Consider the following 55,153-nt stretch of genomic DNA (forward strand, 5'->3'; position numbering starts at 1 on the left):
CAGGCAGGTGAAAAACCGGGCGCACAAGTTTCCAACAAAAAAATGCCAGTCAGCGGTTAACTGACTGGCATTGGCCCCACGGGGCGCTTTTTTTGCGTTGCAGGCAGGGCGCGTGCCAAGCAAAGAAAAAGCCCGCAAGTCTTGTGAACGTGCGGGCTTTTGGAGTGGTGCCGACTGCCGGGATCGAACTGGCGACCTACGCGTTACGAGTGCGTTGCTCTACCAACTGAGCTAAGTCGGCGAAAACCAGAACCCAAAATTATATACGAATCGAAAACCGCTTAGTGCAAGTTAAAGGGCTTTGCCTTGGCGCCCGCCAATGCCGTCTAGACTGCCCGTTTACAACCAACCAAAGGAGAACCCGCATGCTCAAGAACGACCACGTCCTGGACACCGCCGCCTTGCTCGACGCGCGCGACGACCGCGCCGGCGGTGTGCCATCGCGCCGCCGGGCGATTCAGTTCGGCTTGGGTGTGGGGTATGCGGCGGCCACGCTACCGGTCATGGCGCAGACTGCGATCAAGACATCGGCCGATGGATTGACCACGGGCGAGGTGACGATTGACGTGGCGGGCTTCAAGATGCCCGCCTACCGCGCACAGCCCGCGGGCAAGACGGGCCTGCCGGTGGTGCTGGTGCTGTCCGAAATCTTCGGCGTGCACGAATACATCGCCGACACGGCGCGCCGCTTCGCCAAGGCGGGCTACCTGGCCATCGCGCCGGAGCTGTTCGTGCGCCAGGGCGACGCGCAAAGCTATGGCGAGATGGCCAAGCTGATGAGCGAGGTCATCTCCAAGGTGCCCGACGCGCAGGTGCTGGCTGACCTGGACGCTACCGTGGCCTGGGCCGGTGCCAACGGCGGCGATGTCAACAAAGTGGGCGTCACCGGCTTCTGCTGGGGCGGCCGCCAGACCTGGCTGTTTGCCGAGCACAGCCCCAAGGTGAAGGCGGGCGTGGCCTGGTACGGTCGCCTGGTGGGCGAGCAGAGCGCGCTGACACCCAAGAACCCGATCGACGGTGTGGCCAACCTGAAGGCGCCCGTGCTGGGGCTGTACGGCGGTGCCGACACCGGCATTCCGCTGGACACGGTCGACAAGATGAAGGCCGCGCTGAAAGCCGCCGCCGACAAGGGCAACGCCGCGGCCAAGGCGTCGGAATTCGTGGTCTACCCCGACGCGCCGCACGCTTTCCATGCCGACTACCGGCCCAGCTACCGCAAGGCCGATGCCGAAGACGGCTGGAAGCGCGCGCTCGCGTGGTTCAAGGCGCACGGCGTGGCCTGAAGCTGACCCGGTGCGACCTGCGTCAGAGCGCACCCGGGTCCCTTGTCCAGAATCTTGAAGAAACAGGCCGCTGGCCCTACAGGGAGTTGCGCAGGCAGCTACTCAAAATATAGCTGATGCCCGTGTGCGATGAGGCCGCCTTGACCGGCTGCGCTGACACACATGGTGCCAAACGCGGCGGTCGCCGCACACTGCTGGGTTAAGCATGGCCTGCAAAACGCGTGGCCCCGCGCGACAATACTCGCATGGCAGCCACCGTGACCCTCGACGACTTTTTGCTGCGCATGCCCAAGGTGGAACTGCATTGCCACCTGCTGGGCAGCGTGCGGCAACAGACCTTCACCGACCTTGTGTACCGCGCCAAGGCGCCGATCAGCGACGAGGAAATCACCGCCTTCTACACCCGCGGCGAAAAGCCGGTGGGCGTGCTGCGCGTGCTGCGTGCGCTGGACGCCTGGCTGCTGCGCACGCCGGACGACTTTCACCGGCTGGTGTACGAATACCTGAGCGATGCCGCGGCCGAGCAGGTGTGCTACGCCGAGTTCTTCTGGAACCCCACCGGCACCGCGCGCGAAGGCGGCCTGCCGTACGAGCGCGCGCTGCAAGGCATCCGCCGCGCGATCGCCGACGCCGAGCGCGACCACGGCATCGTTGGCCGACTGGTGCCGGCGATCGACCGCGAAGCCTCGCCCGAAGACGCGCTGGAGATGGTGCGCTGGGTGGTCGAACACCGTTGCGACGAAGCCATCGGCATCGGCATCGACTACCGCGAGAACGACCGCCCGCCCGAGCTGTTTGAGGCCGCGTACCGACTGGCCCGCACATCGGGCCTGAAGACCACCGCGCACGCCGGCGAATTCGGCATGCCCTGGACCAACGTGCAGACCGCGGTCGACGTGCTGAAGGTGGACCGCATCGACCACGGCTACACCGTGGTGGACGCGCCGGACTTCGCCGCGCGCTGCGCCGACCAGGGCATCCTGTTCACCGTGGTGCCGACCAATTCGTACTACCTGCGCACCCTGGCGCCCGAGCGCTGGGCGCTGGACCACCCGATCCGCCAAATGCCCGGCCTGGGCCTGCGCGTACACCCGAACACCGACGACCCAACGCTGCACCACGTCACCCCGGCCAAGGCCTGGGGGATGATGGTGCGCGACTTCGGCTTCAGCGTGGCGGACCTGCGCGGCTTCATGCTGAACGGCCTGGACGGCGCGTGGATCGACGACAGCACGCGCCGCGACTGGCGCGCGCAGTTCACTGCCGAGTTCGACGATTTGGCCAAAAACATCGCCTAGCCGTTGCCCAGTCTGCGCAGACAGCTCCTTTTTTTATAGTCAATACACCATGCAACGACGACTTCTTCTGACCGCCATTGGCGCCGCGACCCTGCTGGCCACGACCGCCCACGCGCAACCCGCGTGGCCCTCGGCCAAGCCCATCACCATCATCGTGCCGTTCACCGCTGGCGGCAGCGTGGACACGACGGCGCGCCTGCTGGCCGAGCAGCTGACGCAGCGGCTGAAGCAGTCGGTCGTGGTGGACAACGTGGGCGGCGCGGGCGGCACCATCGGCGTGAACAAGCTCGTGCAGTCGGCGCCGGACGGTTACACGCTGGTGATGGGCGCGGACAGCCCCATCGCCATCGCCAAATTCGTCAACCCGGCCGGCGTGCGCTACGACCCGGCCAAGGACCTGGCGCCGGTGGCCATGGTCAACACCGCGCCCATGGTGCTGGTGGCGCGCCCGGGCCTGCCGGTCAAGACGCTGGCCGACGTGGTCGCGCTGGCCAAGAAGGAGCCTGGCAAACTGAGCTACGCCACGTCCGGCATCGGCACCGTGCTGCACCTGGGCATGGAGATGATGAAGCGCCAGGGCGGCTTTGACGTGACGCACGTGCCTTACCGCGGCGGCGCGCAGATCGCCACCGACGTGATCGGCAACCAGGTCGATCTGGCGATGCTGATCAGCGTCAGCGCAGCGCCGCACATCCAGTCGGGCAAGCTCAAGGGCATCGCCGTGACCAGCGCCAAGCGCCTGCCGATGCTGCCCGACGTGCCCACGGTGGCCGAAACGCCGGGCTTCAAGGGCTACGACGTGGTGTCATGGACCGGCCTGTTCGCGCCCGCGCGCACGCCCAAGGCGGTGGTCGACGCGATCAACCAGGCGGTCAACGCGGTGCTGGCGCAGCCCGAGATCCGCACCAAGCTGCAGGAGCAGGGCGCCGTGCCCGGCAATGGCAGCGCAGCCGAGTTCGGCCAGTTCGTCGCACGCGAGCAGCAGCGCTACGCGCAGGTCGTCAAGGCGGCGAACATCCGCGAATGAGCTGGCGCGGCGGGTGCGCAGATGCCCTGGTCGAATCGTCGATTTTTGAATGAAATACAGCGCTCGCCCTACGTGGGTCAGCGCTGGCAGCTACTCATAATATAGCGATGCTGCGCGCGCGCTGGGCGCTCAGCCGCGCGCCACGGGCAACTCGGGCCGACGGCTCCACTCGCTCCAGCTGCCGGCGTACAGCCCGGCGGGCGCGTAGCCGGCCAACTCCATCGCCAGCACGTTGGGCACGGCGCTGACGCCACTGCCGCAGTGGTGCACCGCGCCCGCCGCGTCGCGCCCGGCCAGCAGCGCGTCGAATTCCTGCTTGAGCTGCGCTGCCGGTTTGAAGAAGCCGTCGGCGCCCAGGTTGTCGCCAAACGGGCGGTTCAGCGCGCCGGGGATATGTCCGGCAACGGGGTCCAGCGGCTCGGTCTCGCCGCGGTAGCGCGGGCCGCCGCGGGCGTCGATCAAGGTCTGCGTCGGCCGACCGAGCGCGGCCACGATGTCGTCGGTATGCACCAGGCGGCGCAGCGGCTCGCCTAGCTGGAAGTTGCCTGGGGCGCGCGGCGCCGCGGGGCCGGATTCGGTCGCGCCACCCGCAGCAACCCAGGCCTGCAGGCCACCGTTCAGGACCGCCACGGCGTCGTGGCCGGCCCATTTGAGCATCCACCACAGGCGGCCGCAGTAGTTGGCGCCGTTGCGGTCGTAGGCCACCACCTGTGTGTCCTGATTCACGCCCAGCCGTTGCAGGGTCTGCGCGAACAGCTCCCGTTTCGGTAGCGGGTGGCGGCCGCCGTTGACCGCGTCGGCCGGATCCTTGGCGCTCAGGTCGCGGTCCAGGTGGGCTTGCACGGCGCCGGCGATGTGCTGTTCGGCAAACATCGCATCGGCCTTGGTCGCATCGGCCAGGTCAAAGCTGCAGTCCACCACCAGCAGCGGTGCGCTGCTGGCTTGCAGGGCTTTCAACTCGTCAACGGAAATCAGGTGGGTGTAGGGCATGTCGGCTTCCTTGGGTACGTGAACTGCGGTTGCCCCGAGCATAAAAGAAGGCCGCATGGCGTGCGGTCGCGCAGGTGCGGGACGGGATGTCTGGGCGAAGCCCAGGTTGACGTTGGCCCAGACATACCTGGAGCACACGAAAGCGACAGAAAGCCCCACACAGCCCAACGGTGAGTGCAAAACCTGCACGCTATTGCGCTATTGCGGTTGTGGCCGGCGCGATTGAACGCCCGCTTCGGCTGAACTAGCTCCTTCTCAGCAAACGCCACAGCCGGACCTGCGCCGGCTGTCGGCCTTGTCCCCCTCCCGCAGGAGAGGGGAAGGCGCCGGAGGCGCCTCAGGGGTGAACCCTTCAATGATTTTCGGCTGGCGGGTTGGGCAGCGCCCGCGCACGCAGGAAGGTGGCCAGCATGCCGCTCAGGATGATGGTGGCCATGCCCACCCAGCCCAGCAGCGGGATCTGGTCGCCAAACAGGAACAGCCCGAACAGTGCCGCAAACACGATGCCCGAGTACTGCAGGTTGGCCACGACCATGGTCGATCCGCGTGTGTAGGCGCGCGTCATGCACAACTGCCCCAGCGCGGCCAGCACGCCGATGGGTATAAGCCACAGCGCCTGACGGGTGTTGAGCGGGTGCACGTCGAAGAACAGCATGGCAACGCCGCCCACCAGCGCGGCGCCGACCGAGAAATAGAACACGGTGCGCGCTTCGGGTTCGCCCATGCGGCCAAGCGCGGCCACCTGGATGTAAGCCAGCGCGGACATCAGGCCAGACATCAGCCCGATCAGGCCGGCGAAGAGCTGGTTCTGGTCCAGCGTGGGGCGCAGCATCATGACCACGCCGGCAAAGCTGGCCATCACCGCGAAGATCAGCGGGCCCTGGCGCCGGATCTCCGACAGCTTGCCCATCAGCAGCGTGCCGCCGACCAGAAAGGCGGCGACCCACACGCCGCTCATGTAGTTCAGCGTCATCGCCGTGGCCAGGGGTAGCCGGGCGATGGCGTAGAACCAGGCCGTGAGCGCCGCCACGCCGACGATGTTGCGCCACACATGCATCATCGGCACGCTGGTGCGCAGCGACACCTTGCGCGAACGCGCCAGCATCCACATGAAGACGATGCCGATCGCGCCGCGGTAGCAGACGATCTCCATCGGCCCGAAGTGGTCCGACGCGAACTTGATGCACACGCTCATCAGGGCAAAGAAGAGCGAGGCGGCGATCATCCAGGCGGCTTGCATGGGGCGCGATTATCAGGCAAAAAAATGCCTGCGCCGCCCCATGGACCAGCGCAGGCTGCTATGAATTGAATAGTAAATTCAGGTCGTCAGCGTCATGCCCATGGCGCGGCGGTACCACTCGTGGAAGTGCTGCATGCCGTCTTCCATGGGGCTTTGGTAGGGGCCGACTTCGTTGTCGCCGCGCAGCATCAGGGCCTTGCGGCCGGCATCCATGCGCTCGGCGATCTCGTCGTCCTCGACGCAGGTTTCCATGTAGGCGGCGCGCTGCGCTTCGACGAATTCGCGCTCGAAGGCAACGATTTCCTCGGGGTAGTAGAACTCCACCATGTTCATGGTCTTGTCCACACCCATCGGGTACAGCGTGGACACCGTCAGCACGTGCGGGTACCACTCGACCATGATGTGCGGGTAGTAGGTCAGCCAGATCGCGCCGCGCGAGGGCAGGGCGCCGTTCTGGTAGTTCAGCAGCACTTCGTGCCACTTCTTGTAGATGTCCGAGCCGGGCTGGGCGAAGGTGGGCGCCACGCCGACGGTCTGCACCGAGTATTCGCGGCCGAACTGCCAGTTCAGGTCGTCACAGGTGACGAAGTTGCCCAGGCCAGGGTGGAACGGACCGACGTGGTAGTCCTCGAGGTAGACCTCGATGAAGGTCTTCCAGTTGTAGTTGCACTCGTGCAGCTCGACGTGGTCCAGCGCGAAGCCGTCGAACGACAGGTCGTGCGCGACGCCCATGCCGGCCAGGTCAGCGGCGATGTCACGGCCGTTGTCCTCGAACAGCAGACCGTTCCACTCGCGCAGGCGGTAGTTGTTCAGGTTCAGGCAGGGGTCGTGCTGGAAGTGCGGTGCGCCCAGCAATTCGCCCTGGGGCGAGTAGGTCCAGCGGTGCAGCGGGCACACGATGTTGCCGCCGGCATGGCCCTTGCCCTGGCCTTGCAGCGAACCGCGGCCCTTGAGCATGACCGCCTGTCGGTGGCGGCAGACGTTGGAGATCAGCTCCAGCCCGCCCTGGGCGTTGCGCACCAGCGCGCGACCCTCCGCCTCTTGCGGGAGGGCGAAGTAGTCACCTGCGTTCGGCACGGACAGCGCATGGCCGACGTAGCGCGGACCGGACTCGAAGATGAGCCTCTGCTCGCGCTCGAGCAGCGCAGGGTCGAAATAGGATGGGACGGAAAGTTGACTTGCCGCCTGCTGTAACTGAAGACTTAAATCAGACATGGTGTTCCGATGTTTAAGACTCCCCCTATGAAGGGGCAGGAAGTAAGCGCTTGGAATCCGAGGATATTGGGCGCGCGAAACCCCTGCTTTTGGGCAAGGGAACTTTTGATTTTAACCGAACAGCCGCATCCGATGCTGTGCCCAGTCAGCACATGAGAGCCGGATTTCGAGACGTTGTTCCGTGCCACTCGACGCGTGCCACCTAAAATAAGCCCTTTTGCGCAGATTGCATGGCCAGAAAGACCGCCACCAGCGACACGCAGCCAGCCAGTTACGGCGATGCGGTCCAGCAGCTTGAACAGATCGTGTCGGGGCTCGAATCCGGACAGATGCCGCTGGAGGATCTGCTCACCCAGTACCAGCGCGGCACCGAATTGCTGACCTATTGCCGCGACCGACTCCGGGCCATCGAAGATCAGGTCAAGGTGCTGGACGAGTCGGGCGCGCTCAAGCCGTGGACGCTGGAATGACGACATCGGATTTTGCGACCTGGTCGGACCAGGCATTGACGCGGGTCGAGCAGGCGCTGACCGATTGGGTGCCTGTGGACGCGCCGGCCGGCCTTGGCGAAGCCATGCGGTACGCGGTGCTGGACGGTGGCAAGCGGGTCCGCCCGTTGCTGGTGCTGGCGGCGGCCGATGCCGTTGAGGGTCATCCGGACGCTGCACTGCGCGCCGCCTGCGCGGTCGAGTTGATCCATGCCTATTCGCTGGTGCACGACGACATGCCGTGCATGGACAACGATGTGCTGCGCCGTGGGAAACCCACCGTGCACGTGCAGTTCGGCGAAGCCCAGGCGCTGCTGGCGGGTGACGCGCTGCAGGCGCTGGCGTTCGAGCTGCTCACGCCCGAACCGAGCGAGGTGCCGGCCTCCATGCAGGCGGAGCTGTGTCGCGCCCTGGCGCGCGCCGCCGGCGGTGCCGGCATGGCGGGCGGCCAGGCGATTGACTTGGCCAGCGTCGGTCAGCCGCTGACCGAGGAAGCTCTGCGCCACATGCACATGCTCAAGACCGGCGCTCTGCTGGAGGGCAGCGTTCGGATGGGGGCTGCGTGCGCGCAGCAAGCCTTGAGCGCCGCGGCCCACGCCGGACTGGTGCGCTACGGCGCGGCGATGGGGCTGGCCTTCCAGGTAGTCGATGACATTCTGGACGTGACAGCCGATTCGATCGTGCTGGGCAAGACGGCCGGCAAGGACGCCGCTGCGGACAAGCCGACCTATGTATCCGTGCTTGGCCTCGACGCCTCACGAGCGCTCGCAGCGAGGCTGGGCGACGAGGCGCAAAGCGCATTGGACGACAGCGATCTGGCGAATGTCGCCTACTTGAGGGCGCTGGCCGACCGCGTCGTGAACCGCAACAATTGACCATGGCGACGAATTACCTCGAATCCATCCGCACGCCGGCCGATCTGCGTCGGCTCTCGCGCGACCAACTGAAAGCCCTGGCCGACGAATTGCGCGAATGCGTGCTGAGCAACGTGGCGCGCACGGGCGGCCACCTCAGTTCGAACCTGGGCACGGTGGAATTGACCATTGCGCTGCACTACGTTTTCGACACGCCGCACGATCGCTTGGTGTGGGACGTGGGGCACCAGACGTATCCGCACAAGATCCTGACCGGCCGGCGTGAGCGCATGCCCACGCTGCGCCAGCTCGGCGGCATGTCGGGTTTTCCGCGCCGCGACGAGAGCGAGTACGACACCTTCGGCACCGCCCATTCGTCGACCAGCATCTCGGCCGCACTGGGCATGGCACTGGCCGCGCGCCAGAAAGGCGAAGACCGCGACGCGGTGGCCATCATCGGTGATGGCGCGATGACGGCGGGCATGGCGTTTGAGGCGCTGAACAATGCCGGCGTCGAGCGCGATGCGCGCCTGCTGGTCGTGCTGAACGACAACGACATGAGCATCAGCCCGCCGGTCGGCGCGCTGAACCGCTACCTGGCGCAGCTGATGAGTGGCAATTTCTACGCCACCGCCAAGAACGTCGGCAAGACCGTGCTGGGCCCGGTGCCGCCGCTGTTCGAGTTGGCCAAGCGCCTCGAACAGCAGGCCAAGGGCATGGTGGTGCCGGCCACGCTGTTCGAGAAGTTCGGCTTCAACTACATCGGGCCGATCGATGGGCACGACCTGGATTCGCTGATTCCCACGCTCGAGAACATCCGTGAGCTGATGGCCCGCAAGACCGGGCCGCAGTTCCTGCATGTCGTCACCAGGAAGGGCCAGGGCTACAAATTGGCCGAGGCCGACCCTGTGGCCTACCACGGCCCTGGAAAATTCGACCCGGCGATCGGCCTGGTGCCGCCCAGCACGCCGCCCAAGCAAACCTTCACCCAGGTGTTCGGCCAGTGGCTGTGCGACATGGCCACGCAGGACCCGCGGCTGGTGGGCATCACGCCCGCGATGCGCGAGGGTTCGGGCATGGTCGAGTTCCACAAGCGCTTTCCCGACCGCTATTACGACGTGGGCATTGCCGAACAGCACGCGGTGACTTTCGCGGCCGGCATTGCCTGCGAGGGCCTGAAGCCGGTGGTGGCGATCTACTCCACCTTCCTGCAGCGCGCCTACGACCAACTGATCCACGACGTCGCGATTCAGAACCTGCCTGTCGTGTTCGCACTGGACCGCGCGGGGCTCGTCGGCGCCGATGGGGCGACGCACGCGGGCAATTACGACATCGCCTATCTGCGCTGCGTCCCGAACGTGAGCATCGCGTGTCCGGCGGACGAGCGCGAATGCCGCCAGTTGCTGTCGACTGCGTTTGCGCAGGAACACCCGGTGGCGGTGCGCTATCCGCGTGGGGCGGGCGTGGGTGTATCGGCGCTGCCAGATCTGTCGGCGCTGCCGTTCGGCAAAGGCGAAGTGCGGCGCGAAGGCTGCGGTGTGGCGTTGCTGGTGTTCGGCACCTTGCTGTACCCGGCGTTGCAAGCAGCGGAGCGCCTGGGCGCCACCGTCGTCAACATGCGCTGGGCCAAGCCGCTCGATACAGACCTTTTGACCCACGTGGCGAAGTCCCATGAGGCCCTGGTGACCCTGGAGGAGGGCAGCGTGATGGGCGGGGCAGGCAGCGCCGTGCTCGAGGCGCTGGCAGCGGCCGGCGCCGCGATGCCGGTGCTGCAACTTGGCTTGCCGGACGCGTTCATCGAACACGGCGACCCGGCGCGTTTGCTGGCGGCCCAGGGGCTGGATGCGGATGGCATCGAGGCATCGGTCCGGCGCCGTTTCGGCGATTTGCTGGCAGCTTCGTTGCCCTCTGGCACACCGGAATTGCGCGTGGTCGGTCGCAACGCGGGCTAGCTCGTGCTGAAACCGCGCGGAGCGCGGCCGGTTAGGCCCGCCAGCGCTCAAAAAAGCGAAAAAATCCCCGTCTTGCTGCTCAGGTGACAGGTGAATCCCTAATCGGGGCGGGCTACCCACGTCGCTACACTTAGCGTTTCTGTAGGTTTTCGTTACCATCAAACGAGGAGTATGTTGCTCATGGATCGTCGTTCCCTCATCAAGCGCTCCGGCATCGCCGGCGTTCTGGCCGCTGGCATTGCTCCCGCGGTTCACGCGCAGGCCGCCGTCCGCTGGCGCCTGGCTGCCAGCTTCCCGAAGTCGCTTGACACGATCTTCGGCAGTGCCGAGAAGTTCTCGCAAACCGTCAAGGCGCTGTCGGGCGGCAAGTTCGAAGTGTCCGTTCACCCTGCTGGCGAGCTGATGCCCGCCTTTGGCGTGGTGGACGCGCTCGAGAAGGACACCCTCGAGATGGCCCTGACGGCCGCGTACTACTTCACCGGCAAGGACCCGATCTTCGCCTTCAGCTGCGCCGTGCCCTTCGGCCTGACCACCGTCCAGAACATGGGCTGGAAGAACCACGGCAACGGCCGCAAGCTGCTGGACGCTTTCTTCGCCAAGTACAACTTCCGCACACTGAGCGCCGGCAACACCACCACCCAGATGGGCGGTTGGTACCGCAAGGAAATCAAGTCGCCCGCCGACCTGAAGGGCCTGAAGATGCGCCTGGGCGGCGGTGTGTTCGGCGAAACCATGGCCAAGCTGGGCGTGGTGGCGCAGAACATGCCTGCTGGCGACGTGTACCAGGCGCTGGAAAAAGGCACGCTGGACGCTTCCGAGTTCGTTGGCCCGTACGACGACGAGAAGCTGGGCTTCAACAAGGTGGCCCCGTACTACTACTACCCCGGCTGGTGGGAAGGCGGCGCCGACCTCGAGTTCTTCATCAACAACAAGGCCTTCGAAAAGCTGTCCGCCGAGAACAAGGCGATCGTCAACGCCGCTGCCGCCGTGGCCGCCGCCGACATGATCTCCAAGTACCAGGCCGTCAACCCGCAGTCGCTCAAGCGCCTGGTGGCCAACAAGACGCAGCTCAAGCTGTTCCCCAAGTCGATCATGGACGCCGGCTTCAAGGCCTCGCAAGAGGTGTACGCCGAGCACAGCGCCAAGTCCCCCGAGTTCAAGAAAATCTTCGAGGACATGCGCACGTTCCAGCGCGACCAGGTGCTCTGGAACCGCTTCTCGGAGTTCCCGTACAACCAGTACGTGAACGGCCTGAAACTCTGATATTGCACCGGGCAGGTGGCCGCAAGGCCGCCGCTTCTGGGTCGCAAAAAAAAGCCGCACTGTGTGCGGCTTTTTATATGTGTCTACGTTGCGCATGAGCGATAGGGTGGATCGCTCGAGATCACATGTCGCTATAAATTAAGTAGCTGCTTGCGCAAGCTGGGAAAGCGCTGGAGCGTTATTTTGTTTGAAGCCGAAAGGCGCCGCCGCCGAGAGCCGAGGGCGCCTTTCCTGACGACTCAAGGCTTGCCGTCCTGCTTCAAGGAATCGGTCAAGGCCTTCATCGGGTCGTCCGACCCGTAACCTTCGGCCGCCGGTGCCGCAGACGCTTCTGGCGCAGATGCAGCGGGCGCAGCAGGCGCATCCGAGGCGCCTGGCATGGCCGGGCTGGATTCGTCGCCCCAGGCGCTTTCGTTGGTCCAGTTCTCGTCGGAACCCGCCGCGCTGGCCGGCGCATTCGGGTCGGTCGCCTGGTCGCTGCCGTAGCCCTGGCTGTTGCCTAGGCTTTCGAGCATCTGTGCGCCAACGGCGTCCATGTCCACGTCGACTTTCTTGTCCAGGCTGCCAGTGACCAGACTGGGGAAGGCGATCAGGATGCCGACCATGGTGAGCTGGATGATCAGGAAGGGAATTGCGCCCTTGTAGATCTGCATCGTGGTCACCGGCTCCATGACCTTTTTGGTGATCTTGTCGACGTAGGGCTTTTCAGGTGCGACCGAACGCAGGAAGAACAGCGCGAAGCCGAACGGCGGGTGCATGAACGAAGTCTGCATGTTCACGGCCAGCAGCACACCGAACCAGATCAGGTCGATACCGAGCTTGTCGGCCACCGGGGCGAGCAGTGGCACGACGATGAACGATAGTTCGAAGTAGTCTAGGAAGAAGGCCAGGAAGAAGATCAGCAGGTTGACCACGACCAGAAAGCCCACCTGGCCGCCAGGCAGGTTGGCCAACAGGTGTTCAACCCACTTGGGGCCGTCGGCCGCCTGGAACACCATGCTGAACACGGTGGCGCCGATCAGAATGAACATCACGAACGAGGCCAGCTTGGTCGTCGAGGCCATCGCCTGCTTGAGCAGGTTGTAGTTCATGCGGCCGCGCAGCGCCGCCATGAGCAGTGCGCCCATGGCACCCATGGCGCCGCCCTCGGTCGGGGTGGCGACCCCCAGGAAGATGGTGCCCAGCACCAGGAAGATCAGCAGCAGGGGTGGGATCAGCACGAAGGTCACCCGCTCCGCCAGCTTGGACAGCAGGCCCAGGCGCAGGAGCTTATTGCCCATGGCAATCACCCAGGCCACGAACACGCCGCCGCACATGGCGACCACGATTTTCTCGTCGGTCGGCACGGACTCGACCAAGTGGCCCTCCCACCAGGTGTGCACGTCCGCCATGTGGCGCGCCAGAAAGATAGACACCAGGGCAGAGATGACCATCAACACCGTCAGCGAGGTGTAGCCGCTGTGGCCATTGGGTTCGCGATAGGTGCGCGCTTCGGGCGGCAGCGCCGGTACCGCCTGGGGCCGGAAAATGGCCAGCAGCACGATGTAGAGGACGTAGAGGCCGACAAGAATGAAGGCGGGCACGAACGCGCCCTTGTACATGTCGCCGACGCTGCGGCCCAACTGGTCGGCCATGATGATCAGCACCAGCGAGGGTGGGATGATCTGGGCCAGCGTGCCGGAGGCCGCAATCACGCCGCTGGTCAGCTTGCGGTCGTAGCCGTAGCGCAGCATGATCGGCAGCGAAATCAGGCCCATGGAGATGACCGACGCGGCCACGACGCCGGTGGTGGCTGCCAGCAGCGCGCCAACGAAGACCACCGCCAGCGCCAGGCCGCCGCGCATGGGCCCGAAGACCTGTCCGACTGTGTCGAGCAGGTCCTCGGCCATGCCGCTTCGTTCCAGCACGAGCCCCATGAAGGTGAAGAACGGCACCGCGAGCAGGGTGTCGTTGGCCATGATGCCAATCAGGCGCTGCGGCAGCCACTCCATGACCGACGCGGGGAAGATGCCCAGCTCGATCCCGAGGAAGCCGAAGAACATGCCGCAGGCGCCCAGGCTGAACGCCACGGGGAAGCCAAGCAGCAGGAAGCAGATCAGCCCCGCGAACATGATCGGGGCGTAGTTGGTGGTCAGGAATTCCATGTGCAGCAGCTCCTGACTCAGTTGGCAGTGGGTGTCGCGGCCTTGACCTCGGCCTCGCGGCGCAGGGCTTCAGCCAACTCTTCTTCGGCGCTCTGGTCGGACAGGCGACCCATGGGGTCGGGACCGACGCCGCGCAGGAAGGCGATGCGCTTGATCAACTCGGACCAGCCCTGCAGCATCAGCAGGAAGAAACCGATGGGCAGCGCCAGCCACACCGGCCAGCGGATCAGGCCGCCCGGGTTGCCGGACATCTCGCCGGACTGGTATTTCTCGATCACCATGGGCACGCCCATGTACAGCACCATGAGGCACAGCGGTGTCAGAAAGAAGGCGAAGCCGATGATGTCGATCCACACCTGTGCCTTCTTTGGCAGGCGGCTGTTCAGCACGTCGATGCGAACGTGCTCACGCTGCAGGAGCGTGTAGCCCGCCGCCACCAGGAACGACCAGGCGAACAGGTACCACTGCACTTCCAGGAAGCCGTTGGAGCTGTAATTGAAAGCCTTGCGGACGATGGCGTTCAAAGCGCTGATGACGGTGGCGGCAAAGATCAGCCAGATGACGTATTTGCCCACCTGGGCATTGAGCCAGTCGATGGCTCGCGAGAGTTTGAGCAGCGCCTGCATCGGGGTCTCCGGGGAAGGTCGTACGAGCGCGCGGTAGCGCGGCATTGACAGGCTTGCACGCACGCGGTGGGCGTGTCTGGGCGCAAGCTGAGTACCGATTCTAATGAGGCAAATTGATACACATGGCGGGGCATTCCCGCATAGCGCCAGGGGTGCGCTCAGGCACGGTGCGGCTTGGCCCGGGGGAAGCGCCACCAAGGCAGTACCTTCGACATGGCGCGTACCTCGCCACTGAACGATGGCCTGTACCCCGGCAATTGCTGCACGGCCGTTTGCCAGTCCGGTTTTTGCAGGATCTGCCGCAATGCCACGACGGGCGACTCGTCAAGCGCGGACTTCAGGCACACAAGGTGGTATTCCTCTTCGGCCACGGGCACGAAATCGAGACCGCGCGCGCGCGCGGCTGCCTCGATGCCGATCCCGACGTCCGCCTGACCGGCCAGAATGGCCTGCGCCACCGCGGCGTGCGAGGGTTCGCTGTGCTCGTAACCGCGCAGGCTATCGGGCGCCATCCCGGCACGTTCCAGCAGGTCATCCAGCAAAACCCGGGTGCCTGTACCGCGCGCGCGGTTGACGAAACGCACGCCTGGGTGCGTCAGATCATGCAGAGCATTCAGGCCAAGCGGATTGCCCGGCGCGACCATCAGGCCCTGGCTGCGCCGCGCAAAGCCGATCAGTTTGTGAAGGCCAGGTTTCAGCAAAGGCTTGTAGGTGCGCTCGGTGAGCGTGCCCGCTGGTGCGTCGCACAGTGTGTGAAAGCCGGCCATGATGCAGCGCCCTTCGTTCAAGGCCTGGATGGCGTCGACGCTGCCCATGAAGCGGATGTCCAAGTGCAACTGCGGGCGCTCGCCGCGCGCCAAGGCGTGCATGCGCAGCGCCGTCAGCGCGTCGTCGTGGCTGGCGTGGAAGGTCAGCACGTGCGCTTCGTCGTCGAAAGCCACGGCGAAGGTACGTTCCAGTTCAGCACGAAGGGCATCGATCTGCTGGGCCAGACGTGCCTGGGCCTGACGCTCCGACCACAGAAGCTTGTCACCAAAGCCGGACAGGCGCGCGCGTTTGCCTTTTTCCCAAGCCACCAGCGGGTGACCCAGGACCTCTTCCCAGCGCTTGAGCTCGCCCCAGACATGCCGATAGGACAGGCCCAGGGCAGCGGCTGCGGCTGAAATCGACCCGCTCGTCTGGACCGCGTGGAGCAGATCCATCAGAGGGTTGCGAATCAGCGGCCCTGCAGCGTCCGCGTCGAGCGAGTAGGAAAGACCAATCTTGTGCACAGGCTCGAGTGTGCCGCAGTCCTCCCCCGGTGGCTCCGTGTCACGCAGATGACTTCGCCAACCTGTCCCATCCTTAGGATGTGGAAGGGGCCATGCCCCTCCGCGCAAGGGTATTCAGATCAGTCCTTCTGACTGACGCTCGCGGACCATTCATAGAACAGGAGACTTACAACATGGATCGTCGTTCACTTGTACGAAGTGCCGGATTGGCCAGCGTGCTTGCAGCGGGCGTGGCACCCGCCGTACATGCGCAGGCCACGATTCGCTGGCGACTCGCTTCCAGCTTTCCCAAATCGCTCGACACGTTGTGGGGTGTCTCGGAAACGCTGTCCAAGAAGCTGTCCGAGATGTCCGGTGGCAAGTTTCAGCTTTCGGTGCACCCGGCGGGCGAGCTGGTGCCCGCGTTTGGCGTCATCGACGTGGTGCAGAAGGGCTCGATCGAAGTCACGCACACGGCGCCCTACTACTTCACCGGCAAGGACACGACGTTCGCCCTGGCTTCGGGCATTCCGTTTGGCTTCAACGCGCGCCAGATGTCGGCCTGGATGATCCAGGGCAACGGCCGCAAGCTGATGAACGAGTTCTTTGCCACCTACGACATGGTCAGCTTCGACGGCGGCCACACCGGCACGCAGATGGGCGGCTGGTACCGCAAGCCGATCAAGTCGCTGGCCGATTTGAAGGGCCTCAAGATTCGCCTAGGCGGTGGTCTGGTCGGTGAGATCATGAGCAAGCTGGGCGCCGTGCCGCAGAGCATTCCGGGTGGCGAGATCTACGTCGCCTTGGAGAAGGGCACGCTCGACGCCGTCGAGTGGATTGGCCCGCACGACGACCTGAAGCTGGGCTTCTACAAGGTCGCGCCGCACTACTACTACCCCGGTTGGTGGGAAGGCGACGCGCACGGCAACATCCTGGTCAATACCAAGGCGTGGGGCTCGCTGCCGGCCGAGTACAAGGCGATGTTCGAATCGGCCTGCGCCTACGCGTCCAAGGAGGCTTTGGCCAAGTACGACGCATTGAACCCGGTGGCCCTCAAGCAACTGGCGGCCAACAGGGCGCAAATCCAGGCCTTCCCGCAGTCGGTCATGGACGCAGCCTTCAAGGCGACGATGGAGGTCTACGCCGACCTGGACGCCAAGAATCCGGCCTGGCGCAAGATTTACGCCGACATGCGCGCCTTCCAGCGCGACCAACTGCTGTGGTTCCGCTTCGCGGAGTCGCGCTACGACCAGTACATGGCGACGCGCAAGCTGTAAATAGTGCAGGCACGCCGTGCGCCGTCACTGGCGCGCGGCGTGCTGAGCGGGACTGCGCCGCGTGCTTTGGCTCCGGCTGTGGATGATGACGTGAATGGGTTGCTGATTCGACCTTTCCAACGTTTCCGAGGGAGTGACACATAGCGATAGGGGTTTAAACCCTCCACCTATGCAATCAAATGCATAGCTGTTTGCGCTGATACGGCGGGTGTGGGCAACGGTTTAGCATCGTCGCTGTCGTGAATACCTTTGCTGACAGCGCGCGCACTGCGCTCCATCTCATTTCCAGCTTCGACCCCGCGCTGTGGACCATCGTGGGTCGCTCGCTCGGGGTGAGTGCGACGGCCTGCGCGATCGGATTCGGCATTGGGCTGATCGTCGGGGCCTGGCTGGGCGTGGCACGGTTTCGTGGGCGTCAGGCCGCGCTGGCCGTGCTCAACACGTTGTTGGCCTTGCCCTCCGTCGTGGTTGGTCTCATGGTGTACCTGCTGCTGTCGCGCACGGGGCCGTTGGGTTTTCTGGGCTGGATGTTCAGCTTCAAAGCCATGGTGGTGGCGCAGGTCGTGCTGGTCATTCCGGTCGTCACAGCGCTCACGCGGCAGACCGTCGAGGACGCCGACCTGCAGCATGGCGAGCAGCTCACCTCGCTCGGCGCGGCGTCCATGCTGCGCGGGCTGCTGCTGGCCTGGGATGAACGCTACGCGTTGCTCACGGTGATGATGGCGGCGTTCGGCCGCGCGGTGTCGGAGGTTGGCGCCGTGATGATCGTCGGCGGCAACATCGATGGGTTCACGCGCGTCATGACGACCGCCATCGCACTGGAGACGAGCAAGGGCGATCTGCCCTTGGCGCTGGCGCTGGGCATCGTGCTCCTGGCCGTGGTGCTGCTGCTCAACGCGCTGATCGGCTGGCTGCGCGCGTGGCGCGAGCGCATCGATGGCTCAACTGCATCGCCGGCCACCGGATGGGTGGCCTCATGAACGAGCGCTCGCCGCACGAACCCATGGCCGTGGCCTCCGATCGGCCCGCCGCGCCGCGCGCCGGGTCGGCCGCTTCGGTGGTCCTGCAGCGCGTGAACGTGCACTTTGGCGCCGTGCGCGCGCTGGCCGACGTGGACCTGCGCATCGCCGCCGGGGAGAGCGTGGCCCTGGTCGGTGGCAATGGCAGCGGCAAAAGCACGCTGCTGCGCGTCGTGCACGGCTTGATCCGCCCGCAGACAGGCCATGTGCACGCGCCTGCCCGGCGACAGCAGGCCATGCTGTTTCAGCGCCCGTGGATGCTGCGCGCGTCGGTGCGGGCGAATGTGCAGGCCGGGCTCTGGCTGCGCGGCACACCCTGGCGCGCCGGCCGCGCGCAGGCGCTGGCCGCGCTGGAGCGCGTGCAGCTGGCGCATCTTGCCGAGCGCAACGCGCGCGGATTGTCGGGTGGCCAGCAGCAGCGCCTTGCGCTGGCGCGCGCCTGGGCCCAGTCGCCCGAGTTGCTGTTGCTCGACGAGCCCACGGCCAGCCTCGATCCCTACGCCAAGCACGAGGTCGAGACACTGATGCACGCCTTCGCCAACCCGGCAGACGCGTCCGACGCACCCCTGACGATGGTGTTTGCGAGCCACAACCTGGGCCAGGTCAAGCGGCTTGCGCGCCGCGTGATCTACCTTGACCAGGGCCGCCTGATGGCCGATTTGCCTGTCGAACAGTTTTTTGACCGAACCGTGCTGCGCGCGGTATCCCCCGAAGCCGATGCGTTTCTGAAAGGAGAACTTCTATGACTTCCAAATTGACGAGAAAAATGCTTGGTTCTGGTGCCAGACAAGCGGTGGCAGCTATGGCGTTGATAGTGTCCATGGCGGCTTCTGCGCAAAACATCGTCATGTCCTCGACCACCTCGACCGAGCAGTCCGGGCTGTTCGCGCACCTGTTGCCCGAGTTCAAGAAGGCCAGCGGCATCGACATCAAGGTCGTCGCGCTGGGCACGGGCCAGGCGCTCGACATGGCGCGGCGCGGCGATGCCGACGTCGTGTTCGTGCACGACCAGAAGGCCGAAGAGAAGTTCATTGCCGAGGGCTTCGGCCTCAAGCGCTATCCGGTCATGTACAACGACTTCATCCTGGTGGGCCCCAAGAGCGACCCCGCGGGGGTGAAGGGCAAGGACATCGTCGAGGCGCTGAAGAAGCTGGCGGCGGCCAACGGCACCTTCGTCTCGCGCGGCGATAAGAGCGGCACGCACGCGGCCGAGCTGCGCTACTGGGCCGACGCGGGCCTGAAGGACGCCAAGGGCAGCGGCTACAAGGAATGCGGCTGCGGCATGGGCCCGGCACTCAACATGGCCGCGTCGATGAACGGCTACGTGCTGGCTGATCGCGGCACCTGGCTTAACTTCAAGAACCGCGCCGATCTGGCCATCCTGGTCGAGGGCGACAAGCGCCTGTTCAACCAGTATGGCGTGATGGTGGTCAATCCGGCCAAGCACCCGCAGGTCAAGCAGGCCGAGGCGCAGAAGTTCGTCGACTGGGTGACTTCACCCACGGGTCAGAACGCCATCGCCGCCTACAAGATCGGCGGCGAGCAGTTGTTCTTTCCCAACGCCGAGAAGTAAATCGGCCGCCAAGCGCGCCGAGCGGCCAGCGCGGCGCGCTTGCTTCAGTAGTTCAGGAGGTTGCGGCGGATGCCGAGCAGGTGTTCGGTGGCCGTGGCGCGTGCGCGGCCCGGGTCGCGCTCACGCAGGGCGTTGAGCAGCTCGCGGTGTTCGCGCTGGTAGGCCAGGCGCCGCTCCGGCGTCAGGCTTTTCTTCTTCAGCGCGCCCCATTCGCCCTGCGCGCGCGCGTCGTTCATCATCTGGAAGATGTTGGTGACCAGGCTGTTGTGCGCCGCGCGCGCGATGGCCTCGTGGAACTGGGCGTCCCAGTGCTCGAACTCTTCGTGCGTGGTCGCCGCTTCGGCGCGGTCGCAGCACAGCCGCATGTGGTCGAAGTCGCCCACCGTGCCGTTGCCAATCACGAGATCGACGATGGCGGGCTCGATGGCCAGGCGCGCCTGCATCAGCTCGGCGGGGCTGACGCCTTGGCGCAGGCCGCTTGAGCCGTTCGCCGGGGCGGCCAGCGGCGCCCGCTCGCTGACGTAGGTGCCGCTGCCCACGGTTTGCTTCAGCCACCCTGCGGATTTGAGCTCGCCCAGCACCTTGCGCACGGTGGTGCGGCTGATCTGAAACTGCTCGCAAAACTCGCGCTCGGTCGGCAGCCGGGCGCCAGCCTGCCACTGGCCCGACTGCAACTGGCCGAGGATCGTTTGCCGCAAAGCGTAGGTCGCGTCCAAGGGTTCCTCACTGAAGATATCAAATCATACCAATTGTGCAAACCTGGGCAGTCGGCTGGACGCCAGGGAAAACCCTTTCCGTCATTTTGGCTGCACGGATTGACGCACGCGGCGGCATGCTTATGATTCACCAATTCGTACCATGCAGACCAATTGGTACCTAATGGTTTTAGCGGCCGAGCGCGACCGCACGTTCTAGAGGAGCATGAATTGAGAATTGCAGCGTATACCCACCAAGGCGTTCCCCATGTCGGCCAGGTGTCGGCCGACGGCGCCAGCGTCACGGCCTTCGATGTGCCGCGCGAGGTGGCTGAGCGCGGTGCGCAGGCCCTGATCGAGGCCGCCGTGGCTGGTGCCGCCTTGCCCGCGCTGACGAATGCCGCGGTGGCGGTGGCCGACGTGCAATTGCGTGCGCCCCTGCCGCGTCCGCGCCGCAACGTGTGGTGTGTGGGGCGCAACTACCACGCCCATGCCAAGGAACTGCAGGAGTCGGTGTTCAAGGCGAGCAACGCCAACGTGGCGGCCTGGCCCATCGTTTTCACCAAGGTGCCGGAGTGCGTGGTGGGGCCGTTCGACTCGGTGCACCTTCCAGGCGCGGCCGTGTCCGAACAGATCGACTACGAAGCCGAACTCGGCGTGGTGATCGGCCAGGGCGGCAAGAACATCGCCAAGGCCGACGCCATGAAGCACGTATATGGCTACACCGTGATCAACGACGTGACCGCGCGCGACGTGCAGATGCGCCACCAGCAGTGGGACATGGGCAAGTCGTTCGACACCTTCTGCCCCATGGGCCCGTGGATCGTGACCGCCGACGAGATGGACGGCCGCCAGACGCGCGTGCGCTGCTGGGTCAACGGCGAGCAGCGTCAGGACGGCGAAACCGCGCTGATGATCTTCGACATCTCCACGCTGATCGAAACCGTATCGCGCGGCATCACGCTCTACCCGGGCGATGTGATCGCCACCGGCACGCCGGCCGGAGTGGGCATGGGGCTGAACCCGCCGCGCTACCTGAAATCGGGCGACACGGTGCGCGTCGAGATCGACGGCATCGGCACCATCGAAAACCGGTTTGTCTGACGCGTTCGCGCCGGCAGCCCCCTTGAGGAGACACACGATGACGACACGACGCGAAGCCCTGGCGATGATGGGCGCCGCCGCCGCTGCGGGCGGATTCAGCCGGGCGGCCTTGGCCCAGGACGCCTATCCCAATCACCCCATCAGCATGCTGGTCCCTTTCCCGCCCGGTGGCGTGGCCGATACCGTGGGTCGCCCGGTGGCCGAGGCGATGGGGCGCTTCTTGAAGCAGAGCATCGTGGTCGAGAACAAGGGGGGCGCCGGTGGAGGCATCGGGATCGCCCAGGTGGCCAAGGCCAAGCCGGACGGCTACAGCACGCTCATGGCGCTGTCATCCATCGTGGTGCTGCCCGAGGCCGACAAGGTGCTGGCGCGCGCGCCCATGTACCAGCTCAACCAGTTCAAACCCATCGCGCGCTTCACGGCCGATCCCACCGTGCTGGTGGTGCGTGCCGACAGCCCATGGAAGTCTTTCCAGGAGTTCATCGCGCACGCGCGTCAGAACCCTGGACAGCTCACGTTCGGCTCATCGGGCAACTACGGCACCATGCACGTGCCCATGGAGCAACTGAAGATCGCCACCAAGACCTTCATGGTGCACGTGCCCTACACCGGCGCCGGCCCGGCCATCCTGGCGCTGCTGTCGGGACAGGTGGATGCCCTGTCCACCGGGCCAGCCAGCGTGGCGCAGCACATCAAATCGGGCAAGGTGCGCGCGCTCGCGCACTGGGGCGAGGGCAGGCTGGCCGCGCTGCCCGACGTGCCGAGCCTGACCGAACTCGGTGTGCCCGTGACCTACTCGCAATGGTCGGGCCTGTTCGTGCCTGCGGGTACGCCCGCGCCAGTGGTGGAGCAACTGCGTCAGGCGGCGCGCGAGACAGTGAACGACCCCCGTGCCAAACAGGCCATGGTGAGCGCAGGAACGTCCTTCCTCTACCAGGACACGCCCGAGTTCGAGCGCTTCGTTCAGGCCGATGCCAAGGCGATGGCCGAGGTCGTCAAGGCCATCGGCAAGGTGAACTGAGCGCGGCGCCTGCGGGCGTCAGCCGAGCAGGGCGTTCAGCGCCGTGAGGCTCGGCACCTCGGCGTGGGGCAGATCCGGCAGTTCGGGCGGCCAGCGCTCATCCGTTCGATTGACCCACACGGTCTGCATGCCTGCCGCCAGTGCACCGGCGCCGTCGAGTTGGGCATCGTCACCGATGTGCAACACGGCTTCAGGCGCCACGCCCGCGGCGGCGGCACCGGCCTGGAAAAAGCGCACGTCGGGCTTGCTCACGCCGACCTTGGCCGGGTTGAGGGCGTCGTGAAAGTACCCGCCAATGCCGATGTGGTGCACGTCGGCGTTGCCGTTGGTCAGTGCGACCACCGGGAACCGAGCACTCAACAGTTGCAAGGTGGCCAGCGCGTCTGGGAACAGGTCTACGCGTTGGCGCGCCGCATAGAACACCTCGTACGCCGGTTCGGCCAGCGTGACATCTTCCTGCGCCAGGCGCAGCAGATGCCGAATGGCCTCGCGCCGCAGTCGGCCCAGGTCGTGCGCGATCTCGGGTTGTGCCTGCAGGACGGCCTCGCGTGCACGGCGCTGGTGGTGGCTGTCGGCGGCCAGGCGCGCGGTGGCTGGTGCGCGGTCGGTCAGCCAGGCACGCAGCGTGGTCTCGGCCCGCTCTATCGTCGGCCAGACGGGCCACAGCGTGTCGTCCAGGTCCAGGGTGACGGCGCGCACGCGCGAAAGATCGAGGCGAGAGAGGGTCATGCAGGGCGTCGCCGGGTCGGCCACAGGCATCAATCCGGCATGCCCGAGAATAGCGCATGCGTTTTAGACCCGAACCGCAGGTGCCACCCGATCAGGCCGGACGCACCGGCATCCTGCTTTGCAATCTGGGCACGCCCGATGCGGCCACGCCCGCCGCCACGCGGCGCTATCTGGCCGAATTCCTGAGCGACCCGCGCGTGGTGGAAATTCCTCCTCTGGCCTGGAAGCCGCTGCTGCACGGCGTGATCCTGCGCACCCGGCCCAAGCAGTCGGCCGCCAAGTACCAGAGCGTGTGGTTGCCCGAAGGCTCGCCGTTGATGGTGTGGAGCCGCAAGCAGGCGACCATGCTGCGCGGCTACCTGGGTGAGCGCGGTCACGCCGTCAGCGTGCGCTTGGCCATGCGGTATGGCAACCCGTCGATCGCGTCGCAGCTGGACGAGCTGAAGGCGCGCGGTTGCACTCGCGTGCTGGTGGTGCCGCTGTACCCGCAGTATTCCGGCACGACCACGGCCAGCGTGGTGGACGCCGTGGCCGACTGGGCGCGCGGCGCGCGCCACGTGCCGGCGTTGCGCTTCATCGACCGCTTCTACGACGACCCGGGCTACATCCGGGCCCTGACGCGGGTCATCCACCAGCATTGGCAGTCGCACGGCCGACCGAACAAGCTGGTGATGAGCTTCCACGGCGTGCCTGAGCGCACGGTGAAGTTGGGCGACCCGTACTATGCCGAATGCGTCGAGACCGCGCGCCTGCTGGCCGAGCGCCTGGCGCTGAAGGACAGCGAATGGGTGCTGAGCTTCCAGTCGCGCTTTGGCAAGGCGAAATGGGTGGGGCCATCGACGCACGACACCTTGGTCGAACTGGGCGCGGCCGGGGCCGAGCGCGTGGACGTCGTCTGCCCCGGCTTCGTCGCCGACTGTCTGGAGACGCTGGAAGAGATCGCCATGGAAGGCCGCGACACCTTTGTGTGTGCAGGCGGCAAGCAGTTGCAGTACATCCCGGCGCTGAACGACAACCCGGTCTGGCTCGCCGCGCTGGCCGAACTGGTGCAGGAACACCTGCAGGGCTGGCCAACGCGCGGGCATGCGAGGGGCGCCGGAGGATGACGAGGCGGCTCCGTTGGCGATTATTCGCTATTAATAGAGTAGCTGCCCGCGCTGATGGTTGTAGGGCTGCAGGCTGATTCGATAGAAAATGGGATGTCCTGGTCGCTCGGCCTGCAGTTCAGTTCAACCATTCGCCAGGGGCCCGGCTCAGGCCAGCGCGTCGTGCCTGGCCTTGGCCAGAAAGCCATCGATCAGCGCAAGTTGGCCCGGAACGTTCAGCGCCGGTGCGTGGCCGCAGCCGGCGATCTCTTCCCATTGCAGCAGGCCGCGCGCGCCCGGGCCGCGGTGCGTCATTTCTTCGGCCGTGTCTTTCAGCACCAGGTCGGATTCGACGCCGCGCAGCAGCAGCACCGGGATCTGCAGTACGTCATAGTGGTGCCACAGCAGGTAGTCATCGGGGTAGTGGATGAACTGGCCGACGATGGCCGGGTCGTAATGCGTGGTGACGCGGCCGTCCGGCAGGCGGCGCGTGCTGGTTTCGGCCATGCGGCGCCACTGCGCGTCCGTCAACACGCCGTAGGGCTTGTAGGCGGTGCGCAGAAAGCCTTCGAGTTCGGTCACTGTGGCGAAGGCGGGCGGCTGACCGGCGTAGGCCTTGATCCGCTCCAGCGCCGGCGCGGCGAGCTGCGGCGCGTTGTCGTTGAGCGTCAGGCTTTGGATGCGGGCCTTCATCGTCGGCTCGAAATAGCCGCTGGCACACACGGTGCCGATGGCGCCGCCCATCGACGTGCCAATCCAGTGGCAGCGCTCGACGCCCAGCTGGTCCAGCAGCTCGCGCGCCAGCCGGGCGTAAAAGGCCAGGCAGTACTCGTCCTTGGCATTGGCCGCCCACTGGCTGAGGCCGCGCCCAATGGTGTCCGGACAGACCACGCGCCAACCCTGCGCCGACAGGTGCGCGGCCAGCTCATCCATGTCGCGCCCCGTGCGCGCCAGGCCGTGCCAGGCGATGATCACCGGCGCATCGCGCTCGCCCCAATCCATGGTGTGGATTTCTCGGCCAGCGCAGGTGAGGTAGTGTGACGAGGGGGACATGATCAGAGAGCGAAATAGGATGGACGAACGGCTACTTCAGGAGTTTTCCGTCCCGGCTGAGAACCGTGACCTCGACCAGGCGCGAGCCGACACGCTGGGTGGGTGAATAGCTGAACGTGACGCCGCCCAGGTCCAGGTTCTGCAGCGATTCCAGGGCCTGAATCACTTTGGCCCGCGTCGGCGCGGGGCCGGCACGCTGCAGTGCCTCGACCAGCACCTTGGCGCCGAGAAACTCCTCGAAGCTGGTGTAGTTGATCTCGGCGCCGGGACTGTGTTTGCGCAGCAGCGTCTGGTATTCGCGCACGACGGGCAGCTGCTGGCTGTAGGGGTAGGGCACAACTTGGCTGATGCCCAAGCCATGGACCGCCTGCTGCCCCGCCAGTTGCACCAGCTCTGCGGGATTGACTACCGAGATGTTGAACAGTTGGGCCCCTCCGCCTGCGGCGCGGTAGCCCTTGGCGAAGCTGGCAGCAGGCTTGTTGACCGCGACCATGATGATCGCGCGCACGTCGGCCGACCGCATCGTGCGAACGGCCTGGTCAACCTGATCGGTGTTGCGCTCGTAGCTGGCTGAGGAGACCAGCGACAGTTTGCGCTTGGCCAGCGCCGCTTTGACGCCCGCCAGCCCGGATTCGCCGAAGCCGTCGTTCTGGTAGACGACGCCAATGCGGTCCATGCCCAGGGTGAGCAGGTGCTCAACCATGTGCTCGGTCTCGTCGGCGTAGCTGGCGCGGATATGGAAGATCCACGGGTTGAAGGGCTGCCGCAGTGGCTCGCCACCGGTGTAGGGTGCGATCAAGGCGACGCCCGCTTGCTGGAGCACGTTCTGGTTCAGCAATTCAGCGATGTTGGCGGTGCCGGCAAAACCGATCAATGCCAGCAAGTCCGGACGTTGGACCAGCTCGCGCGTGCGCTGCACGGTGTCGAGCACCTTGTAGCCATCGTCAAGCACCACGTGGCGGATTTTTGCCCCATGCACGCCGCCGCGGGCGTTGACCTCGTCGAACCAGATCTTGGGGCCGAGCGCCATCTGCGCGCCGGTGCTGGCGAGGACGCCTGTGAGGGGGCGACCTGACCCACCACCAGCTCGGCCGCCAGCGCAGGCGGGCGGAGCGCCGCAGCGGCGGACAGCGAGGCCGCGAACACCGCGTGGCGCCAGCTTTTCATCCAGAAACGCATGAGATTCCTTGAACGGACCACCCGGGCGTGGATGTGGGCCACGCCCGGGCTGGGCCTCAGTCGGGGATGAAGACCGTGTTGGCGTTCAACATGTTGATGGCGTCGGCGGCAGCGGGGCGTGCGGCGATCGCGGGCACCTGGGCGGCCGTGATCGGGTCGGCCTTGCCGGGCGTGCCGCTGCGCGGCGTGGTGCGCACGACCTGGCTGGGCGGCAGGGCCTTGCCGGTCTTGAGCTTGTCGTACACCGCGTCCAACGCCCGGTTCAGGTACAGGTGCAGCGGGACGAAGCGGGTGTCGTAGCCGGGCAGCACGGCGGGCAGGCCGATGAAGCCGTCAAAATGCTGAGCGTTGGTCACTTCGATGTAGCTCAGCTGGCTGGCCTGGCCTTCGACGCGCTGGTTGAGCGCGTAATACGGGCGCGAGGTGTGGTTGACCGGCAGCAGCGCGTCGCTGCGGCCATGCACGATCAGGGTCGGCTTGCCGCGCAGGTTGCCGTTGCGCTGGGTTTCCGCCATGCCGGTTTGCAGGCGCGCGGCCCAGGCATCGCCGCCCGTGACCAGTTCGCGCAGGCACAGCGCGCCGTCCAGGTTCCAGTCGAATTTACCGGTCTGGGTCAGGCTGAAAAAATCGCGCGCCGGCCCTTGCGCGGCGCGGTTGTTGACCAGGTTCACACCGGCCGATGGTGGCACGCCATTGCCGACCGCGGCCATGCTGGCCAGCGCGGCGGGGGCCAACTGGGTCACGCCACCGGTGGCGACCGTGGCGGCATAGCTGAAGCCGCACAGGTTGTCGCTGACGCGGGCGCGTGCCAGGGCGTTGGCGAAGGTCGTGGCGACGGCGGGGGCGATCTCGAAGGCGGCGTGCGACGGCGACAGCTCCAGCGACTCGGGCTCCCAGCCGTAGTTCATCAGCAGCTGCAGCGCCTCCTCGGCTTGCGTGGCGGTGGTGCTGCTTTGCAGCAGCCCTTCGTCGTGCAGGGCGGCGCAGCGCCCGCTGGCGATGGGCGCTGCCTTGGCGTCAAAGGACGCTGCAAATGCGGCGCCGAAAGGCGCAGCGGCGACCGATGGCGCCAGCGAGGCACAGGCCTGGAAGAGATTGGCGTAGGTGGTGAAATCGATCAGGTTGCGACCCACGGTGGGCACGAGGCGGTTGCCGCGCCGCACGTTGACGCGTGCATCGCTGGGCACCTCAATCGCCGGCTCTGACACCGCCACGCCGTCGATCAGGCCTTCGGTGTCGAGCTCGGCGGCGGCGATGGCGGCGCCGCCGCCGTTGGACACGCTGGAGGCGATCACCAGCGTGTTGCGAGGCCCGAAGCTGGCCAGACGCCGGCCTTCCTTGTCGACTTCGCCGAAGCGGTCGTTGATCGCATACAGCGCCAGCCGAACCGCGTCGAGCGTGTGGTGGCCCCAATCCTTCTCGGGGTTTTGGCCCGAATGCGCGTGCTTGAAGGCGTAGCGGTCTGGCGTCGCCGCGTTGAACGCAGCGCGCTCCGCCGCGGAAAGCCCGGCGTTGAACTGCGCCTGGTTGCCGGCCGCTGCCGCGCTGGTGCGGGTACCGTCAACCAGGGGCACGGTGTCGTTCATCAGGTCGTGCGGCGCGCCGCCCGTGCCCTTGTCGGTGTAGGCCACGGCGCAGCCGCGCTTGAGGCCCCATTCGCCCGTCGAGATGGCCCCGTACACGCCGCGCGAGCCCGATGAGGTGGCGGTGACGATGCAGGGGTTCTTGGGGTCGAAGCTGTCCGGCACCTGCGCCATCAGCGTCACGTTCTGGCGGCCGCTGCCATCGTCGCGCAGGGCGATGTATTCGGCGCCCGGGACCTTGCCGCTGCCGCTGGTCACGGCGCCGGTGGCCGACACGCTGGGGCCGTAGAGCGAGCCGTAGCCGCCACCGGTGGTGGTGTCGACGATGCCGCGGTAGCTCAGGTAGATAGCCATGCGGCGCAACTCGGCCGCCGTGGGCTGCAGCGCGTTGGCGATGGCCGGTGCCGTGTCTGACTGCAGGCCGCTGGCGCCGAGGCCAGCGGTTAGCAGGTCGTCGCTGGCGCCATCGTAGTGCTTCACGCTCGTGCTGCCGACGCCGGCCGGCAGGCGGTTGAGGGCTTCCTGCGGGCCGTTGTCGTCACCGCCGCCGCAAGCGCTCAGGGCGCAAACGCTGACGACGGCCAGGGCGAAGGGGTTGAGTCTCAAACGCATGGCATGTCTCCTAGGGGGTCTGGGGGGCCGGGGTTGAAACCTTGCGCGTCAGGTTGCGCGCCTCGGTGCGGGCGCGCAGCTTACCGACCACGCCGGTGGGGAAGTAGTAGACCGAGAGGACGAACAGCAGGCCCATCCACAGCAGCCAGCGGTCGGGTGAGAGCAGGGCGGACACCACCGGCACGCCGGCTGTGGCCTCGCTGCCCAGACGCAGCAGATCCTGCAAATAGCTCTGCGCCACCACGAACAGCACCGAGCCGATGAGCGCGCCGTACATCGTGCCCATGCCGCCGATCACCACGATCAGCAGCACGTCCATCATGATCTCGAACGACAGCGAAGTGTCCGGCCCGTTGTAGCGCAGCCAGATCGCCAGCATGCAACCGGCCAGCGTGGCGAACAGCGCCGAGATCACGCTGGACAGCGTGCGGTACACCACCACGCGGTAGCCGATGGCCTCGGCCCGGAACTCGTTCTCGCGGATCGCCTGCAGCACGCGGCCGAAGGGCGAGTTGACGATGCGCAGCAGCGCCAGAAACAGCACGACCGCGACCACGAACAACCCGTAGTACGTGATGATCTTGCCGTCGATCAGCACGCCGAAGACCTCGGTCTCGAACGGCTCGAAGCTGGGCATCAGCACCTCGGGCAGCTTGAAAGTGAGGCCGTCCTCACCGCCCGTCCAGTCCGACAGCTGCGACGCCAGCGTCTGGAACGCCGCCGCCACCGCCAGCGTGATCATCGCGAAGAAGATCGCCCGCACCCTCAGTGAAAACAAGCCCACCGCCAGCGAGAGCAGCAGCGACAGCACCAGCGCGCCCAGCACCCCCACCGCGATGGCGCCCCAGGTCGGCCCCATGCGCGTGGTGGCGATCGCGATGCCGTACGCCCCGATGCCAAAGAACATCGTGTGCGCAAAACTGACGATGCCCGTGTAGCCCAGCAGCAGATCAAACGCCGCCACCAGCACGATGAAGATCAGGATCTTGGCCGCCACGTTCAGCGCCTTCACCCCCGGAAACAAAAACGGCGCCAGCGCCAGCCCGATCACGATGGCCAGCAGGATCACCGTCAGCAGCCGGTTGCGCGGCAAGTCGTTGGAAAAGAGGCGGCTCAGCATGTTCAAGACGAAATCAAGCGCTAGCCCGCACTGAATCTGCGCGGCCAGCTATCAAATAAGAAGTCAACGTGCAATGCGAAGCAAGCGCCGGTATTGCACCAAGACACAGCGCCACGGCCAAGCGCAACGTCCGCGCAAGCCCAGCCACCGCCCGCACACCCCGGAGCGAACGGCCGCGGAGCAGGCCAATCCAGCGAACGCGGTTGCCGGACCTGCGCCGGCAACTCGCGTTGTCCCCCCTCCCGAAGCGCGCAGCGCGCAGAGAGAGGGGGGAAGGCGCGAAGCGACTCAGGGGGGAGTTCATCATCCCGGGGGAGTTCATCGATTCGCGACCGGATACACACCCTGCGGCCGCCACAGCAGCACCGCCACCATCAGCGCGATGTTTGAAAACAGCGCCACCTTCGGCGCCAGAAAGCCGGTGTAGTTGGCCATCAGCCCTACCAGCAGCGCGCCGATCAGCGCGCCCGTGGTGCTGCCCAGGCCGCCGATGATGATGACGATGAAGATCAGGATGTTGACCTGCGCGCCCATCTGCGGCACCACGTTCTGCTGGTACAGGCCCCACATCACGCCGCCCAGACCCGCCAGCGCGCTGCCGACCACGAACACGCCCACGAACAGGCGGCGGATGCGGTAGCCGAGCGACTCGACCATCTCGCGGTCCTGCACACCGGCGCGGATCAAGAGACCCACCTTGGTGCGCGACAGCGTCCAGGCCAGCGCGCCGAACACGATGGCGCCCACCACCACGGCGACCACGCGGTACTTTTCCACCGCCGCATCGCCGATCAGCCACGAGCCCTGCATGCCCGTGGGCAGCGGCAGCGGGATCTGCTGCGGCCCCCAGATCACCTTGATCAGCTCTTCGCCGATGATCATGCCGCCCATGGTGATCAGGATCTGCTTCAGATGCTGGCCGTACACCGGGCGCACGATGAAGCGCTCGAACGCCAGGCCCACCGCACCTGCGACCGCCATGGCGATCACCATGGCCGGCAGCACGGCCATTAGGTTGCGCCACAGGTTGGCGCTTTGGGTGTAGTCGCCCATCGCGCCCAGCACGCTGGTGGCGACAAATGCGCCCAACGCGATGAACACGCCATGGCCGAAGTTCAGCACGTCCATCAGTCCGAACACCAGCGTCAGGCCCGAGGCGATGATGAAGATGATCATGCCCATGGCCAGGCCCGCCACGGTGAGCGTCAGCCAGGTGGAGGGAGAGCCGATCAGCGGCAGCGCCACCAGCGCCAGCACGGGCACCAGCAGCAGCGGTGGGTAGTCGATGTCCAGTTTCATGAAGATGTTCAACGTGCTATCGGTGTGATAGCTGCCTGCGCAGGTGGTTGTAGCGCCAACGCATGATTGGGCTTGGAATTCATCACAGCGACAACCCCAGCAGGCGCTGCTGCAGCGCCGTGTCTTCGGCCAGCGCCTGCATGCTACCGGCGTGCACCACGCGACCATCGTCCATCACGGCCACGCGGTCGCCCAGGCGTTTGGCAAAGTGGATGTTCTGCTCCACCAGCAGGATCGTCACCCCGCTGGCCTTGAGCTGCTGAAACGCCGCGATCATGTTGTTGATGATGGCGGGCGCCAGGCCCTTGCTGGGCTCGTCCACGATCAGCAGGTCGCGCGGCTCGACGATGGCGCGGCTGACGGCCAGCATCTGCTTTTGCCCGCCCGACAGCTTGCCGGCCGGATGGTTCCAGAACTTCTCGACCGCTGGGAACAACTGGAAGATCCATTGCAGGCGGGTTTGGTCGATCTGTGCCGCCGTGCGTGCCTGCCGCGCCGCCAGCACCATGTTCTCCTTCACCGTCAGGTCGGCAAAGATGCCCATGTTCTCGGGCACGTAGGCGATGTTCAGCTGCGCGATCTGCGGCGTGTGCTTCTTCGTGATGTCCTGGCCGTTGAAGCTGATGCGCCCCTGGCTGGCCTGCCACAGGCCCATGATGGTGCGCAGCGTGGTGGTCTTGCCCGCGCCGTTGCGGCCCAGCAGCATGGTGAGCTGCCCGCGCGGCACCTGCAGGTCCACGCCATGCAGGATGTGGTACGCGCCGATGTGGGTGTGCACGCCTTCCAGGCTGAGCAGAACATCACTCATGCGGGTTCCTTGTCTTCGCTCCTTCCCCCGGATGGGGGAAGGTCGGGATGGGGGAGAGCGTCAGTGCCGCCTAAAGCGTCCTCGGGCGTTAGCCCGAGGTACGCTTCCTGGACGACCGGCGAGGCGATGACTTCCGCCGGGTCGCCATCCGCCACCAGCGTGCCGTTGGTCAGCACGATGATGCGGTCGGCCAGTTCGCGCACCACGTCCATCTTGTGTTCGACCAGCAGGATGGTCTTGGTCTTGTCTTTCTTCAATTCACGGATCAGGTTCAGGATGACCGGCGCCTCGTCGTGGCTCATGCCGGCGGTCGGCTCGTCGAACATGTAAACCTGCGGATCGAGCGCCATCAGCAGCGCCACTTCAAGCTTGCGCTGGTCGCCGTGCGGCAAGCTGGCCACGGGCATGTGCTGCTTGTCGGCCATCGACACGGAGTCCAGGATCTCAAGCGCGCGCTGCGTCAGGCGGCGGTGGTCGCTCCAGATGCTGGTCAGGTTGAGCCCACGGCGGTGCGGGCCGTCCAGCGTGGCCTGCACGGCCAGGCGCACGTTCTCGAGCACCGGCAGGTTGGGAAACAGGTTGGTCAGCTGAAACGCCCGGCCCAGGCCAGCGCGCGTGCGGGCCGATGGCGACAGGCCCGACAGGTCCTGATCGCCCAGCCGCACGCTGCCCGCACTGGCCTTGAGCTGGCCCGAAATCAGGTTGAAGTACGTGGTCTTGCCCGCGCCGTTGGGGCCCACGATGGCCGTCAGCGTGCCCGGCTGAAACGCGCAAGTCACCGCGTTGACGGCCACATGGCCGCCAAAGCGAATCGTCAGGTCTTGGGTGGCCAGCATGTCGCCAAGGACTCCAATTTCAAACAAAAACCGCTGTCAGCACTAGAGCCATCTGCGCAAGCAGCTATCAAAAACATAGAAAACCACTGCGCTAACCCATGAGCGACAACTCCGCCCGATGAGCGCGCCTCACCCCAGCAGCCACCGGGCAAGGGCCGCCCCGCCGCGCCGGTGGCGTCCCCCTTCCCGATTCGCCGCGCGAATCGAGAGAAGGGGGAAGCGGCGTCAGCCGCTCAGGGGGGATGTTCAACGCTTATTCCGGATGGGCACCTGCATCTCTTCGGGCTTGATCTCGCGCACCAGCTCCGGCACGCCCCAGGCGAAGGCTGGGTCGTTCTTGATCTTGAAGTGGTACATGCTCTGCATGGCCTGATGGTCTTCCTTGCGGAAAGTCATCTTGCCCTTGGGCGTGTCAAAGCTCATGCCTTCCATGGTCTTGATGAGCTTGTTGGTGTTGGTGTCGCCGCCCGTCGCTTTCAGCGCGGTGACGATCGCCATGGCGGCCGAGAAACCGCCGGCGGTGAAGAAGTCCGGCGGCGCCTTGCTCTGCTTGTAGTTCATGGCGACCATGGCGTCGTTCACCGGGTTCTTCGGGATGCCGAAGTAGTAGTACGTCGCGCCTTCCATGCCGGGGAAGTTCTTGTACGCGGCCATGGCCGGCAGGATGTTGCCGCCGGTGAACACCTCGATGTTGTAGCGCTTCTTCAGGTCCGCCGCGGCCAGCGCGTTGAACGGCGGCACGCCGCCGGCCCAGATCACTTCCACCGCCTTGCGGCCGGGCTTGTCTTTCAGCGCATCGACCACGCGCTGGATGCCGGCGGTGAAGTCGGTGGTGTTCTGCGGCAAGTACTCCTCGTGCACGATCTTGGCGTGCTTGAGTGCGTCCTTGAACGCCTTCACGCCGTCGCGGCCAAAGGCGTAGTCCTGGGCCAGCGTGACGATGGAGACGCCGTCCTTGTCCATCGCGGCGGCGTTGCTAATGGCGTCCTGGCTGCTGTTGCGACCGGTGCGGAAGATGTACTTGTTCCACTTGTCGCCGGTGATCGAATCGGCCACGGCCGGCTCCACCAGCAGGATCTTCTTGTATTCCTCGGCCACCGGCAGCATGGCCAGCGCCACGCCCGACGAGGTGGGCCCCACGGCCAGATCGACCTTGTCATCGGCGTACGACGCGGCCAGCAGGCTCTTGCCCAAGTCGGGCTTGCCCTGGTCGTCTTTCTCGATCACGCGAATCTTCTTGCCGTTCACCGCCATCGTGCCGCCAGTGGCGTACTCCAGGCCCATCATCAGGCCGGCGGCCGTCTGCTTGCCGTAGGCCTCCAGCGGGCCGGTCTTGCTGTAGATGTGCGCGATCTTGATTTCCGACTGGGCCAGCGCGGGCGAGCCGATGACGGCGGCCAGGGTGGCCAGGGCGATAAGGTGGCGGCGTTGCATGGGCGATCTCCTCGGGGCGTGATCAAAGTGGACTTGCTTCAAGGGAGTGCATATCCCGTGCCAGCTGCTAAGTGCTTGAAATCACTGGGGTTGCCCAGTTGGCAACGTAGGAATGTCTAAAAAACAGTCAATTTATATGTGCAAAAAACATTCAAATGATTGAAATACAGGCAGGGTTTACACCGAGGATGGCTGTTCGTCTACCGGGCGTCGCGATGACTTTCCAGCCCGTCTTGATCGACCCATCGTGCACGTTTTCCCGCGCGCCGGGCGCAGCCGAGCTGCATGGGGAGCCTTACGCCCCGCCTTCCAGGGCCTTCGGCGCGCCATTGCCAATGCGCTCATACAGCGTCGCGCGCGAGATGCCCAAGAGGCGCGAAGTCGCCAGCTTGTTGCCACCCGTTGACGCCATCGCCGCGGCGATGGCGCGCTGCTCCAGCTCGGCCACCTGTTCGGCCAGCGGGCGCAGCAGCGCGCCGGCGTCCGGGGGCGGCGCTTCGGGCGGCAGCGCGGGCTGCACATGGCTCAGGCCCGACTGGCGCAGCAGGGCTTCCATCTCCTCGGCGTCGATGCGGTCGGCGTCGGCGCGCAGCGCGGCCTGTTCCAGCACGTTGCGCAGCTCGCGGATGTTGCCGCGCCAGCGCTGGGCCGTCAGCAGGGCCAGCGCGCCTTCGCTCAGCTCGGGTGGCGGGCTGCCGCGCAGCGCCATGTCCTCGCCCAGCACCTCCACCAGTGCGGGGATGTCGCTGCGCCGTTCGCGCAGCGGCGGCACGCGCACCGGCAGCACGTTCAGGCGGTAGTACAGGTCTTCGCGGAACTGGCCGCTTTGCACCAGCGCCTGCAGATCGCGGCTAGTGGCGGCGATTACGCGCGCGTCAAAGCGCACCAGTTCGTTGCTGCCCAGCGGCTCGGCCTCGCCGTCCTGCAGCGCGCGCAGCAGCTTGGCCTGCAGGCCGGGCGGCATGTCGCCGATCTCGTCCAGAAACAGCGTGCCGCCGTCGGCCAGCTTGAACTTGCCGACGCGGCCCTTGCGCTCGGCGCCGGTGTAGGCACCGGGGGCGACGCCGAAGAACTCGGCCTCCAGCAGCGTGTCGGGCACGGCCGCGATGTTGACGCTGACCAGCGGCCCACTGGCGCGCGCCGACGCGCCGTGAATGGCGTGCGCCAGCAGCTCCTTGCCTGTGCCGGTTTCGCCCAGCAGCAGCACCGGGCTGCTCGACTGCGCGGCCCGGCGCGCCTGGCGCTTGACCTCGGCCGCGGCCGGACTGGTGCCGATGAAGCTCGCAAAACTGTAGCGGGCCGCGCGCGTCCCATGGGCGCTGGGGGGCGATTTCTTGGCCAATTCGCGGCGCGCGTCGTCCAGCTCCTGCTGCAACTGGGCGAACTTGGCGATCAGCGGCTGCAGGTTGGTCGTGGGCTGGTCGAACAGCACGATGCCCAGCACGCCGATCACCTCGCCCGCGTCGTCGCGCAGCGGGATGCGGCTGACCACAAAGGTGCCCGCGCGGTTGTGCAGCAGGTCGATCAGGATCGGCTTGCCGCTTTCCAGCACCTGGTGCATCTGCGTGTTCTGCACCACCGACGACACCGGGTGGCCGACAAAGTCTTCCTCGCGCGGGAAGCCCAGCGCAGGCAGAAAGCGCCGGTACTGGTCGTTGATCCAGACCACGCGCGCGTCGCGGTCGACCAGCAGCATGCCCTCGCTGGCGCTGGCGAACAGGTCGAACATGGAGCGCGCGGCTAGCTCCAGAATGCTGGCGGCGTCGCGCGGCAGGGACGAAGCGGCGGACGGGGCAGGCGAGGAGGGCGCAGGCATGGCCGCATGGTAGCGCCGCGTGACGCTCGACCGACCGGCGCGCCCCGGCCAGGCCAGATCAAATTAAATCCGGGTAAATTAATAAACCCGGGTAAAATATTCTGCATGCCCACATCCGCTTCCTCTTCCTACACCGCGTTCGCCGGCGACCGCCGGGTCGCGCGCGGCAGCTACGCCGAGATCGCCTTGGCGCTTGCCGCGCAAGCCCCGCACGGCGGGCCGGTGCTGGTCTTTGACGACGCGACCGGCGCCCCGGTCGATGCCCCCCACGCGCCCGAACAGGCCGCGCGCCTGGCCGCCATGCGCGCAGCGCAGCCCAGCAACGCGACCGCGGGGCGCAGCGCTGCTCCCGATGCCGCACTGCCGCGCCCCGGCGCCGGGCGCCCGCGTTTGGGCGTGGTCGCGCGCGAAGTCACGCTGCTGCCGCGCCACTGGGACTGGCTGGCCAGCCAGCGCGGCGGAGCGTCCGCGGCTTTGCGGCGTCTGGTCGACCAAGCACGGCGCCAAAGCGAATCGGCCGATCAGCGACGCGCTGCGGGCGAGCGCAGCTACAAGTTCATGAGCGCCATCGCCGGCCACCTGCCCGGGTTTGAAGAGGCCGCGCGCGCCCTGTTCGCCGCCGACGGGCCCGCCTTCGGGCGGTGCATCGCGAACTGGCCGCGCGATGTGCGGGCGCATTTGCACGAGCTGACCGAGGGCGCGCTGGACACGCCGCCCGAGCCACCAGCGGCCACGCCGCGCCGCGCCAGCTCGGCGACCTCACCCAAGAAATCCCCCCAGTTGGCCAAGGCGCCCCAGCCCTCGCCCACACGCAAAGGGGCCTCCGCATGAGCGCCCGTCCCGCCATGGGCGCTGCCGGCGCCGCGGGGCGCCCGCTGTGGCGCACCTACCTGGCCTTTCTCGGCCCGATGGTGCTGGCCAACATCCTGCAGTCGCTGTCGGGCAGCGTGAACGCGGTCTACATCGGCCAGATGCTGGGCACGCCCGCGCTGGCCGCGGTGGCCGGCATGTTCCCGGTGGTGTTCTTCTTCATCGCGCTGATCATCGGTGTGGGCGCTGGCGCGTCGGTGCTGATCGGTCAGGCCTGGGGCGCGCGCGAGCCGCACAAGGTCAAGGCCATCGCCGGCACCGCGCTCGGTTTGGGCGCGGCCATCGGCCTGTTGGCCGCTGTGCTGGGTGAGCTGTTTGCCGCGCCCGCGCTCGCCGCGCTGGGCACCGCGCCGGAGCTGCTGCCCAACGCCGTGGCCTACGCCCGCGTGATGATGCTCAGCATGCCGCTGTTGCTGGTCTTCATCCTCAGCACGCAGCTGTTGCGCGGCGTGGGCGACACGGTCACGCCGCTGTTCGCGCTGTGCCTGTCCACCAGTGTTGGCCTGCTGCTGACGCCGGCGCTGATCCGCGGCTGGGGCGGCTTGCCCAAGCTGGGCGTGGTCAGTGCCGCCGTCGCAGGCTGGGTGTCGTTTGCGGTGGCGCTGGGCTTCTTGTGGGTCTACCTGCGGCGCAAAAAACACCCGCTGGCGCCCGATGCCGAACTCGGCCGCGCGCTGCGCCCCAACCCGGCGCTGCTGAAAGCCGTGCTGCGCATCGGCGTGCCCACGGGCGTGCAGATGGTGACGATTGCGATGGCCGAACTCGCCATCCTGGGCCTGGTCAACCATTACGGCGCCGACGCCACGGCCGCCTACGGCGCGGTCAACCAGATCGTCAACTACGTGCAGTTCCCGGCGCTGTCGATCGCCATCACCGCGTCCATCCTCGGCGCGCAGGCGATCGGCGCGGGCCGGGCGGAACGCCTGGGCGCCATCGTGCGCACCGGCCTGCTGCTCAACCTCGTGCTCACCGGCGCGCTGGTGCTGATCGGCTACGTGCTGGCGAATTGGCTGCTGGGTTTCTTCTTGACCGAGCCGCGCGTGCTGCACATGGCGGCTTCGCTGCTGCACGTGATGCTGTGGGCCAGCGTGGTGTTTGGCATGCAGGCGGTGGTGGCGGGCGTCATGCGCGCCAGCGGCACTGTGTGGGTGCCCACGGCGATCAGCGTGGGCTGTATCTTGCTGGTGCAGCTGCCGGCGGCCAACCTGCTGTCAGAACGCTTTGGGCTGTCCGGCGTGTGGATGTCCTACCCGGTGGTGTTCTGCACCATGCTGGTGTTGCAAAGTGCGTTCTACCTGCTGGTGTGGCGCTACCGGAAGATCGAGCGGCTGGTGTGATGCCGGTGGCCCTCGGCGAAGGCATTTGCATGAAATGGGCCCCTGGCCCTACAGCGACTTGCGCGGGCAGCTAGGTTATCCATAGCATAAAGGGGCCGTGGTCGGCCCTTTTTTTAAACAGCGCCCGCCGCCCGCTGTTTACGCAGCGCGCTTCTTCAGCACCCGCGGCAGCACCAGCACGGCGGCGATGACGATCAGCAGCACGATCGACACCGGGCGGTCGATGAACACCGTCCATTTGTTTTCGCCAATGGACATGGCGTTGCGCAGCTGCGCTTCGGCCAGCGGGCCCAGGATCATGCCGACCACGACCGGTGCGGTGGGGAAGTCGAAGCGCCGCATCACCACGCCGATGGCGCCGATGACGTAGAGCAGGAACAGGTCGAACGTGCTCTGGCGCATGCCGTAGGCGCCGACGGTGGCGAAGATCAGGATGCCGGCGTACAGCTGCGGCTTGGGGATCTTCAGCAGCTTGACCCACATGCCGACCAGCGGCAGGTTCAGCACCAGCAGCATCAGGTTGCCGATGTAGAGCGACGCGATCAGCGCCCACACCAGCGCAGCACTCGTGGCAAACAGCTGCGGCCCGGGCTGGATGCCGTAGTTCTGGAACGCGCCCAGCAGGATGGCGGTGGTGTTGCTGGTGGGGATGCCCAGCGTCAGCAGCGGGATGAGGGCGGTGGTCACGGTGGCGTTGTTGGCCGCTTCGGGGCCGGCCACGCCTTCGATGGCGCCGGTGGTGCCGAATTCGGCCTGGTCTTCGCCCTTGGCCAGCTTTTTCTCGGTCGCGTAGCTGAGGAAGGTGGGGATTTCCGTGCCACCCGCGGGGATGCAACCAAACGGCGCGCCAATCGCTGTGCCGCGCAGCCAGGCCGGGATGCTGCGGCGCCAGTCGCGGCGGTCCATGTGCACGCGGCTGAGCTTGTTCTGCGTCTCCTTGACCTTGCCTTCGAACAGCACGGCGTGCAGCACCTCGGCCACGGCGAACAGGCCGACCGCGACCAGCACGATCTCGATGCCGTCCAGAAACTCGGGCTTGCCGCCGGTGTAGCGCGGCTGGCCGCTGATCTGGTCCATGCCGATCAGGCCGACGGCGAGGCCGATGAACAGGGCGGTGAGCCCGCGCACCGTGCTCTTGCCCAGCACCGCGCTGACGGTGGTGAAGGCCAGCACCATCAGCAGGAAGTATTCCGGCGGGCCGAGCTTGACGGCGTAGTCCGCCACCACGGGCGCGAACAGCGTGACGACCACCGTGGCGATGGAGCCGGCCACGAACGAGCCGATCGCCGCCGTGGCCAGCGCCTGGCCGGCGCGCCCGCTCTTGGCCATCTTGTTGCCTTCCATGGCCGTGACCATGCTGGCGGTTTCGCCCGGCGTGTTCAGCAGGATGGAGGTGGTCGAGCCGCCGTACATCGCGCCGTAGTAGATGCCGGCAAAGAAGATCATCGACGCGGTGATGTCCACCTTGGCCGTGATCGGCAGCAGCATGGCCACCGTGGTCGCGGGGCCGATGCCCGGCAGCACGCCCACGGCGGTGCCCAGCGCGCAGCCGAACAGCGCCCACAGCAGGTTGGCCAGCGTGAAGGCTGTGCCAAAGCCTTGCAGCAAAAGGTTAAAGGTGTCCATCACAGCCACCCCGTGTTGGTCAGGCCCGGCAGGTTGATGGCCAGGAACTGGCCGAACAGCCAGTACACCGGCGCGGCGATGGCGATGCCGGTCAGCGCGTCGACGACCCAGGTGTTGTGCGGCTTGCCGAAGGCGCGCTTGAGGCCCTGCACCGCCAGCACGTAGCTCAGCGCGCAGCCGAGGATGAAGCCCAGCCAGGGCAGCAGCGCCGCGTTCAGCAGCAGCCCGGCCGACACCCAGACGAAGCCGATCCAGTCGGGCCGCTCGTCGCCGGGCACTTCCTCCATCTCGCGGTAGCCGCCGGTGCGCGCATGCCACAGCAGCACACCCCCGCAGACCATCAGCGCGACGGCCACCACCCAGGGCAGAAAGTTGGCGCCGACGCCGCCGTAGCCGGCTTCGGACGGAATGCCGACCGCGCCCCAGGCCATGGCCGCGCCGACGGCGATGATGGCGGCGCTGACCAGCGTCTCCCACATCAGCGTCTGGCGCGACGGGTGCGCAGGCGGCGGGTGGTCGGGCCGCATGTCCAGCGGCAGGTTGGGTTGCGGGCTGCTCATGGGCTTGTCTCCTGCAGGCGAAGGCGGGCCGGGTGCCGCGCCATCCTTCGCTGATGACTCATGTTTTTATAGCTGGCCGCGCAGGTGGCTGTAGGGCCAGAGCCGGAAAAGGCTTGAATCAGCTGATCATGCCCGACTTGGCCATGATGGCGCGCAGGCTGGCGAATTCGCTGTCGACGAACTTGCTGAACTCGTCGCCGGTCATCACGGCGGGCGTCCAGTCGTTCTTCTTGAGCGCTTCCTGCCACGACGCGGACTTGGTGGTGGCGACCAGCGCGTCGATCAGGCCCTTGCGCTGCGCCGGGGTGATACCGGGGCCGCCGAACACGCCGCGCCAGTTGCCGATCTCGACGTTGATGCCTTGCTCCTTCAGCGTCGGGATGTCCTTCTCGCTGGCCAGGCGTTGGCCGCTGGTGACGGCGACGGCCTTCATCTTGCCGCTCTTGATGTATTCGGCGAACTCGCTCATGCCCGAGCCACCCACGGTGACGTTGCCACCCAGGATGGCCGCCGTCGCCTCGCCGCCGCCACGGAAGGCGACGTAGTTGATCTTCGCCGGGTCCACGCCGGCTTCACGCGCGATCATGGCCGCGGCGATGTGTTCGGTCGCGCCGCGCGACCCGCCGCCCCACTTCACGCTGCCCGGGTCTTTCTTGAGCTGGGCGACCACGTCGGCCATGGTCTTGAAGGGCGAATTGGCGGGCAGGACGAACACGTTGTATTCGGTCGTCAGGCGCGCCAGCGGCGTGGCCTGCATCAGGTTCAACGGCGACTTGGATGTGATCAGCCCGCCCAACATCACCGCGCCCATCACCATCAGCTGGTTGGGGTCACCCTTGGCACCGGCCAGGAACGGCGCCAGGCCCAGCGCGCCGGCGGCGCCGCCCTTGTTGTCGTAGGTGACGGTGCCGGCCTGCTTGGCGTCCAGCATGGCCTTGCCCAAGGCGCGGCCAGTGGTGTCCCAGCCGCCACCCGGGTTGGCGGGGATCAGCATCTTGAGGTTGGCACCGGCCTGCGCCCAGGCGGCAGGCAGGGCGCCGGTGGCGGCCAGGGCGGCCAGGGATTTGAGGAAGGTGTCTCGACGCATGGCAATCTGTCCTTGGTGAAGATGACGCCATGATGAAAGTGCGGGCTGTCATTTGGCTGTCCGGCGCCTCGGGACTTACCCCTAGGCGGCGCTGGGTTATCGTTTGACGCATGAAGCTCCTGGTGGTGGAAGACGACCCCGCGCTGCAAGCCACGCTGGAGCGCACGCTGACGCGCCGGGGCTTTGCTGTTGCGGTCGCAGACGACGGCGTGATCGCGCTGCAACGCTGGGCCGCCGCCACGCCCGACGCCGTGGTGCTGGACTTGTCGCTGCCGCGCCTGGATGGCCTGCAAGTGCTGGCGCAGGCGCGCGCCCAGGGATTGGGCACGCCGGTGCTGATCCTGACCGCACGCGGCTCGGTCGGCGACCGGGTGCTGGGCCTGAACGCGGGCGCCGACGACTACCTGGCCAAGCCTTTTGATCTGGACGAGCTGGAAGCGCGCCTGCGCGCCCTGGTGCGGCGATCCGCACCCGCGCTGCAAGGCGGCGACGTGCGCTTTGGCCGCCTGCGGCACGACCGCGCCGGCGGCGCCATCTACATGGACGACGCGCCGCTGGAGCTGACGCCGCGCGAGCTGGCGCTGGTCTGCGCGCTGCTGGCACGCCCCGGCCACGCCGTGACCAAGGAGCGGCTGTTCGAGCAGGTGTTTCCCGGCGAAGCCGAGGTGCGCTACGAAGCCATCGAGGTCTTGGCGTACCGCCTGCGCCGCAAATTGGTCGACACCGGCGTCGAGCTGATCACGCTGCGCGGCCTGGGCTACCTGCTGCGGGCGACGGCATGAAAGGGGCGCGCACGCGTTCCCTGCGGCGCCAGCTGTTGGCGGGCATTCTGATTCCGCTGGTGCTGATCGTCGGTTTCAACACCTGGAGCCTGTACCGCCAGGCGCTGGGCGCCCTGCACACCGCGTACGACCGCACGCTGTTGGCGTCGGCCAAGAGCCTGGGCGACTGGATCGACGTGCAGGGCGAGGGGGACGCGGCGCGTCTGCAGGCGGCGGTGCCGTCGGCGGTGCTGGAGGCCTTCGAAGCCGATCTGCACAGCCGCATGGCCTACCGCATATCCACCCGCCAGGGCGTGCTGCTGTCGGGCTACGACGACCTGCCGATGTGGCGCGGAGAGATTCCCATGCAGCCGCCCTACGCCGCACTGGTGGACTTCTACGACAGCAGTTTCCGGGGCGAACCGGTGCGCATGGCGGTGCTGCTGCAGCCGGTGGCCAGCACACGCGGGCGCGCGGTGGCGGTGGTGCAAGTGGCGGAGACACTGGAAATCCGCCACGCGCTGGCGCGCAGCATCTTGTGGAACACCCTGGCGCGGCAGGCGGCGCTGATCGCGCTGATCGCCGGCACCGTGATCTGGGTGGTGCAACGTGCCACGCGGCCGGTGCGCCAGCTCAGCCACGAACTGCGGGACCGCCCCGAGGACGACCTGCGCCCCATTGCCGCGCCAGCCGCGCCGCGCGAGCTGCAGCCGCTGATCGCCGCCACCAACCAGCACATGCGCCGCCACGGCGAAATGCTGGCCAGCCAGCAGCGCTTCGTGCGCGACGCCTCGCACCAGCTGCGCACCCCGCTGGCGGTGCTCAAGGCGCAGGTCCAGTCGGCACGGCGCGGCGACGTGCCGCCCGCCCAGGCGCTGGCCGAGATCGAGGACACGGTCGACCGCGCCACGCGCCTGGCCAACCAGATGCTGGCGCTGGCCAAGGTGGCGCAGGTGCGCCAACAGGCCGAACCGGTGACCGCGGACTTCGACGCCGTGGTGCGCGACGTGGCCCTGGACCTGGCGCCGCTGATCGCCGAGCGCGGGCTGGACTTCGAGCTGCAGGCCGAGCCGGTCGTGCTGCGGGCGCACGAATGGATGCTGCGCGAGCTGACGCGCAACCTGCTGCACAACGCGGTGCGCCATTCGCCGCGCGGCGGTCTGCTGGCCATTCGGCTGGCGCAGGCCGACGGGCAGGCCTGCCTGACGGTGAGCGACAGCGGACCCGGGATCGAGCCCGCGCTGGCAGCGCGCCTGTTCCAGCCCTTCAGCGCCGGTGAAGGCGGCTCCGGCACGGGCCTGGGGCTGGCGATCTGTCAGGAGATCGTGCAAAGCCTGGGCGGGCGTGTGGAGTTGCGCATGCGCAGGCAAAATGGGCGCGTGACGGGGCTGGATGCCATCGCCACGCTGCCGCTGTGAGTTGTTGTTGCCTGAATGCGTTCTGAATCTGCCGCTGCTGCCGACATGCGCGCCATGCGCCTGGACAAATGGCTGTGGGCTGCCCGCTTCTACAAGACGCGCGCGCTCGCTGTGCAGGAGATTGACCGCGGCCGCGTGCAGGTCGGCGGCGCCGACGTCAAGCCGTCGCGCGAGGTGAAGCCCGGCGACACCGTCACGCTGCGCCAGGGCCTGGTGGTGCGCGAGGTCGTGGTGCGCGCCTTGAGCCTGCAGCGTGGCCCGGCGCCCGTCGCGCAGCAGCTCTACGAAGAAACCCCCGACAGCGTGGCCGCGCGCGAAGCCGCGGCCGCCACGCGCCGCATCGCGCCCGAGCCGGCCCACGCCATTGCCCTGGGCCGCCCGACCAAGCGCGACCGCCGTGCGCTGGACGCCCAGCGCCAGGGCGACTGGAACGAGCGCTGGAGCGCCGCGCTGGACGACCGAGAGAACCCGCCCCGATGACCGACATCGCGCCCGAATTGCCCTCGTTGCTGCCATTGACGCAGCGCACCCGGTTGGCCCAGGGCCAGCGCCGCACCACGCCGATCGGCGATGCCAGCAGCGGCCGCCACATCGTCTGGCACCACTGGGCGCCGGACGTGCCTGCGGCGGGCGAGCCGCCGGTCGTGCTGTTTCACGGCGGCAGCGGCAGCTGGACGCACTGGGTCAAGAACATCGTGCCGCTGCTGGACGCGGGCCGGCGCGTGCTGGCGGTCGACCTGCCGGGCTTTGGCGATTCGGACCCACCCGAAGACGGCACCGACGCCGACGCCATGGTGGCCCCATTGGCAGCCAGCCTGCGCCTGCTGACGGGCGATCAGCCGGTCGACCTGGTGGGCTTCTCCTTCGGCGGGCTGACCGCGGGCCTGCTGCTGGCCGAGCACCCGGCGTTGGCGCGCCGCCTGGTGCTGGTCGGCGCGCCCGCCATGGGCGTGGTGAAAGAGCGGCAGTTCGAGCTGAAGGCCTGGCGCCACCTGAAAGCCGCGCAGGAGCAGGCCGACGTCCACCGCCACAACCTGGGCGTGCTGATGCTGCACGACCACGACCTGATCGACGGGCTGGCGCTGGAAGTGCACATCGCCAATGTGGTGCGCGACCGCCTGCCGCGCCGCCGACTCGCGCACACCGACGCGCTGGCGCGCGCCCTGCCGCAGGTGACTTGCCCCGTGCACGCCATCTACAGCGCGCACGACGTGCTGTACCGCGGCCACCACGCGCAACTGCGCGACGCGCTGGCCCAGGCCGCCCCCGAATTTCGTGGCCTGCAACTGATCGAGGGGGCAGGCCACTGGGTGCAGTTCGAGGCGCCGGAGGCGTTTGACGCTGCGTTGCATGCCGTGCTGGAAATTTGAATTCGATCGGCTTGTGCCCCTACAGCTGATTGCACGAGCAGCTATCAAAACCGTATCAACACTCGCTTGTCAGGAGATGCCATGCCCACCCCACTCAAGATCGATTTCGTCTCCGACGTTGCCTGCCCCTGGTGCGCGGTCGGCCTGGCGTCGCTGCAACAGGCGTTGGCCAACAGCGCCGACGCGGTGCAGGCCACGCTGCATTTCCAGCCCTTCGAGCTGAACCCCGACATGGCGCCCGGCGGGGAGGACATCGACGAACACCTGCAGCGCAAGTACGGCGGCACGCCTGAGCAGTTCGCCAAGAACCGCGCGGCCATCACCGAACGCGGTGCCGCCGTGGGGTTTGCCTTCAACCCGGCTGGGCGAGGGCGCATCTACAACACCTTCAATGCGCACCACCTGCTGCATTGGGCGGGGCTGCAGGGCGAGGCGCAGCAACTGGCGCTCAAGCGTGCGCTGCTGGAGGCCTACCACGGCCGCGGTGAGGCGGTGGAGCAGGACGATGTGCTGCTGGATGCCGTGGCGCGGGCGGGGCTGGATGTCGCGCAGGCGCGCGAAGTGCTGGCCAGCAACGCCTACGCTGACGACGTGCGTCAGGCCGAAGCTTTCTGGCAGCAAGCCGGCATCCAGTCGGTGCCGGCGGTGGTGATCAACGACCGCCATCTGATCTCCGGCGGTCAGCCGCCCGAGGTGTTCGAGCAGGCGCTGCGACAGATTGCGGCGGGCGTTTGATCTGGCGCAACAAGCGGGTGTTTCAAGGAAATCAGGCCTGAAACCGGCGGTAGACAAGCGCAGACAGCTACGCTTTGTATAGCAATTGATCTGAAAACTTAAGCGCTACTTCAGGCGCGATTTCGACGATCTCCTTGTCGGCACATGGCCGATGCACACAAGGAGTCGAGATGTCGTTTTCAGTGGGGAAAGTCAGCGTCGGCCTGTGGCTGGCCGCTGCCTTCGCGCCGTGGCAGGCCGCCTGGGCGCAGGCGACCAGCGCTGCCGCCGAACAGCTGCGCTGGGAAGCCGTGGCCGGTGCGCCTGGCGACGTGGCGCGCGGCCAGAAGCTGTTCATCACCGAAGCTGGGCGCGATTTGAGCTGCGCGTCCTGCCACGGGCGCCCGCCCACCAGCGCGTCGCGCCACGCCAGCACGGGCAAGCGCATCGACGCACTGGCGCCCGCCTTCAACAGCGCGCGTTTCACCGATGTGGCGAAGGTGGACAAATGGTTTCGCCGCAACTGCAAGGACGTCTTTGCCCGCGAATGCACGGCGCCGGAAAAGGCGGACCTGCTGGCCTACCTGCGGAGCCTGAAGCCATGAGCGCCACCCGTTTCCCTGCCGCTCGCCGTGGCAAGTTGGGGGTCGCCACCTGGCTCGCGATGGCGCTGATGGGCGCCGCCCTGTGGCCCGCAGCGGCCCACGCCGACGATCACCGCCGCCTGGCCGTGCCGCTGCCGCGCGCCTACGTGCAGGAATGTGCCGGCTGCCACATGGCCTACCCGCCGGGCCTGCTGCCGGCCGCGTCGTGGCGGCGAATGATGGGGCGGCTGGACGAGCATTACGGCAGCGACGCGTCTATCGACGAGGCCACGGTGCGTCAACTGAGCGAGTGGCTGCAGACGCACGCCGGCACCAGCAAGCGCGTGCGCGCCGAGCCGCCACCGCCCGACGACCGCATCACGCGCAGCGAGTGGTTTGCGCGCAAGCACGACGAGATTGCCCCGGCCACGTGGCGGCGCGCCAGCATCCGCAGCGCGGCGAACTGCATGGCCTGCCACCCGGGCGCGGAGCGCAGCGACTTCGACGACGACGCCGTGCGCGTGCCGAAATGACGATGGCACCGAGGACACACACATGAACATGAATGCTTCCAAAGCAATAGCTGCTGGCGCACAACCAGAAAGCGCTGCAGCCTCAAAACGCGCCTATCGAAGGGTGGTCGATGCGCCCACGCGCGCGCTGCACTGGCTGATGGCGCTGTGCTTCATCGGCGCCTACCTGACCGGCGACGGCGAGCGTTGGCGGCTGGTGCACGTGACGCTTGGCTACACGCTGGTCGGTCTGGGTGCGGCGCGCCTGGCGTGGGGCCTCTGGGGACCGACGCCCGCACGGCTGAAGCCGCTGTGGCGCCGCGCGGCCGGGTTGCGCGAATGGGTGCGCGCGGCGGTGCGCGGTCACGTCAACTGGCGGCTGGGGCAGAACCTGCTGCTGGCCGGCTCGATCGCCGCGCTGCTGGCCCTGATGTTGCCGCTGGGGCTGAGCGGGTACGCCAGTTACAACGAATGGGGCGGTGACCGGCTGGCCGACGCGCTGGAAGGGCTGCACGAGTTGCTGGCCAACCTGATGCTGGCGGCGTTGCTCGCGCACCTGGTGCTGGTCGGCGTCGTCAGCCTGCAGCGCCGCCGCAATCTGGTGGCGCCCATGGTCACCGGCCGCCTGCCGGGCGCCGGGCCGGACCTGGTGCGCCAGCCCCACCGCGCGGTGGCGGGGGCAGTGCTGGCCTCGGTGCTCGCGTTTTGGGGCTGGCAGTGGCACACCGCGCCGGACGCGGCGCTGCCCGGCGCGCACACCGCCCAGCCGGCGTACGATGCGGCGCATGACGACGATGACGAGGACTGAACCACCCGATGCGCATCCTGCTGGCTGAAGACGACGACCTGCTGGGCTCCGGGCTGCGCGCCGGGCTGGCGCAGCACGGCTTTGCCGTTGATTGGGTGCGCGATGGCGTGGCGGCCGAGCGCGAGCTGCTCACCGCCAGCCACCAGGCGGCGGTGCTGGACCTTGGCCTGCCGCGCCAGGACGGCATGGACACGCTGCGCGCGGTGCGCGCCCAGGGCGTGCACACGCCGGTGCTGGTGCTGACCGCCCGCGACGCCATCGACGCGCGCATCCAGGGCCTGGACACCGGGGCGGACGACTACCTGGTCAAGCCGGTCGATCTGGGCGAGCTGGCGGCGCGCCTGCGCGCGCTGGTGCGGCGCGCCCATGGCCAGCCGACCACGCAGCTGACGCTGGGCGCGCTGCGGCTGGACCCGGCCGCGCGGCAGGTCTGGGTGGGCGACGAGCGCATCGAGCTGTCGGGCCGCGAGTTCGACCTGCTGCAGGTCTTCATGCTCAACCCCGACCGGGTGCTGACGCGCGAGCAGCTGGAGCAGCACATCTACAAGTGGGGCAGCGAAGTCAGCAGCAATGCGGTGGAAGTGCACGTGCACAACCTGCGCCGCAAACTGGGTGCGGGCGTGATCGAGACCGTGCGTGGCGTCGGCTACGTGGCGCGACGGGGCACCGCCTAAGCAATGCCGCGCCGCCCGCTGACCCTGACCCAGCGCCTGGTCGCCATGGTGCTGGGCTTCGTGCTGGCGGTCTGGCTGGTCACGGCCGGTGTGGCGTGGTTCGTCACCCAGCATGAGCTGTACGAGCTGCTGGACGCGCACCTGGCCCAGACCGCGGCGCTGCTGGCTACGGGTGAACTGGAAGACGACAAGACCGATGTGCAGGTGCAGGCGCCGGTCCTGCTGCACAAGTACCAGTCGCGCGTGGCCTTCCAGATCTGGCACAAGGGCCGCCTGCGCGCGCGCTCGGCCGACGCGCCGGACACGCCGCTGGCGCCTGGCGCTCAGCCCGGCCTGTCGGACCAGGTGCTCGATGGGCTGCGTTGGCGGGTCTTCACCGCTGAGCGCAGCGAGGGCGGGCGCGTCAAGGACGTGATCTACGTCGGTGAGCACCAGTCGGCGCGCCGCCATGTGCTGCTGGGCAGCCTGCGCGGCACGCTGGTGCCCTTGCTGCTGGCGCTGCCGCTGCTGGCGGCCGGGGTGATCTGGAGCGTGCGCCAGGCGCTGCGCCCCTTGCGCGAGCTGAGCACCAGCGTCGCCACCCGGCGCCCGCAGGCGCTGGCCGCGCTGCCGGAAGCCCAGGCGCCGCCGGAAGTGCGGCCGCTGGTGCGGGCGCTCAATGGCCTGTTCGGCCGCATGACCGAGGTGCTGGCGAGCGAACGGCGCTTCACATCCGACGCCGCGCACGAACTGCGCACACCGATCGCCGCGATTCGCATGCAGGCCCAGGTGGCACGAGGTGCCACCGACGACGCGGAACGCCGTGTGGCACTGGACGCCACCGTGGCCGGTTGCGACCGTGCGACGCGGGTGGTCGAACAGCTGCTGCAACTGGCGCGCCTCGAGAGCGACAGCGCCGACCCCGGGGCCCGCGCCGCACCTGTCGCCGAGGCCGACTTGGGCGCAGTGGCCGCCGAGCAGGTCGCAGAGTGCGAGCCACAGACCCGTGCGCGTGTCCAGCACGTGACACTGGAGCGGCCAAACGCGCGCGTGCCGGTGACGATCAACGCCACGCTGCTGACCGTGCTGCTGCGCAACCTGCTCGACAACGCCTCGCGCTACAGCCCGGAGGGCGCGCAAGTGGCGGTGCAGGTGGCGGCCGCGACGGCCATGAGCGGCGCTGTGTTGACGGTGGAAGACAGCGGCCCGGGACTGTCCGACGCCGACCTGCAGCGCCTGGGCGATCGCTTCTTTCGGGTGCTCGGCACGGGGCAGGCCGGCAGCGGGTTGGGCTGGTCGATCGTGCGGCGGCTGGCGCGCCTGTACGAGCTGGATGTGCAGGTCGACCGCAGCCCGGCGCTGGGTGGCCTGCGCGTGCAGGTGCGCTGGCCGGCGCTGCGCGGTTGACGCGCGGAGTGAGCGGTTTCTGAGCGCACAACGCGCTCAGCCTGCCCGTCAAATTACTATTAAAACAGTAGCTGCTTGCGCTTATGCAGAAAGCGCTGGCGCCTGATTCTGTTTAAAAAATGCGCGCAGGGCAGCGCTCAGCGCAGGAAACTCGTAGGCGAAACGCTCGGGCTCCACGAAGTGCGCTTCGCAGGCCACGGCGAAGAATTCGGCTGGCGCACTGGCGCCGTAGGCGTCCAGCCAGGGCGCGGGCGCACCGAAGCGCTCGGCCATGATCACCTCTTCGCGAAAGCGCTCGTAGGCGGGTGCCCAGGTATCGGCCCAGTGGCGTGCGGCCTCGCGGGCGCTGCGTGCGCCCATGAAGCCGCGCGGCAGCGGCGGCGCACCGTCCGCGCCACCCCCTTGCATGTCCATCTTGTGCACGAATTCGTGGATCACCACGCTGTAGCCGCCGTGCTGCCCCGCCTGGCCGGCGCCTTGCACCGCGGGCCAACTCAGCATCACCGGGCCGCGGTGCATGGCTTCGCCCGACAGCACTTCATCGTAGTGGTGCATCACGCCGGCGCCGTCCATGGTCTGGCGACGCGCCACGGCGGCGTCGGGGTGCATGACGATGCCGACAAAGTCGTCGTACCAGCGCAGGGCGTCTTCCGGCGCGTCGGGCTGGCCCAGGTGCAGCAGCGGCAGGCAGGCCTGCGCGGCCACGTCCAGCGCCATGGCATCGGTCACTTCCAGGCCATGCGCGCCGGTGAATTCCTTGCGGTCGAGAAAATGCCCGGTGATGACGCGCAGGCGCGCCTGTTCAGCGGCGGTCAGGCGTGCCAGAAACGCGTAGCGCGCCAGCGTGGACTGCCACAGCGCATCGGGGATCGGGAGGGCTTGGCCACTGGCGCGGCGCAGCCAGCGGTTGAGGGTTTGCAGGACCATGGCCGTCACATGGGGCCAAGGTCGATCCGCTCAAGTTGGCCGTCCGACGAAAGGCGCAGCACCTGCGCCCGGTGGTCGCTGCCGGCGATGTGCCAGTCGCTCAACACCACCTGGGTCAGCGGCTGGCCGTCGGCGCCGTGGCCCAGCACATGGTCGCCGGGGCGGTGAATGTGGCCGTGGATCAGGGTGCGGGCGTCTGCGGCCGCGAGCCATGCGCGCGCGAGCGGCGCGTCGATGTCGGTGTAGACCACACCCTGGGCTTGCGCGGCCATGCTTTGCGCGCGCATCTGCTGCGCCATCACCTGGCGCTCGGCCAGGGGGCGCGCCAGCACGGCGCGCTGCCAGGCGTCGCTGCGCACTTCGCGCCGGAACTGCTGGTAGGCCACGTCCTCGGTGCACAGCAGGTCGCCATGGGTCAGCAGCGTGCGTCGGCCGGCCCAGTCCAGCACCGTCGGGTCGGACAGCAGCTGCACGCCCAACTCGGCCAAAAAGGGCGCGCCGACCAGGAAGTCGCGGTTGCCGTGCATGAAGTAGACCGGCACGCGCGCGGCCGTGCGGTCCAGCACCTGGGCGCATTCGCCATCAAAGCTGCCGGGCAGGGCGGCGTCGTCGCCGATCCAGGCTTCGAACAAGTCGCCGAGGATGAAGATGGCGTCGGCCGGCGATTCGGCCATGAAGAGCGACCACGCGGCGAAGGTGGCCGGCTCCTCGGGCATGAGGTGCAGGTCGGAAATGAAATCGACCGTGCGCCAGTCCGGGGGCGCGGTCAGCACGCCGAACGGGGGCACGGTCGTCATGGGTGCGACTGCGGCGACGGTAGCGGTCAGACCACCACGGCCTTTTCGATCACCACGTCTTCTTTCGGCACGTCGTCGTGAAAGCCCTTGCGGCCAGTGGCCACGGTCTTGATGGCGTCGACCACGTCCTGGCCCTTCACGACCTTGCCGAACACGGCGTAGCCCCAGCCTTGGGCCGTGGGGGCCTTGAAGTTCAGGAAGTCGTTGTTGGCCACGTTGATGAAGAACTGCGCAGAGGCCGAGTGCGGGTCGCTGGTGCGCGCCATCGCCACGGTGTAGTTGTCGTTCTTCAGGCCGTTGTCGGCTTCGTTGGTGATCGGCGCCTGGGTAGGCTTCTGGTCCATGCCGGGCTTGAAGCCGCCGCCCTGGACCATGAAGCCAGGGATAACGCGGTGGAACACGGTGTTGTCGTAGTGGCCGCTTTTCACGTAGTTCAGGAAGTTGGCCACCGACTTGGGCGCTTTGGCCTCGTCCAGCTCCAGCGTGATGACGCCGCGACCGGCGATGTGCAGTTCTACTTGGGGATTGGCCATGGGCTTAAAGCTTTCTACAGGTTCAGGACAAAAAATGAGTGCCCGCACTGTAGCGCGCGGGCCTTGGGCACAAACGCCCGCAGGTTTATTTGACCAGCGTGGCGGACTGGATCACCACCATCTTCTGGGGCGCATCGGTCGGGAAAGGGCCGCCTGGACCGGTGGGCGCGTTGCGGATCTTCTCGACGGTGTCCATGCCGCTCACCACCTTGCCGAACACGGTGTAGCCAAACAGCTGCGGGTGATTCTCGAGGTTGGCGCGCGGCACCTTCTCGTAGGTCTGGCCCATGTATTCGAACTTGGGCACCGGGTCGCCCGGCGGGATGATGACCGGGTCCAGCCGCGCGTTGTCCACCACGTTGATGAAGAACTGCGAGGTGGCCGAATTGGGGTCGCCGGTGCGGGCCATGGCCACGCTGCCCGTCACGTTCTTGAGGCCCTTGGCCACGGCTTCACGGCCTTCGTGCTGCACCGGCGCGCGCGTCGGCTTTTGCTTGTAGTCCTTGTCGAAGCCGCCGCCCTGCACCATGAAGCTCTTGATCACGCGGTGGAAGATCGTGCCGTCGTAGTGCTTGTCCTTGACGTACTGCAGGAAGTTGGCGACCGTCTTGGGCGCCTTGTCCGGGTACACCTCGATCACGAAATCGCCTTCGCTGGTGACAAATTTCACACGAGGGTCGGCGGCGAAGGCGGGCAGCGCGGTGCCCAGCGCAGCCACGGCGCCCAAGGCAACGGCGGTGCGGGCCAGTGTTCTTCTAGACAGAAACATCGATGCAAACTCCTGAGTCAGGAACGAAAAGGATTTGGTGCGCCACGGGCCGACGCAAGTTCCCGCACGCCCGCGCGTTCAAATTTCGTTACTTGGCGCTGTCCGCCAGCACGCGCTGCAGACCGTCGATCTTGGGCGCCAGCCGGGCATTGCGCGCATCGACCACCCGCGCGCGGCGGTAGGCGTCGGCGGCTTGGCGCACGCGCACGTCGCCCAGGTTTTCCAGCGCGGTGGCGTAGGCGGGGTTGATGCGCAGGGACGATTCCAGGGCCTGCTCGGCCTTGTCCAGCTGCCCTTGGCTGGCGTACAGCACGGCCAGGTTGTTCCAGGGCTCAGGCAATTCGGGGTAGTCGCGCGTGAGGTTGACCAGCAGTTCTTCGGCCTCGGCCGACTTGCCCTGCGCGGACAGCAGCCCCGACTTGATGAAGCGCATCTGCGGGTCGCGCGGGTTGGCGGCAATGTACTTGTCGGCGCGTTCCATGGCGGCGGCGGTCTGGCCGCTCTGCTGGAGCTTCTGCACTTCGGCGTACTCGTCCGCCAGCGCGGCCGTGCCCGCCAGCGCCAGTCCGGCGCCAAGCAGAAAGCCGAGGGCCACGCGGCGGCAACGCTGGAAAATGGGGGGGCGCAATGTCATGGGCGAGGGTGGCAGTCGCGCGCCGACACCGATTTGAGGGGGTGCGGGCGCTGGACGAATCCGGGGGCGCGTCTATACTGCGGGCCATTGTAGCCACGCGGCGTTGGGGTGCTGTCCCGCAGCCGCATCGCCTCCGGCAACTTGGGTTTGGCGGCTGCTACCGCGACTGGACCGCCACCTCCGAGGGCCCGTACGCTCCCGCCGACCGACGCCTCGCCGCCCCCTCGATTTCCTGAACCGCCTCGATGAGCTTGCGCATCTACAACACGCTGTCGCGTGCGCTGGAAGACTTTTCTCCAATCGAACCCGGCCATGTCCGCATGTACGTGTGCGGCATGACGGTCTACGACCTGTGCCATATCGGCCATGCGCGCTCGGCGGTGGCTTTCGACGTGGCGCAGCGCTGGCTCAAGGCCAGCGGCTTGCGTGTGACCTTTGTGCGCAACATCACCGACATTGAAGACAAGATCATCCGGCGCGCGCAGGAAAACGGCGAAACCATCCGCCAGTTGACCGACCGCATGATCGCGGCGATGTACCGCGACTTCGACGCCTTGGGCGTCGAGCGCCCCACGCACGATCCGCGCGCCACCGACTACGTGCCGCAGATGCTGGCTATCACGCGCCAGCTGCGGGACAAGGGTCTGGCCTACCAGGCGCCCAACGGCGACGTGAACTATTCGGTGCGCAAGTTCCCGGGCTACGGCAAGCTGTCCGGCAAGTCGCTGGACGAGTTGCAGGCAGGCGAGCGTGTGGCGGTGAACGACGGCAAGTCCGACCCGCTCGATTTCGTGCTGTGGAAGTCCGCCAAGCCGACCGAGCCCGAAGGCGCGCGCTGGGACAGCGAGTACGGCTGGGGCCGCCCCGGCTGGCACATCGAATGCTCGGCCATGAGCTGCGCGCTGCTGGGCGAAACCTTCGACATCCACGGCGGCGGGGCCGACCTGCAGTTTCCGCACCACGAAAACGAGATCGCGCAAAGCGAGGGCGCGCACGGCGTGCCGCTGGCCAAGGTCTGGATGCACAACGGCTTCGTCAACATCGACAACGAGAAGATGTCGAAGTCGCTGGGCAACTTCTTCACCATCCGCGAGGTGTTGCAGCAGTTCGACGCCGAAACGCTGCGCTTTTTCATCCTGCGCGCGCACTACCGCAGCCCGCTGAACTACAGCGACGTGCATCTACAGGACGCGCGCAGCGCGCTCAAGCGCCTGTACACCGCGCTGGACGCGGTACCCGTTACCGACGTGGCCATCGACTGGGCGAACCCCTACGCCGCCCGCTTCAAGGCCGCGATGGATGAGGACTTCGGCACACCCGAAGCGGTGGCCGTGCTGTTCGACCTGGCAGCCGAAGTCAATCGCCAGCGCGATCCGCGGACGGCAGGCCTGCTGAAGGCGCTGGGCGGCACGCTGGGGCTGCTGCAAGGTGATCCACAGGTGTTCCTGCGCGCCGGCAGCCGGATGGACGATGGCGCCATCCAGGCCCAGATCGAAGCCCGCGCCACCGCCAAGGCGACCAAGAATTTCGCCGAAGCCGACCGCATCCGCGCCGAGCTGCTGGCCGCTGGCATCGTGCTCAAGGATTCGCCCACGGGCACGACGTGGGAGGCGGCGCAGTGAATCCATTCCAAGCCCAATTGGCCAGTGGATTAGGCGGATAAAGCGGTGGCAGCTATCAAAAAGGAAGCGATTGCGATCGCTACGCCAGCTTATTGGTCTGACGCCTGCACCCACCTCGCCAAGCGCGACCGGGTGATGAAGCGTCTCATCCCGCGCTTTGGCGACGCCTGTCTCGAATCGCGCGGCGACGCCTTTGTCACGCTGGCGCGCTCCATTGTCGGGCAGCAGATTTCAGTGAAGGCCGCGCAGTCGGTGTGGAGTAAGTTCGAGCTGCTGCCGCGCCGCATGACG

At 67.1% G+C, this 55,153-nt stretch carries 53 protein-coding genes and 1 tRNA gene (1 of these 54 cut by a window edge); 28 read left to right on the forward strand and 26 right to left on the reverse strand.

What is annotated here, in order from left to right; all coding sequences use genetic code 11:
• Positions 1-165: 165 nt before the first annotated feature.
• Positions 166-241, reverse strand: a tRNA-Thr gene (locus FVQ98_RS16235).
• 124 nt (positions 242-365) lie between these two features.
• On the opposite strand from FVQ98_RS16235, the gene FVQ98_RS16240 reads away from it, so the two are divergent.
• The 3 genes from FVQ98_RS16240 (at position 366) to FVQ98_RS16250 (ending at position 3,608) form a co-directional block, all read left to right on the forward strand.
• A complete protein-coding gene (locus FVQ98_RS16240; protein ID WP_147914505.1) occupies positions 366-1,283 on the forward strand; it encodes a dienelactone hydrolase family protein in 918 nt (305 codons plus the stop codon).
• A gap of 245 nt (positions 1,284-1,528) precedes the next feature.
• Complete coding sequence (locus tag FVQ98_RS16245; protein WP_147914506.1) at positions 1,529-2,581, forward strand: adenosine deaminase family protein; 1,053 nt, start codon at positions 1,529-1,531, stop codon at positions 2,579-2,581.
• A 49-nt stretch (positions 2,582-2,630) separates the two neighbouring features.
• A complete protein-coding gene (locus FVQ98_RS16250; protein WP_147914507.1) occupies positions 2,631-3,608 on the forward strand; it encodes a Bug family tripartite tricarboxylate transporter substrate binding protein in 978 nt (325 codons plus the stop codon).
• 129 nt (positions 3,609-3,737) lie between these two features.
• On the opposite strand, the gene FVQ98_RS16255 is transcribed toward FVQ98_RS16250, so the two are convergent.
• The 3 genes from FVQ98_RS16255 to FVQ98_RS16265 all read right to left on the reverse strand — a co-directional run bounded on the left by FVQ98_RS16255 (position 3,738) and on the right by FVQ98_RS16265 (position 7,053).
• Positions 3,738-4,598, reverse strand: coding sequence for a sulfurtransferase (locus FVQ98_RS16255; RefSeq protein ID WP_147914508.1), 861 nt, complete (start codon positions 4,596-4,598; stop codon positions 3,738-3,740).
• Between the two features lie 352 nt (positions 4,599-4,950).
• Positions 4,951-5,838: a DMT family transporter gene (locus FVQ98_RS16260; protein ID WP_187265769.1), complete on the reverse strand. Its 888-nt coding sequence runs from the start codon at positions 5,836-5,838 to the stop codon at positions 4,951-4,953.
• A 78-nt stretch (positions 5,839-5,916) separates the two neighbouring features.
• Positions 5,917-7,053: an aromatic ring-hydroxylating oxygenase subunit alpha gene (locus tag FVQ98_RS16265; RefSeq protein ID WP_147914509.1), complete on the reverse strand. Its 1,137-nt coding sequence runs from the start codon at positions 7,051-7,053 to the stop codon at positions 5,917-5,919.
• Positions 7,054-7,283: 230 nt separating this feature from the next.
• On the opposite strand from FVQ98_RS16265, the gene xseB reads away from it, so the two are divergent.
• The 4 genes from xseB to FVQ98_RS16285 all read left to right on the forward strand — a co-directional run bounded on the left by xseB (position 7,284) and on the right by FVQ98_RS16285 (position 11,610).
• Entirely contained in the window at positions 7,284-7,523 is a 240-nt protein-coding gene (gene xseB, locus FVQ98_RS16270; protein ID WP_147914510.1) for an exodeoxyribonuclease VII small subunit, read from the forward strand.
• Positions 7,520-8,416, forward strand: coding sequence for a polyprenyl synthetase family protein (locus tag FVQ98_RS16275; RefSeq protein WP_147914511.1), 897 nt, complete (start codon positions 7,520-7,522; stop codon positions 8,414-8,416). The genes xseB and FVQ98_RS16275 overlap by 4 nt, the downstream gene beginning before the upstream one ends.
• 2 nt (positions 8,417-8,418) lie before the next feature.
• Positions 8,419-10,347, forward strand: a complete 1,929-nt coding sequence (gene dxs, locus FVQ98_RS16280; protein WP_147914512.1) for a 1-deoxy-D-xylulose-5-phosphate synthase — start codon at positions 8,419-8,421, stop codon at positions 10,345-10,347.
• A gap of 180 nt (positions 10,348-10,527) precedes the next feature.
• Positions 10,528-11,610, forward strand: coding sequence for a TRAP transporter substrate-binding protein (locus FVQ98_RS16285; protein WP_147914513.1), 1,083 nt, complete (start codon positions 10,528-10,530; stop codon positions 11,608-11,610).
• Between the two features lie 239 nt (positions 11,611-11,849).
• On the opposite strand, the gene FVQ98_RS16290 is transcribed toward FVQ98_RS16285, so the two are convergent.
• From FVQ98_RS16290 to FVQ98_RS16300, 3 genes are all read right to left on the reverse strand, one after another.
• Positions 11,850-13,754 carry a TRAP transporter large permease gene (locus tag FVQ98_RS16290; RefSeq protein ID WP_147914514.1) on the reverse strand — a complete coding sequence of 635 codons (1,905 nt, stop codon included), beginning with the start codon at positions 13,752-13,754 and terminating at the stop codon, positions 11,850-11,852.
• 17 nt (positions 13,755-13,771) lie between these two features.
• Positions 13,772-14,380: a TRAP transporter small permease subunit gene (locus FVQ98_RS16295; RefSeq protein ID WP_147914515.1), complete on the reverse strand. Its 609-nt coding sequence runs from the start codon at positions 14,378-14,380 to the stop codon at positions 13,772-13,774.
• Between the two features lie 158 nt (positions 14,381-14,538).
• A complete protein-coding gene (locus FVQ98_RS16300) occupies positions 14,539-15,651 on the reverse strand; it encodes a substrate-binding domain-containing protein (protein WP_147914555.1) in 1,113 nt (370 codons plus the stop codon).
• A gap of 173 nt (positions 15,652-15,824) precedes the next feature.
• Between FVQ98_RS16300 and FVQ98_RS16305 the strand changes: the two genes are divergently transcribed.
• From FVQ98_RS16305 to FVQ98_RS16320, 4 genes are all read left to right on the forward strand, one after another.
• Positions 15,825-16,907: a TRAP transporter substrate-binding protein gene (locus tag FVQ98_RS16305; protein WP_147914516.1), complete on the forward strand. Its 1,083-nt coding sequence runs from the start codon at positions 15,825-15,827 to the stop codon at positions 16,905-16,907.
• Between the two features lie 239 nt (positions 16,908-17,146).
• On the forward strand, positions 17,147-17,887 hold the full coding sequence (locus FVQ98_RS16310; protein WP_147914517.1) for an ABC transporter permease: 741 nt from the start codon (positions 17,147-17,149) through the stop codon (positions 17,885-17,887).
• 23 nt (positions 17,888-17,910) lie between these two features.
• On the forward strand, positions 17,911-18,672 hold the full coding sequence (locus FVQ98_RS16315) for an ATP-binding cassette domain-containing protein (protein ID WP_147914556.1): 762 nt from the start codon (positions 17,911-17,913) through the stop codon (positions 18,670-18,672).
• A gap of 56 nt (positions 18,673-18,728) precedes the next feature.
• Entirely contained in the window at positions 18,729-19,499 is a 771-nt protein-coding gene (locus FVQ98_RS16320; RefSeq protein ID WP_255507829.1) for an ABC transporter substrate-binding protein, read from the forward strand.
• A gap of 44 nt (positions 19,500-19,543) precedes the next feature.
• On the opposite strand, the gene FVQ98_RS16325 is transcribed toward FVQ98_RS16320, so the two are convergent.
• Positions 19,544-20,215, reverse strand: coding sequence for a FadR/GntR family transcriptional regulator (locus FVQ98_RS16325; RefSeq protein WP_147914519.1), 672 nt, complete (start codon positions 20,213-20,215; stop codon positions 19,544-19,546).
• Positions 20,216-20,425: 210 nt separating this feature from the next.
• Between FVQ98_RS16325 and FVQ98_RS16330 the strand changes: the two genes are divergently transcribed.
• Both FVQ98_RS16330 and FVQ98_RS16335 read left to right on the forward strand, forming a co-directional pair.
• Positions 20,426-21,298: a fumarylacetoacetate hydrolase family protein gene (locus FVQ98_RS16330; protein ID WP_147914520.1), complete on the forward strand. Its 873-nt coding sequence runs from the start codon at positions 20,426-20,428 to the stop codon at positions 21,296-21,298.
• Positions 21,299-21,335: 37 nt separating this feature from the next.
• Positions 21,336-22,319 (forward strand): tripartite tricarboxylate transporter substrate binding protein, encoded by a 984-nt coding sequence (locus tag FVQ98_RS16335; protein WP_147914521.1) that lies wholly within the window; start codon positions 21,336-21,338, stop codon positions 22,317-22,319.
• An 18-nt stretch (positions 22,320-22,337) separates the two neighbouring features.
• On the opposite strand, the gene FVQ98_RS16340 is transcribed toward FVQ98_RS16335, so the two are convergent.
• Entirely contained in the window at positions 22,338-23,048 is a 711-nt protein-coding gene (locus FVQ98_RS16340) for an HAD-IA family hydrolase (RefSeq protein ID WP_147914522.1), read from the reverse strand.
• A gap of 56 nt (positions 23,049-23,104) precedes the next feature.
• On the opposite strand from FVQ98_RS16340, the gene hemH reads away from it, so the two are divergent.
• On the forward strand, positions 23,105-24,154 hold the full coding sequence (gene hemH, locus FVQ98_RS16345; protein WP_147914523.1) for a ferrochelatase: 1,050 nt from the start codon (positions 23,105-23,107) through the stop codon (positions 24,152-24,154).
• A gap of 147 nt (positions 24,155-24,301) precedes the next feature.
• Here hemH and FVQ98_RS16350 read toward each other — a convergent pair whose 3' ends face one another.
• From FVQ98_RS16350 to FVQ98_RS16390, 9 genes are all read right to left on the reverse strand, one after another.
• Positions 24,302-25,186 carry an alpha/beta fold hydrolase gene (locus FVQ98_RS16350; protein WP_147914524.1) on the reverse strand — a complete coding sequence of 295 codons (885 nt, stop codon included), beginning with the start codon at positions 25,184-25,186 and terminating at the stop codon, positions 24,302-24,304.
• 31 nt (positions 25,187-25,217) lie between these two features.
• On the reverse strand, positions 25,218-26,216 hold the full coding sequence (locus FVQ98_RS16355; RefSeq protein WP_370512975.1) for an ABC transporter substrate-binding protein: 999 nt from the start codon (positions 26,214-26,216) through the stop codon (positions 25,218-25,220).
• A 205-nt stretch (positions 26,217-26,421) separates the two neighbouring features.
• Positions 26,422-28,560, reverse strand: a complete 2,139-nt coding sequence (locus FVQ98_RS16360; protein WP_147914525.1) for a 3-hydroxybutyrate oligomer hydrolase family protein — start codon at positions 28,558-28,560, stop codon at positions 26,422-26,424.
• 10 nt (positions 28,561-28,570) lie between these two features.
• Positions 28,571-29,680 (reverse strand): branched-chain amino acid ABC transporter permease, encoded by a 1,110-nt coding sequence (locus FVQ98_RS16365; protein ID WP_147914526.1) that lies wholly within the window; start codon positions 29,678-29,680, stop codon positions 28,571-28,573.
• A gap of 318 nt (positions 29,681-29,998) precedes the next feature.
• Positions 29,999-30,979, reverse strand: a complete 981-nt coding sequence (locus FVQ98_RS16370) for a branched-chain amino acid ABC transporter permease (protein WP_187265770.1) — start codon at positions 30,977-30,979, stop codon at positions 29,999-30,001.
• Positions 30,980-31,061: 82 nt separating this feature from the next.
• Positions 31,062-31,787: an ABC transporter ATP-binding protein gene (locus FVQ98_RS16375; RefSeq protein ID WP_147914528.1), complete on the reverse strand. Its 726-nt coding sequence runs from the start codon at positions 31,785-31,787 to the stop codon at positions 31,062-31,064.
• A complete protein-coding gene (locus tag FVQ98_RS16380) occupies positions 31,784-32,623 on the reverse strand; it encodes an ABC transporter ATP-binding protein (protein ID WP_147914529.1) in 840 nt (279 codons plus the stop codon). The genes FVQ98_RS16375 and FVQ98_RS16380 overlap by 4 nt, the downstream gene beginning before the upstream one ends.
• A gap of 246 nt (positions 32,624-32,869) precedes the next feature.
• Entirely contained in the window at positions 32,870-34,057 is a 1,188-nt protein-coding gene (locus FVQ98_RS16385; protein WP_147914530.1) for a substrate-binding domain-containing protein, read from the reverse strand.
• Positions 34,058-34,352: 295 nt separating this feature from the next.
• Entirely contained in the window at positions 34,353-35,873 is a 1,521-nt protein-coding gene (locus FVQ98_RS16390; RefSeq protein ID WP_147914531.1) for a sigma-54 interaction domain-containing protein, read from the reverse strand.
• A gap of 105 nt (positions 35,874-35,978) precedes the next feature.
• On the opposite strand from FVQ98_RS16390, the gene FVQ98_RS16395 reads away from it, so the two are divergent.
• Entirely contained in the window at positions 35,979-36,704 is a 726-nt protein-coding gene (locus tag FVQ98_RS16395) for a DUF2239 family protein (RefSeq protein ID WP_147914532.1), read from the forward strand.
• Complete coding sequence (locus FVQ98_RS16400) at positions 36,701-38,080, forward strand: MATE family efflux transporter (protein ID WP_222707616.1); 1,380 nt, start codon at positions 36,701-36,703, stop codon at positions 38,078-38,080. The genes FVQ98_RS16395 and FVQ98_RS16400 overlap by 4 nt, the downstream gene beginning before the upstream one ends.
• A 138-nt stretch (positions 38,081-38,218) precedes the next feature.
• Here the strand turns inward: FVQ98_RS16400 and FVQ98_RS16405 are convergent, their stop codons facing one another.
• The 3 genes from FVQ98_RS16405 to FVQ98_RS16415 all read right to left on the reverse strand — a co-directional run bounded on the left by FVQ98_RS16405 (position 38,219) and on the right by FVQ98_RS16415 (position 41,353).
• The gene (locus FVQ98_RS16405) at positions 38,219-39,706 is read right to left on the reverse strand and encodes a tripartite tricarboxylate transporter permease (RefSeq protein WP_147914533.1); all 1,488 of its coding nucleotides are present in this window, start codon (positions 39,704-39,706) and stop codon (positions 38,219-38,221) included.
• On the reverse strand, positions 39,706-40,266 hold the full coding sequence (locus tag FVQ98_RS16410; RefSeq protein ID WP_370512976.1) for a tripartite tricarboxylate transporter TctB family protein: 561 nt from the start codon (positions 40,264-40,266) through the stop codon (positions 39,706-39,708). Before FVQ98_RS16410 ends, FVQ98_RS16405 begins: the two co-directional genes overlap by 1 nt.
• Positions 40,267-40,384: 118 nt before the next feature.
• The gene (locus FVQ98_RS16415; RefSeq protein ID WP_147914534.1) at positions 40,385-41,353 is read right to left on the reverse strand and encodes a Bug family tripartite tricarboxylate transporter substrate binding protein; all 969 of its coding nucleotides are present in this window, start codon (positions 41,351-41,353) and stop codon (positions 40,385-40,387) included.
• A 110-nt stretch (positions 41,354-41,463) separates the two neighbouring features.
• On the opposite strand from FVQ98_RS16415, the gene FVQ98_RS16420 reads away from it, so the two are divergent.
• The 10 genes from FVQ98_RS16420 to FVQ98_RS16465 all read left to right on the forward strand — a co-directional run bounded on the left by FVQ98_RS16420 (position 41,464) and on the right by FVQ98_RS16465 (position 49,580).
• On the forward strand, positions 41,464-42,135 hold the full coding sequence (locus FVQ98_RS16420) for a response regulator (RefSeq protein ID WP_147914535.1): 672 nt from the start codon (positions 41,464-41,466) through the stop codon (positions 42,133-42,135).
• On the forward strand, positions 42,132-43,532 hold the full coding sequence (locus tag FVQ98_RS16425; protein WP_147914536.1) for a sensor histidine kinase: 1,401 nt from the start codon (positions 42,132-42,134) through the stop codon (positions 43,530-43,532). Before FVQ98_RS16420 ends, FVQ98_RS16425 begins: the two co-directional genes overlap by 4 nt.
• Positions 43,533-43,547: 15 nt before the next feature.
• Positions 43,548-44,012 (forward strand): RNA-binding S4 domain-containing protein, encoded by a 465-nt coding sequence (locus FVQ98_RS16430; protein WP_255507828.1) that lies wholly within the window; start codon positions 43,548-43,550, stop codon positions 44,010-44,012.
• A complete protein-coding gene (locus FVQ98_RS16435) occupies positions 44,009-44,902 on the forward strand; it encodes an alpha/beta fold hydrolase (protein WP_147914537.1) in 894 nt (297 codons plus the stop codon). Before FVQ98_RS16430 ends, FVQ98_RS16435 begins: the two co-directional genes overlap by 4 nt.
• A gap of 81 nt (positions 44,903-44,983) precedes the next feature.
• Positions 44,984-45,637, forward strand: coding sequence for a DsbA family oxidoreductase (locus tag FVQ98_RS16440; RefSeq protein WP_147914538.1), 654 nt, complete (start codon positions 44,984-44,986; stop codon positions 45,635-45,637).
• 170 nt (positions 45,638-45,807) lie between these two features.
• Complete coding sequence (locus FVQ98_RS16445) at positions 45,808-46,221, forward strand: DUF1924 domain-containing protein (protein ID WP_147914539.1); 414 nt, start codon at positions 45,808-45,810, stop codon at positions 46,219-46,221.
• The gene (locus FVQ98_RS16450) at positions 46,218-46,733 is read left to right on the forward strand and encodes a diheme cytochrome c (RefSeq protein WP_370512977.1); all 516 of its coding nucleotides are present in this window, start codon (positions 46,218-46,220) and stop codon (positions 46,731-46,733) included. The genes FVQ98_RS16445 and FVQ98_RS16450 overlap by 4 nt, the downstream gene beginning before the upstream one ends.
• A gap of 22 nt (positions 46,734-46,755) precedes the next feature.
• Positions 46,756-47,520: a cytochrome b/b6 domain-containing protein gene (locus tag FVQ98_RS16455; RefSeq protein ID WP_147914540.1), complete on the forward strand. Its 765-nt coding sequence runs from the start codon at positions 46,756-46,758 to the stop codon at positions 47,518-47,520.
• A gap of 8 nt (positions 47,521-47,528) precedes the next feature.
• Positions 47,529-48,194: a winged helix-turn-helix domain-containing protein gene (locus FVQ98_RS16460; protein ID WP_147914541.1), complete on the forward strand. Its 666-nt coding sequence runs from the start codon at positions 47,529-47,531 to the stop codon at positions 48,192-48,194.
• A 3-nt stretch (positions 48,195-48,197) separates the two neighbouring features.
• Positions 48,198-49,580, forward strand: coding sequence for an ATP-binding protein (locus FVQ98_RS16465; RefSeq protein WP_147914542.1), 1,383 nt, complete (start codon positions 48,198-48,200; stop codon positions 49,578-49,580).
• 81 nt (positions 49,581-49,661) lie between these two features.
• Here FVQ98_RS16465 and FVQ98_RS16470 read toward each other — a convergent pair whose 3' ends face one another.
• The 5 genes from FVQ98_RS16470 to FVQ98_RS16490 all read right to left on the reverse strand — a co-directional run bounded on the left by FVQ98_RS16470 (position 49,662) and on the right by FVQ98_RS16490 (position 53,240).
• Positions 49,662-50,507: a M90 family metallopeptidase gene (locus FVQ98_RS16470; protein ID WP_147914543.1), complete on the reverse strand. Its 846-nt coding sequence runs from the start codon at positions 50,505-50,507 to the stop codon at positions 49,662-49,664.
• A gap of 5 nt (positions 50,508-50,512) precedes the next feature.
• Positions 50,513-51,304 (reverse strand): UDP-2,3-diacylglucosamine diphosphatase, encoded by a 792-nt coding sequence (locus FVQ98_RS16475; RefSeq protein ID WP_147914544.1) that lies wholly within the window; start codon positions 51,302-51,304, stop codon positions 50,513-50,515.
• Between the two features lie 26 nt (positions 51,305-51,330).
• Entirely contained in the window at positions 51,331-51,837 is a 507-nt protein-coding gene (locus FVQ98_RS16480; RefSeq protein WP_147914545.1) for a peptidylprolyl isomerase, read from the reverse strand.
• A gap of 85 nt (positions 51,838-51,922) precedes the next feature.
• Positions 51,923-52,606 (reverse strand): peptidylprolyl isomerase, encoded by a 684-nt coding sequence (locus tag FVQ98_RS16485; protein ID WP_147914546.1) that lies wholly within the window; start codon positions 52,604-52,606, stop codon positions 51,923-51,925.
• Positions 52,607-52,694: 88 nt separating this feature from the next.
• Positions 52,695-53,240, reverse strand: coding sequence for a tetratricopeptide repeat protein (locus tag FVQ98_RS16490; protein ID WP_147914547.1), 546 nt, complete (start codon positions 53,238-53,240; stop codon positions 52,695-52,697).
• Positions 53,241-53,485: 245 nt separating this feature from the next.
• Between FVQ98_RS16490 and cysS the strand changes: the two genes are divergently transcribed.
• A complete protein-coding gene (cysS, locus tag FVQ98_RS16495; RefSeq protein WP_147914548.1) occupies positions 53,486-54,862 on the forward strand; it encodes a cysteine--tRNA ligase in 1,377 nt (458 codons plus the stop codon).
• Positions 54,863-54,997: 135 nt separating this feature from the next.
• Positions 54,998-55,153, forward strand: partial view of a DNA-3-methyladenine glycosylase family protein gene (locus FVQ98_RS16500; protein ID WP_370512978.1) — the start only. Its footprint extends 405 nt past the window's final position; the window shows 156 of its 561 coding nt (coding positions 1-156); it begins with the start codon at positions 54,998-55,000; the stop codon falls past the right edge of the window.

It is taken from the genome of Ottowia flava (assembly GCF_008017535.1).
GTDB classification, from domain to species: domain Bacteria; phylum Pseudomonadota; class Gammaproteobacteria; order Burkholderiales; family Burkholderiaceae_C; genus Ottowia; species Ottowia flava.

What these genes read in the sequence shown, in the direction of transcription:
- FVQ98_RS16430 (WP_255507828.1), top strand. Translation starts at nt 43,548, where the DNA reads ATGCGTTCTGAATCTGCCGCTGCTGCCGACATGCGCGCCATGCGCCTG.
- FVQ98_RS16450 (WP_370512977.1), top strand. Translation starts at nt 46,218, where the DNA reads ATGAGCGCCACCCGTTTCCCTGCCGCTCGCCGTGGCAAGTTGGGGGTC.
- FVQ98_RS16460 (WP_147914541.1), top strand. Translation starts at nt 47,529, where the DNA reads ATGCGCATCCTGCTGGCTGAAGACGACGACCTGCTGGGCTCCGGGCTG.
- dxs (WP_147914512.1), top strand. Translation starts at nt 8,419, where the DNA reads ATGGCGACGAATTACCTCGAATCCATCCGCACGCCGGCCGATCTGCGT.
- FVQ98_RS16355 (WP_370512975.1), bottom strand. Translation starts at nt 26,216, where the DNA reads ATGGCGCTCGGCCCCAAGATCTGGTTCGACGAGGTCAACGCCCGCGGC.
- FVQ98_RS16240 (WP_147914505.1), top strand. Translation starts at nt 366, where the DNA reads ATGCTCAAGAACGACCACGTCCTGGACACCGCCGCCTTGCTCGACGCG.
- FVQ98_RS16350 (WP_147914524.1), bottom strand. Translation starts at nt 25,186, where the DNA reads ATGTCCCCCTCGTCACACTACCTCACCTGCGCTGGCCGAGAAATCCAC.
- FVQ98_RS16370 (WP_187265770.1), bottom strand. Translation starts at nt 30,979, where the DNA reads ATGAAACTGGACATCGACTACCCACCGCTGCTGCTGGTGCCCGTGCTG.
- FVQ98_RS16485 (WP_147914546.1), bottom strand. Translation starts at nt 52,606, where the DNA reads ATGTTTCTGTCTAGAAGAACACTGGCCCGCACCGCCGTTGCCTTGGGC.
- FVQ98_RS16480 (WP_147914545.1), bottom strand. Translation starts at nt 51,837, where the DNA reads ATGGCCAATCCCCAAGTAGAACTGCACATCGCCGGTCGCGGCGTCATC.
- FVQ98_RS16455 (WP_147914540.1), top strand. Translation starts at nt 46,756, where the DNA reads ATGAACATGAATGCTTCCAAAGCAATAGCTGCTGGCGCACAACCAGAA.
- FVQ98_RS16465 (WP_147914542.1), top strand. Translation starts at nt 48,198, where the DNA reads ATGCCGCGCCGCCCGCTGACCCTGACCCAGCGCCTGGTCGCCATGGTG.
- FVQ98_RS16470 (WP_147914543.1), bottom strand. Translation starts at nt 50,507, where the DNA reads ATGGTCCTGCAAACCCTCAACCGCTGGCTGCGCCGCGCCAGTGGCCAA.
- FVQ98_RS16415 (WP_147914534.1), bottom strand. Translation starts at nt 41,353, where the DNA reads ATGCGTCGAGACACCTTCCTCAAATCCCTGGCCGCCCTGGCCGCCACC.
- FVQ98_RS16320 (WP_255507829.1), top strand. Translation starts at nt 18,729, where the DNA reads ATGGCGTTGATAGTGTCCATGGCGGCTTCTGCGCAAAACATCGTCATG.
- FVQ98_RS16360 (WP_147914525.1), bottom strand. Translation starts at nt 28,560, where the DNA reads ATGCGTTTGAGACTCAACCCCTTCGCCCTGGCCGTCGTCAGCGTTTGC.
- FVQ98_RS16285 (WP_147914513.1), top strand. Translation starts at nt 10,528, where the DNA reads ATGGATCGTCGTTCCCTCATCAAGCGCTCCGGCATCGCCGGCGTTCTG.
- FVQ98_RS16250 (WP_147914507.1), top strand. Translation starts at nt 2,631, where the DNA reads ATGCAACGACGACTTCTTCTGACCGCCATTGGCGCCGCGACCCTGCTG.
- FVQ98_RS16385 (WP_147914530.1), bottom strand. Translation starts at nt 34,057, where the DNA reads ATGCAACGCCGCCACCTTATCGCCCTGGCCACCCTGGCCGCCGTCATC.
- FVQ98_RS16340 (WP_147914522.1), bottom strand. Translation starts at nt 23,048, where the DNA reads ATGACCCTCTCTCGCCTCGATCTTTCGCGCGTGCGCGCCGTCACCCTG.
- FVQ98_RS16305 (WP_147914516.1), top strand. Translation starts at nt 15,825, where the DNA reads ATGGATCGTCGTTCACTTGTACGAAGTGCCGGATTGGCCAGCGTGCTT.
- hemH (WP_147914523.1), top strand. Translation starts at nt 23,105, where the DNA reads ATGCGTTTTAGACCCGAACCGCAGGTGCCACCCGATCAGGCCGGACGC.
- xseB (WP_147914510.1), top strand. Translation starts at nt 7,284, where the DNA reads ATGGCCAGAAAGACCGCCACCAGCGACACGCAGCCAGCCAGTTACGGC.
- FVQ98_RS16425 (WP_147914536.1), top strand. Translation starts at nt 42,132, where the DNA reads ATGAAAGGGGCGCGCACGCGTTCCCTGCGGCGCCAGCTGTTGGCGGGC.
- FVQ98_RS16245 (WP_147914506.1), top strand. Translation starts at nt 1,529, where the DNA reads ATGGCAGCCACCGTGACCCTCGACGACTTTTTGCTGCGCATGCCCAAG.
- FVQ98_RS16475 (WP_147914544.1), bottom strand. Translation starts at nt 51,304, where the DNA reads ATGACGACCGTGCCCCCGTTCGGCGTGCTGACCGCGCCCCCGGACTGG.
- FVQ98_RS16490 (WP_147914547.1), bottom strand. Translation starts at nt 53,240, where the DNA reads ATGACATTGCGCCCCCCCATTTTCCAGCGTTGCCGCCGCGTGGCCCTC.
- FVQ98_RS16265 (WP_147914509.1), bottom strand. Translation starts at nt 7,053, where the DNA reads ATGTCTGATTTAAGTCTTCAGTTACAGCAGGCGGCAAGTCAACTTTCC.
- FVQ98_RS16260 (WP_187265769.1), bottom strand. Translation starts at nt 5,838, where the DNA reads ATGCAAGCCGCCTGGATGATCGCCGCCTCGCTCTTCTTTGCCCTGATG.
- FVQ98_RS16375 (WP_147914528.1), bottom strand. Translation starts at nt 31,787, where the DNA reads ATGAGTGATGTTCTGCTCAGCCTGGAAGGCGTGCACACCCACATCGGC.
- FVQ98_RS16295 (WP_147914515.1), bottom strand. Translation starts at nt 14,380, where the DNA reads ATGCAGGCGCTGCTCAAACTCTCGCGAGCCATCGACTGGCTCAATGCC.
- FVQ98_RS16395 (WP_147914532.1), top strand. Translation starts at nt 35,979, where the DNA reads ATGCCCACATCCGCTTCCTCTTCCTACACCGCGTTCGCCGGCGACCGC.
- FVQ98_RS16335 (WP_147914521.1), top strand. Translation starts at nt 21,336, where the DNA reads ATGACGACACGACGCGAAGCCCTGGCGATGATGGGCGCCGCCGCCGCT.
- FVQ98_RS16420 (WP_147914535.1), top strand. Translation starts at nt 41,464, where the DNA reads ATGAAGCTCCTGGTGGTGGAAGACGACCCCGCGCTGCAAGCCACGCTG.
- FVQ98_RS16390 (WP_147914531.1), bottom strand. Translation starts at nt 35,873, where the DNA reads ATGCCTGCGCCCTCCTCGCCTGCCCCGTCCGCCGCTTCGTCCCTGCCG.
- cysS (WP_147914548.1), top strand. Translation starts at nt 53,486, where the DNA reads ATGAGCTTGCGCATCTACAACACGCTGTCGCGTGCGCTGGAAGACTTT.
- FVQ98_RS16435 (WP_147914537.1), top strand. Translation starts at nt 44,009, where the DNA reads ATGACCGACATCGCGCCCGAATTGCCCTCGTTGCTGCCATTGACGCAG.
- FVQ98_RS16365 (WP_147914526.1), bottom strand. Translation starts at nt 29,680, where the DNA reads ATGCTGAGCCGCCTCTTTTCCAACGACTTGCCGCGCAACCGGCTGCTG.
- FVQ98_RS16400 (WP_222707616.1), top strand. Translation starts at nt 36,701, where the DNA reads ATGAGCGCCCGTCCCGCCATGGGCGCTGCCGGCGCCGCGGGGCGCCCG.
- FVQ98_RS16290 (WP_147914514.1), bottom strand. Translation starts at nt 13,754, where the DNA reads ATGGAATTCCTGACCACCAACTACGCCCCGATCATGTTCGCGGGGCTG.
- FVQ98_RS16315 (WP_147914556.1), top strand. Translation starts at nt 17,911, where the DNA reads ATGGCCGTGGCCTCCGATCGGCCCGCCGCGCCGCGCGCCGGGTCGGCC.
- FVQ98_RS16445 (WP_147914539.1), top strand. Translation starts at nt 45,808, where the DNA reads ATGTCGTTTTCAGTGGGGAAAGTCAGCGTCGGCCTGTGGCTGGCCGCT.
- FVQ98_RS16410 (WP_370512976.1), bottom strand. Translation starts at nt 40,266, where the DNA reads ATGAGCAGCCCGCAACCCAACCTGCCGCTGGACATGCGGCCCGACCAC.
- FVQ98_RS16380 (WP_147914529.1), bottom strand. Translation starts at nt 32,623, where the DNA reads ATGCTGGCCACCCAAGACCTGACGATTCGCTTTGGCGGCCATGTGGCC.
- FVQ98_RS16440 (WP_147914538.1), top strand. Translation starts at nt 44,984, where the DNA reads ATGCCCACCCCACTCAAGATCGATTTCGTCTCCGACGTTGCCTGCCCC.
- FVQ98_RS16275 (WP_147914511.1), top strand. Translation starts at nt 7,520, where the DNA reads ATGACGACATCGGATTTTGCGACCTGGTCGGACCAGGCATTGACGCGG.
- FVQ98_RS16405 (WP_147914533.1), bottom strand. Translation starts at nt 39,706, where the DNA reads ATGGACACCTTTAACCTTTTGCTGCAAGGCTTTGGCACAGCCTTCACG.
- FVQ98_RS16255 (WP_147914508.1), bottom strand. Translation starts at nt 4,598, where the DNA reads ATGCCCTACACCCACCTGATTTCCGTTGACGAGTTGAAAGCCCTGCAA.